The 57,671-nt window shown below is 69.9% G+C and carries 48 protein-coding genes; 32 read left to right on the top strand and 16 right to left on the bottom strand.

What is annotated here, in order from left to right:
• Window positions 1–126 precede the first annotated feature (126 nt).
• A complete protein-coding gene (locus RIF23_RS05585; protein ID WP_310911307.1) occupies window positions 127–1,032 on the bottom strand; it encodes a sulfite exporter TauE/SafE family protein in 906 nt (301 codons plus the stop codon).
• A 144-nt stretch (window positions 1,033–1,176) separates the two neighbouring features.
• Window positions 1,177–1,959, bottom strand: coding sequence for an enoyl-CoA hydratase-related protein (locus RIF23_RS05580; RefSeq protein WP_310911527.1), 783 nt, complete (start codon window positions 1,957–1,959; stop codon window positions 1,177–1,179).
• A 324-nt stretch (window positions 1,960–2,283) separates the two neighbouring features.
• Here RIF23_RS05580 and RIF23_RS05575 point away from each other — a divergent pair, with 324 nt between their 5' ends.
• Complete coding sequence (locus RIF23_RS05575; RefSeq protein WP_310911306.1) at window positions 2,284–2,451, top strand: DUF3117 domain-containing protein; 168 nt, start codon at window positions 2,284–2,286, stop codon at window positions 2,449–2,451.
• 253 nt (window positions 2,452–2,704) lie between these two features.
• Window positions 2,705–4,192 carry a leucyl aminopeptidase gene (locus RIF23_RS05570; protein WP_310911305.1) on the top strand — a complete coding sequence of 496 codons (1,488 nt, stop codon included), beginning with the start codon at window positions 2,705–2,707 and terminating at the stop codon, window positions 4,190–4,192.
• A 60-nt stretch (window positions 4,193–4,252) separates the two neighbouring features.
• On the opposite strand, the gene RIF23_RS05565 is transcribed toward RIF23_RS05570, so the two are convergent.
• Window positions 4,253–4,861, bottom strand: a complete 609-nt coding sequence (locus tag RIF23_RS05565; RefSeq protein ID WP_407659411.1) for an O-methyltransferase — start codon at window positions 4,859–4,861, stop codon at window positions 4,253–4,255.
• 343 nt (window positions 4,862–5,204) lie between these two features.
• Between RIF23_RS05565 and sigE the strand changes: the two genes are divergently transcribed.
• The 3 genes from sigE (at window position 5,205) to RIF23_RS05550 (ending at window position 8,044) form a co-directional block, all read left to right on the top strand.
• Complete coding sequence (gene sigE, locus RIF23_RS05560; protein WP_310911304.1) at window positions 5,205–5,861, top strand: RNA polymerase sigma factor SigE; 657 nt, start codon at window positions 5,205–5,207, stop codon at window positions 5,859–5,861.
• Complete coding sequence (locus RIF23_RS05555; protein WP_310911303.1) at window positions 5,858–6,319, top strand: anti-sigma factor family protein; 462 nt, start codon at window positions 5,858–5,860, stop codon at window positions 6,317–6,319. The genes sigE and RIF23_RS05555 overlap by 4 nt, the downstream gene beginning before the upstream one ends.
• A 378-nt stretch (window positions 6,320–6,697) precedes the next feature.
• Window positions 6,698–8,044 carry a S1C family serine protease gene (locus RIF23_RS05550; RefSeq protein ID WP_310911302.1) on the top strand — a complete coding sequence of 449 codons (1,347 nt, stop codon included), beginning with the start codon at window positions 6,698–6,700 and terminating at the stop codon, window positions 8,042–8,044.
• 216 nt (window positions 8,045–8,260) lie between these two features.
• Here RIF23_RS05550 and RIF23_RS05545 read toward each other — a convergent pair whose 3' ends face one another.
• Entirely contained in the window at window positions 8,261–9,406 is a 1,146-nt protein-coding gene (locus tag RIF23_RS05545) for an Mrp/NBP35 family ATP-binding protein (RefSeq protein WP_310911301.1), read from the bottom strand.
• Between the two features lie 6 nt (window positions 9,407–9,412).
• Here RIF23_RS05545 and RIF23_RS05540 point away from each other — a divergent pair, with 6 nt between their 5' ends.
• From RIF23_RS05540 to RIF23_RS05530, 3 genes are all read left to right on the top strand, one after another.
• Entirely contained in the window at window positions 9,413–10,624 is a 1,212-nt protein-coding gene (locus tag RIF23_RS05540; RefSeq protein WP_310911300.1) for a CPBP family intramembrane glutamic endopeptidase, read from the top strand.
• Window positions 10,625–10,662: 38 nt separating this feature from the next.
• Window positions 10,663–11,328: a DUF6758 family protein gene (locus RIF23_RS05535; RefSeq protein WP_310911299.1), complete on the top strand. Its 666-nt coding sequence runs from the start codon at window positions 10,663–10,665 to the stop codon at window positions 11,326–11,328.
• 117 nt (window positions 11,329–11,445) lie between these two features.
• A complete protein-coding gene (locus tag RIF23_RS05530; protein ID WP_310911298.1) occupies window positions 11,446–12,213 on the top strand; it encodes an MBL fold metallo-hydrolase in 768 nt (255 codons plus the stop codon).
• Between the two features lie 8 nt (window positions 12,214–12,221).
• Here the strand turns inward: RIF23_RS05530 and RIF23_RS05525 are convergent, their stop codons facing one another.
• The gene (locus tag RIF23_RS05525; protein ID WP_310911297.1) at window positions 12,222–13,376 is read right to left on the bottom strand and encodes a carbohydrate kinase family protein; all 1,155 of its coding nucleotides are present in this window, start codon (window positions 13,374–13,376) and stop codon (window positions 12,222–12,224) included.
• Window positions 13,377–13,682: 306 nt separating this feature from the next.
• Between RIF23_RS05525 and RIF23_RS05520 the strand changes: the two genes are divergently transcribed.
• A complete protein-coding gene (locus RIF23_RS05520; RefSeq protein ID WP_310911296.1) occupies window positions 13,683–15,068 on the top strand; it encodes a family 4 glycosyl hydrolase in 1,386 nt (461 codons plus the stop codon).
• Between the two features lie 43 nt (window positions 15,069–15,111).
• Here RIF23_RS05520 and RIF23_RS05515 read toward each other — a convergent pair whose 3' ends face one another.
• Window positions 15,112–16,611 (bottom strand): DEAD/DEAH box helicase, encoded by a 1,500-nt coding sequence (locus RIF23_RS05515; RefSeq protein WP_310911525.1) that lies wholly within the window; start codon window positions 16,609–16,611, stop codon window positions 15,112–15,114.
• Window positions 16,612–17,332: 721 nt separating this feature from the next.
• Between RIF23_RS05515 and RIF23_RS05510 the strand changes: the two genes are divergently transcribed.
• The 3 genes from RIF23_RS05510 (at window position 17,333) to RIF23_RS05500 (ending at window position 19,068) form a co-directional block, all read left to right on the top strand.
• Complete coding sequence (locus tag RIF23_RS05510) at window positions 17,333–17,980, top strand: ferritin-like fold-containing protein (protein WP_310911524.1); 648 nt, start codon at window positions 17,333–17,335, stop codon at window positions 17,978–17,980.
• A 217-nt stretch (window positions 17,981–18,197) separates the two neighbouring features.
• A complete protein-coding gene (locus RIF23_RS05505) occupies window positions 18,198–18,509 on the top strand; it encodes a DUF6401 family natural product biosynthesis protein (protein WP_310911295.1) in 312 nt (103 codons plus the stop codon).
• 313 nt (window positions 18,510–18,822) lie between these two features.
• Window positions 18,823–19,068: a hypothetical protein gene (locus tag RIF23_RS05500; protein WP_310911294.1), complete on the top strand. Its 246-nt coding sequence runs from the start codon at window positions 18,823–18,825 to the stop codon at window positions 19,066–19,068.
• 106 nt (window positions 19,069–19,174) lie between these two features.
• Here the strand turns inward: RIF23_RS05500 and RIF23_RS05495 are convergent, their stop codons facing one another.
• Window positions 19,175–19,987 carry a mechanosensitive ion channel family protein gene (locus RIF23_RS05495; RefSeq protein WP_310911293.1) on the bottom strand — a complete coding sequence of 271 codons (813 nt, stop codon included), beginning with the start codon at window positions 19,985–19,987 and terminating at the stop codon, window positions 19,175–19,177.
• Window positions 19,988–20,141: 154 nt separating this feature from the next.
• Between RIF23_RS05495 and RIF23_RS05490 the strand changes: the two genes are divergently transcribed.
• Window positions 20,142–20,480: an MGMT family protein gene (locus tag RIF23_RS05490; protein WP_310911523.1), complete on the top strand. Its 339-nt coding sequence runs from the start codon at window positions 20,142–20,144 to the stop codon at window positions 20,478–20,480.
• Between the two features lie 58 nt (window positions 20,481–20,538).
• Here the strand turns inward: RIF23_RS05490 and moeZ are convergent, their stop codons facing one another.
• A complete protein-coding gene (gene moeZ / locus RIF23_RS05485) occupies window positions 20,539–21,699 on the bottom strand; it encodes an adenylyltransferase/sulfurtransferase MoeZ (RefSeq protein WP_310911292.1) in 1,161 nt (386 codons plus the stop codon).
• A 232-nt stretch (window positions 21,700–21,931) separates the two neighbouring features.
• Here moeZ and RIF23_RS05480 point away from each other — a divergent pair, with 232 nt between their 5' ends.
• The 4 genes from RIF23_RS05480 (at window position 21,932) to RIF23_RS05465 (ending at window position 29,788) form a co-directional block, all read left to right on the top strand.
• Complete coding sequence (locus RIF23_RS05480) at window positions 21,932–22,204, top strand: hypothetical protein (protein ID WP_310911291.1); 273 nt, start codon at window positions 21,932–21,934, stop codon at window positions 22,202–22,204.
• A 227-nt stretch (window positions 22,205–22,431) separates the two neighbouring features.
• The gene (locus RIF23_RS05475; protein ID WP_310911522.1) at window positions 22,432–23,016 is read left to right on the top strand and encodes a TetR/AcrR family transcriptional regulator; all 585 of its coding nucleotides are present in this window, start codon (window positions 22,432–22,434) and stop codon (window positions 23,014–23,016) included.
• A gap of 125 nt (window positions 23,017–23,141) precedes the next feature.
• Complete coding sequence (locus RIF23_RS05470; protein ID WP_310911290.1) at window positions 23,142–26,306, top strand: ATP-dependent helicase; 3,165 nt, start codon at window positions 23,142–23,144, stop codon at window positions 26,304–26,306.
• Window positions 26,303–29,788, top strand: a complete 3,486-nt coding sequence (locus tag RIF23_RS05465; RefSeq protein WP_310911289.1) for an ATP-dependent helicase — start codon at window positions 26,303–26,305, stop codon at window positions 29,786–29,788. The genes RIF23_RS05470 and RIF23_RS05465 overlap by 4 nt, the downstream gene beginning before the upstream one ends.
• 90 nt (window positions 29,789–29,878) lie before the next feature.
• Here the strand turns inward: RIF23_RS05465 and RIF23_RS05460 are convergent, their stop codons facing one another.
• Window positions 29,879–30,640, bottom strand: coding sequence for a glycerophosphodiester phosphodiesterase (locus tag RIF23_RS05460; RefSeq protein ID WP_310911288.1), 762 nt, complete (start codon window positions 30,638–30,640; stop codon window positions 29,879–29,881).
• Window positions 30,637–31,401: an IspD/TarI family cytidylyltransferase gene (locus tag RIF23_RS05455; protein ID WP_310911287.1), complete on the bottom strand. Its 765-nt coding sequence runs from the start codon at window positions 31,399–31,401 to the stop codon at window positions 30,637–30,639. Before RIF23_RS05455 ends, RIF23_RS05460 begins: the two co-directional genes overlap by 4 nt.
• A gap of 551 nt (window positions 31,402–31,952) precedes the next feature.
• Between RIF23_RS05455 and RIF23_RS05450 the strand changes: the two genes are divergently transcribed.
• The 8 genes from RIF23_RS05450 to RIF23_RS05415 all read left to right on the top strand — a co-directional run bounded on the left by RIF23_RS05450 (window position 31,953) and on the right by RIF23_RS05415 (window position 38,822).
• Entirely contained in the window at window positions 31,953–32,771 is an 819-nt protein-coding gene (locus RIF23_RS05450) for an ABC transporter permease (protein WP_310911521.1), read from the top strand.
• On the top strand, window positions 32,771–33,580 hold the full coding sequence (locus RIF23_RS05445) for an ABC transporter ATP-binding protein (protein WP_310911286.1): 810 nt from the start codon (window positions 32,771–32,773) through the stop codon (window positions 33,578–33,580). Before RIF23_RS05450 ends, RIF23_RS05445 begins: the two co-directional genes overlap by 1 nt.
• 101 nt (window positions 33,581–33,681) lie before the next feature.
• Window positions 33,682–34,500: a hypothetical protein gene (locus RIF23_RS05440; protein ID WP_310911285.1), complete on the top strand. Its 819-nt coding sequence runs from the start codon at window positions 33,682–33,684 to the stop codon at window positions 34,498–34,500.
• Entirely contained in the window at window positions 34,497–35,147 is a 651-nt protein-coding gene (locus tag RIF23_RS05435) for a DUF5941 domain-containing protein (RefSeq protein WP_310911284.1), read from the top strand. The genes RIF23_RS05440 and RIF23_RS05435 overlap by 4 nt, the downstream gene beginning before the upstream one ends.
• Before the next feature lie 127 nt (window positions 35,148–35,274).
• Complete coding sequence (locus RIF23_RS05430) at window positions 35,275–36,006, top strand: phosphocholine cytidylyltransferase family protein (RefSeq protein ID WP_310911283.1); 732 nt, start codon at window positions 35,275–35,277, stop codon at window positions 36,004–36,006.
• A 5-nt stretch (window positions 36,007–36,011) separates the two neighbouring features.
• Entirely contained in the window at window positions 36,012–37,061 is a 1,050-nt protein-coding gene (locus RIF23_RS05425; protein ID WP_310911520.1) for an iron-containing alcohol dehydrogenase family protein, read from the top strand.
• The gene (locus RIF23_RS05420) at window positions 37,039–37,809 is read left to right on the top strand and encodes a CDP-alcohol phosphatidyltransferase family protein (protein ID WP_310911282.1); all 771 of its coding nucleotides are present in this window, start codon (window positions 37,039–37,041) and stop codon (window positions 37,807–37,809) included. The genes RIF23_RS05425 and RIF23_RS05420 overlap by 23 nt, the downstream gene beginning before the upstream one ends.
• Window positions 37,810–37,937: 128 nt before the next feature.
• Window positions 37,938–38,822 carry a glycosyltransferase family 2 protein gene (locus RIF23_RS05415; RefSeq protein ID WP_310911281.1) on the top strand — a complete coding sequence of 295 codons (885 nt, stop codon included), beginning with the start codon at window positions 37,938–37,940 and terminating at the stop codon, window positions 38,820–38,822.
• A 175-nt stretch (window positions 38,823–38,997) separates the two neighbouring features.
• Here the strand turns inward: RIF23_RS05415 and RIF23_RS05410 are convergent, their stop codons facing one another.
• The 3 genes from RIF23_RS05410 to RIF23_RS05400 form a co-directional block, all read right to left on the bottom strand.
• Window positions 38,998–40,200 carry a glycosyltransferase gene (locus RIF23_RS05410; RefSeq protein ID WP_310911280.1) on the bottom strand — a complete coding sequence of 401 codons (1,203 nt, stop codon included), beginning with the start codon at window positions 40,198–40,200 and terminating at the stop codon, window positions 38,998–39,000.
• 172 nt (window positions 40,201–40,372) lie between these two features.
• A complete protein-coding gene (locus RIF23_RS05405; protein WP_310911279.1) occupies window positions 40,373–41,722 on the bottom strand; it encodes a nucleotide sugar dehydrogenase in 1,350 nt (449 codons plus the stop codon).
• Between the two features lie 219 nt (window positions 41,723–41,941).
• Complete coding sequence (locus tag RIF23_RS05400) at window positions 41,942–43,660, bottom strand: glycosyltransferase family 4 protein (RefSeq protein WP_310911278.1); 1,719 nt, start codon at window positions 43,658–43,660, stop codon at window positions 41,942–41,944.
• A gap of 75 nt (window positions 43,661–43,735) precedes the next feature.
• On the opposite strand from RIF23_RS05400, the gene wecB reads away from it, so the two are divergent.
• The 3 genes from wecB (at window position 43,736) to RIF23_RS05385 (ending at window position 49,114) form a co-directional block, all read left to right on the top strand.
• On the top strand, window positions 43,736–44,920 hold the full coding sequence (gene wecB, locus RIF23_RS05395; RefSeq protein WP_310911277.1) for a non-hydrolyzing UDP-N-acetylglucosamine 2-epimerase: 1,185 nt from the start codon (window positions 43,736–43,738) through the stop codon (window positions 44,918–44,920).
• Between the two features lie 20 nt (window positions 44,921–44,940).
• Window positions 44,941–46,764 (top strand): hypothetical protein, encoded by a 1,824-nt coding sequence (locus tag RIF23_RS05390; RefSeq protein ID WP_456085734.1) that lies wholly within the window; start codon window positions 44,941–44,943, stop codon window positions 46,762–46,764.
• A gap of 124 nt (window positions 46,765–46,888) precedes the next feature.
• Window positions 46,889–49,114, top strand: coding sequence for a glycosyltransferase (locus RIF23_RS05385; RefSeq protein ID WP_310911519.1), 2,226 nt, complete (start codon window positions 46,889–46,891; stop codon window positions 49,112–49,114).
• Window positions 49,115–49,177: 63 nt separating this feature from the next.
• Here the strand turns inward: RIF23_RS05385 and RIF23_RS05380 are convergent, their stop codons facing one another.
• Both RIF23_RS05380 and RIF23_RS05375 read right to left on the bottom strand, forming a co-directional pair.
• Window positions 49,178–50,590, bottom strand: coding sequence for an LCP family protein (locus tag RIF23_RS05380; protein WP_310911275.1), 1,413 nt, complete (start codon window positions 50,588–50,590; stop codon window positions 49,178–49,180).
• Window positions 50,591–50,669: 79 nt separating this feature from the next.
• Window positions 50,670–51,500 carry a TIGR03089 family protein gene (locus RIF23_RS05375; RefSeq protein ID WP_310911274.1) on the bottom strand — a complete coding sequence of 277 codons (831 nt, stop codon included), beginning with the start codon at window positions 51,498–51,500 and terminating at the stop codon, window positions 50,670–50,672.
• 225 nt (window positions 51,501–51,725) lie between these two features.
• Between RIF23_RS05375 and RIF23_RS05370 the strand changes: the two genes are divergently transcribed.
• Genes RIF23_RS05370 through RIF23_RS05360 form a run of 3 tightly spaced genes read left to right on the top strand, consistent with a single transcriptional unit; the run spans window position 51,726 to window position 55,815 of the window.
• Complete coding sequence (locus tag RIF23_RS05370) at window positions 51,726–53,768, top strand: hypothetical protein (protein WP_310911273.1); 2,043 nt, start codon at window positions 51,726–51,728, stop codon at window positions 53,766–53,768.
• A gap of 2 nt (window positions 53,769–53,770) precedes the next feature.
• Window positions 53,771–54,688, top strand: a complete 918-nt coding sequence (locus RIF23_RS05365) for a glycosyltransferase family 2 protein (protein WP_310911272.1) — start codon at window positions 53,771–53,773, stop codon at window positions 54,686–54,688.
• A 38-nt stretch (window positions 54,689–54,726) separates the two neighbouring features.
• The gene (locus RIF23_RS05360) at window positions 54,727–55,815 is read left to right on the top strand and encodes a glycosyltransferase family 4 protein (RefSeq protein ID WP_310911271.1); all 1,089 of its coding nucleotides are present in this window, start codon (window positions 54,727–54,729) and stop codon (window positions 55,813–55,815) included.
• Here RIF23_RS05360 and RIF23_RS05355 read toward each other — a convergent pair.
• On the bottom strand, window positions 55,808–56,737 hold the full coding sequence (locus RIF23_RS05355) for a lysylphosphatidylglycerol synthase domain-containing protein (protein ID WP_310911270.1): 930 nt from the start codon (window positions 56,735–56,737) through the stop codon (window positions 55,808–55,810). The two genes, RIF23_RS05360 and RIF23_RS05355, sit on opposite strands and share 8 nt — an antisense overlap.
• A gap of 131 nt (window positions 56,738–56,868) precedes the next feature.
• Between RIF23_RS05355 and RIF23_RS05350 the strand changes: the two genes are divergently transcribed.
• Window positions 56,869–57,597 (top strand): class I SAM-dependent methyltransferase, encoded by a 729-nt coding sequence (locus RIF23_RS05350; RefSeq protein ID WP_407659397.1) that lies wholly within the window; start codon window positions 56,869–56,871, stop codon window positions 57,595–57,597.
• The last annotated feature ends 74 nt before the right edge of the window (window positions 57,598–57,671 follow it).

The following is a 57,671-nucleotide window of genomic DNA, read 5'->3' as shown; positions in this document are numbered from 1 at the left end:
GGTAAACGAGGCCGCTTAACATCCCCGCGGATCCTGGGAAACTTCGCTGCTCGGATATGGATTTCCCGATCTTCCTCCCGTGGAAAATCCGGCGGAAATTCACTGGGAGCTCACGCAGGATCCTGCCTAGGCTGAGCTGGAGGTCAGCTCCTGTTCGGCGGTCGCCGAACGCTCCCGCAAATGTGCTCGGGTCGAGATCATCACGGCGGCGGCCCACAGCGCAAGCAGCACCGCGTAAATGGTGAGCTGGGTCGGCGGGTCGGGGTTCACCCACTCCACGTCGAACAGGATTCCGACGTTGGTCAGGACCAGAAGTCCGCCCACGAGCGAGCCCAGCAGGCGTGCCGGAACGTGCCGGGCCAGCCAGGCGGCGAGCGGCGCCGCCAGGACGCCGCCGAGCAGTAGCACCAGCACCCAGTGCACGTTGATACCGGTGAGCCCCAGGCCGACGGTGAATCCCGCACTGCCCGCGAGTACCACGGCGAACTCGGCCGCGCTGATCGAACCGATCACCCGGCGTGGTTCCATCCGGCCGCTGGCCAGTAGCGCCGAGGTGCCCACGGGGCCCCAGCCGCCCCCGCCGGTGGAGTTCAGGAAGCCCGCGATCAGCCCGAGCGGCGCCAGGAACCCGGTCGGCAGCGTGCCGTGGAATCGCCCTCGCGGCGTGCCGTACACGGTGAACCGGAACAGGATGTAGCCACCGAGGGCGAGCAGGATGGTGGACATCAGTGGCTGTGCGGCCTCGGTGGACAGCCAGCTGAGTAGCAGCGCTCCGAGGAAGGCGCCCACCGCCCCGGGGAGGGCGATCCGCCACACCAGGGCCCAGTCCACATTGCCGAACCGCCAGTGGGCGATACCCGAGGCGAGCTGGGAGCCGACCTGGGAGAGGTTCACGGTGGCCGAGGCGAGGGCCGGGGTGACCCCGAGCATGAGCAGCGCGGTGGTGGAGGTGACGCCGTAGCCCATGCCGAGGGCGCCGTTGATCAGCTGGGCAAGGAACCCGAAGATGCCGAGCAGAGCGAGGTTCCGCACCCAGGACTCCCTAGTCGACTATTTCTACCGAATAACTAGGAATATTAGACCGCATACGGCAGCGCGGTCAATGAGCCCGCGCGTCCCGCGGCGTATGACCCGGCCAGGCTGCTGGCACCCGAGGGCGTGCCGGGGCGCCGCGCCTCACCGCCCCTGGAAGGTGGGCTTCTCCTTGTTCAGGAACGCCGTGGTCGCCTCGTGGTGGTCGCTGGTGGCCACACACTGGTCCTGGAGATCAGCCTCCATCGCCAGGGCCTGGTCCAGCTCCATGTTTGCCCCGTAGGTCAACTCGCCCTTGATCGCCGCGTAGGCGATGGTGGGGCCGGAGGCCAGGTGGTGGGCGAAGGCGTGGGCGGACTCGGCCAGTTCGTCGTGCGCGACGACCCGGGTGGCCAGGCCGATCTCGGCCGCCCGCTGGGCTCGCACCGGCTCTCCCAGCATGAGGAGTTCGGTGGCCCGCGCGTGTCCCACCAGCCGCGGCAGCGTCCACGACGCCCCCGAGTCCGAGCCCAGCCCGATGTTCGCGAAGGCGAGAGAGAAGGACGCCTTCTCGGACAGGATCCGAAAGTCGCAGGCGAAGGCCAGGGCGGCCCCGGCCCCGGCCGCGACACCGTTGACGGCCGCGACCACCGGCTTGGGAATACGCGCGATCCCCAACACGATCGGGTTGTAGTGACTACGCACCGTGTCGTCCAGTCCGGAACCCGCCGCCAGCGATTCCGCGTGTTCCCGCAGATCCTGCCCCGCGCTGAACGCCTTGCCGCGACCCGTGATCAGAACCGCACGCGCACTACTGTCGTCCCGTGCGCGTTCCACGGCCGAGAGCAGCTCCTCCTTGAAGGCGCGCGTCATCGAATTCATGGCATCGGGACGGTTCAGGGTGATCGTCGCGACTCCGTCGACCGTCGTGTACGAAACGAGATCCACGTCCTCGGTCGGGGACGCGGAACCGTCTGTGCTGGCTGAGCTGTCTGGGGTGGCTGGCTCGGGCACTGACCTCTCCTCTGGCCGTCGGGAGCGCGGGGCCCGGCGGGATGCTCCGTCGAGTCGCTGACTATAACCTTAGCCCTTTCGGGTGTTGCCGGGACTGGGACGTGCGCAACGCCCAGAGTTCCCATCAAGGGCCGACAACCGAGATAATGACACACCAGTCACCCGCTCCCTGAGTCCCGCAGAGGTAAAGCTGACCGGCGAGCCTCGGGTGGGGACGCCCGCTGACCCGCGATACCTTCCACGGAAAGGGGAAACAGCATGGCGGCGATGAAGCCGAGGACCGGTGACGGCCCGATGGAGGTCACCAAAGAGGGGCGCGGAATCATCATGCGGGTCCCGCTGGAAGGAGGCGGACGTCTGGTCGTGGAGCTCACCGCCGAGGAGGCCAATGAGCTTGCCGAGGCCTTGGACGGTGTCGTGCGCTGAGCGTGCGGACGCTGGCCCCGACGCCATCGTCACGGCGCCGGAGTAACGACCACGGCACCCAGGCGACGCATCCGCAATACCCGCACGTATCCGCGCCTCGGAGTGGACCACCCCGATGTCGGTGTGTGCGAGTGCACGGATACCCGGATACCCGGGTACACCCCGTTCGCCCCGACCCATGATCCGCGACCCGTGGCCGTAAGGCCCAGGGGTCCAACCAACCGACGAGCCCCGACGAGAATTGCGAGGCCACGTGCCGTTCACCACCGAGATTTCTCCGGTTGACACCGAGCTGAGCACGAGCGCCGCCGATCTGCTCGTGATTCCGGTCCGTGCCAGCACGGACGGCGCAACAGCCGTCGTGACCGGCCGCGGAGAGATCCCCGCGCAGTACCTACCGGCACCGGTCCAACAGCTGGTGGACCACTACGACCTCACCGGAACGGCGGGCGACTACGCCGACCTGGTGGGCAACCTGGGGTCCGGACTCGTGCGGATCGCCCTGTTGGGTGTCGGGGCCGGCACCGGCGAGGACGCACGCACCGCCGCGGCCACCCTGGCACGTCGCTCCCGGGGGCGCTCCCGGGTCGCGATGGCCACACCACAGGCCCTGGATACGCCCGAGGCCATCACAGCCTTCTGCGAGGGCTTCCTCCTCGCCGGCTACACCTACACCCTGCGCGAGAAGCCTTCCGGGAAACCGGTCGCCGCCCAGGTGGACCTGCTCACCCCGACCCCCGCGGAATTGGAGCCGGCGGTGCACCGGGGGGCCGCCTACGCCCGGGCCACCGCCCTGGCCCGGGATCTGACCAACACACCCTCCTCGATCAAGGGCCCCGGCTGGCTGGCCGAGCAGGCCGTGTCCGTGGCCGAGGACAGCGGGCTCCAGGCGCGGGTCTGGGACGCGGAACAGCTGCGACAGGAGGGCTTCGGGGCGATCCTCGCCGTCGGGGCCGGATCCGCACAGCCCCCCAGGCTGGTGCAGCTCAGCTACACCCCGGACCAGCCCGACCGGCATGTCGTACTGGCCGGCAAGGGGATCACCTTCGACACCGGTGGCCTGTCCCTCAAGCCCCAGGACAACATGCAGCAGATGAAAACCGACATGGCCGGGGCCGGCGTCGTCCTGGGCGTCATGTCGGAACTGGCCAGGCTACGGGTGCCCGTCCAGGTCACCGCGCTGCTCGCCATCGCGGAAAACTCCGTGTCCGGCAGTGCGATGCGCCCCGGCGACGTCATCACCACCTATGCCGGAACCACGGTCGAGGTGCTCAACACCGACGCCGAGGGCCGGCTGGTCCTCGCGGACGCCCTGGCCTACGCCGCCGCCAACCTCGCCCCGGACACGGTCGTGGACGTCGCCACGCTCACCGGGGCCGCCAAACGCGCTCTGGGGCTACGCACCGGCGCCCTGTACGCCACCGACGATCCGCTCGCCAGTGCGATCGAGCAGGCCGGGACACGGTCGGGGGAGCGGTTCTGGCGGATGCCGCTCGAGGAGACCTACCGGGACAGCCTGGACTCCACGGTCGCCGACCTCGCCAATATCGGAACCAAGCCCCACTACGGTTCTCCCGGCGCCACCGAAGCCGCACTATTCCTCCGGGAGTTCACCGCCGGCGTGCCCTGGGCCCACCTCGACGTCGCGGGGCCGGGCCGCTCCACCGCGAACCGCGCGGAGATCACCAAGGGCGCGACCGGTTTCGCCACCCGGACCCTGCTGCGCTGGCTGCGCGAATGAGCCAGCCCTGAGGGCCGGACCATGAGGGGTGGAGCGGCACCGCTCCACCCCTCACTCCGGTCACTCCGGACAGATCGCCGCCAACAGTCCCTCCCCGATGGGAAGCAGCAGCGGCAGGAGCCGCTCATCGTCACGCACCAGCCTGCTCACCTCGCGCAGTGCCGCGGTGTCGGGGTCCGGGACCGACAGCGGCCCCTCCTCGTACGGCCGCGCGATGAGCGCGTGGTTGAACACGAGCACACCCCCGGGGCGCAACAGCCGCAGCCCCTCCTCCAGGTAGCTCGGATACTCGTGCTTGGCGGCGTCGGCGAAAACCATGTCATAGGCCGCGTCGGTCAGCCGGGGCAGAACATCCAGCGCACGTCCCTGGATCAGCCGGGTCCGGTTCGCGGGGAACCCGGCCTGACGATAGGAGTCCCGCGCGTACTCCAGCTGGTCCGGGTCGACGTCCACGCTGGTGAGAATCCCATCGGCACGCATGCCGCGCAGCAGCCAGATCCCGGAGCTGCCGCAGCCGGTGCCGATCTCGACCACCGCTCGGGCACCGATCGCGGCTGCGAGGAAACGCAGCGCGGCGCCCGTGGCGGTACTGACCGACTGGGTTTCGGTTCGCTGGGACTGCTCCCGCGCCGACAGCAGCGGCTCGTCCGCCGGGACATAGTTCTCCACAAAGGCCACGGCGTCATCTCTACTGGCGATGATGGCCTCCCCGGGGCGAGGTCGGTACGGACAGGCCCGACGGGCGATCCGCGCGGTACCGCTGTCGAGTATTCCATCTGTGACCCGAAATCTCCGCACGCCACGACCCGCCGGATGCGGTCGGATGTCGTTGTCGGTGTGTCCGGGGCGTGGCCCGGGCGGCGCCCCCGGCCGCGAAACCGGCTGGAGTGGGGAAGTGCAGCCGGGGACACCGGTGTTATACAGGACGCAGGTAGCTCTCCGAGCGTCACACACGTCGTGGCGTTCGGCGTGTCGCATCCGGACGGTCACCCACAAGCGGAAGGGAGCGCCGGTGGCAGACGACGACGCTGCTGCTGACCTCGGTCAGTGGACGCCCCCGAGCTGGGACGAGGTGGTGAGCCAGCACTCCACCCGGGTGTACCGCCTCGCCTACCGACTCAGCGGCAATAAGCACGACGCCGAGGACATCACCCAAGAGGTGTTCATCCGTGTCTTTCGGTCCTTGGCGAACTACACTCCCGGCACGTTCGAGGGCTGGCTGCACCGCATCACCACCAACCTGTTTCTGGACATGGCCCGGCGGCGCTCCAGAATCAGGTTCGAAGGTTTTTCGGACTCCGCGGACGAGCGGATGCAGGGTCGGGAACCCTCCCCGGCCCAGGCCTACGAAGAACGGCATTTCGATGCCGACATTCAGGCCGCGCTCAATGCCCTGCCCGCGGAGTTTCGTGCCCCGGTGGTGCTGTGCGATATCGAAGGGTTCTCCTACGAGGAGATCGCGGCCACCCTCGGCGTGAAGATCGGCACTGTCCGTAGCAGGATCCACCGCGGGCGGGCCCAGTTGCGGGCCGCGCTCAACCACCGCAAACTCCGGACCGTGCCCCCTGGCGAATCCCCCGCCGACCCCACAGCGGCCGGCGACACCGGCCCCCCGTCGGACGCCGCGCTGCCAGCCGCCACGCACACCAGGGAGGACGCGGAGTCATGAGCCACCTAGGGGAGCGTCTGTCCGCACTGGTCGATGGCGAGCTTGGCCCGGCCGATCGGGAGGAGGCCCTGCGACACCTGGCGGTCTGCGCGAACTGCCGGTTCGAGGCGGAAATGCTACGTCAACTCAAACGCCGCCTGCACGGCCTGCACGAGCCCGAGCCGGCCGGTGAACTGATGGGACGTATCGCCGCGGCGTCCGAAACGGCGGACGATTCGACGGAAACGTCGTCAGCGGCGGCTGCCCCGCAGCCGGACCGACCGAGTCGGGGATTCCTGGCCGCACTGATGCGTCGGGGACGGAACGCCTCGCAGGAGGGGGACTCTGGCCAGGTGCCCCTCGGCACGCGTCCCCCGCTGGGGTCGCGTCCCCCGATCGGTGGGGGGCTGCCCCGGCTGCACCCGCACCGGGAGGGGAACCAGGACGACACCCGCGGGGCCGATGCCGCGTCGTCCTAGCCCCGGCACCGGGCCGCGGGCCGGGGGAGCCGGCACCGGGAGAAACCGGCATGCGAGTCACGCCGTCTCACCCCGTGTTTATCCCCGTTCGTGTTGACTGAGGGTAGACAGGAGGGGGACGGGAAGGTTTCTTCCATGACGTTTCCGGGGGCGCTGGGTGTCCCGTTTGGTGCCGGAGGTACGCCCTGGCCGCCTGGCTGCCCGTAGCGTGCGATGTGCCTGGAAAGGAGGAGGGGCGCGAACCCTGCCCACTGGGGCGGGAGCGCGCCAGCCATCCCGATGACCGACGAGACCGGGCGCGGTGCGCCCACGCCAGGAGAGGCGCCGAACGGTCCGGGCCGCCAGCCCGGCCCTGCCGGAGCGGGTCCTGACTGGGCTGTGCCTGCTCCACATTCGCAGCAGACCTGGCAGCAGAACCCGCCCGGTCAGACCGGTCCGCCTCCGGGGCCGCAGGAAGGCGCCGGTGGGGCGGCCCCACCGCCGGACGCCGGCCCCAGCATGGCGCCTCCCCCCGAGGACACCCCGAACACGACGAGGATCGGCATGTACGGCGGGCCGGGCATGCCTCCGCCGCAGCAGCCTCCCGGTGCGGCTCCCGCAAGTCCGTCGGGGGGTCGGCGGCGGGGGGCCGGCATACCTCTCTGGGCAGCCACGAGTATCGCCCTGCTGGTCGGCCTGATCGGCAGCGGGCTGGGACTGCTGGGCGGGGCCGTGCTCGTGCCACAGCTCACCGGATCGACGGCGGACCGGCCGCTGGGTGCGGGCGACGGCCCCCCGGATCCGCCCAGCCGCGATCCCGACTCCATTGCCGGGGTCGCCCAGGAGGTCAGCCCCAGTGTCGTGTCCATCCAGAGCACCGACGACCGGCTGATCGGCAACGGTTCGGGATTCGTGGTCGCGGACGGCTACATCGTCACCAACAACCATGTGGCCTCCGGAATGGGCGGGGATCTCGAAGTCGTCTACCACGACGGGCACGAGACCAGCGCCCAGCTGGTGGGCGCGGCCTCGAGCAGCGATCTCGCGGTGCTGGAAGCCGAGGATCCGCTGGACGTGGATCCGCTGTACTTCGGGGACTCCGACCAGATGACCGTGGGGGACCCGGTGATCGCCATCGGTTCGCCCCTGGGGCTCGACGGAACGGTGACCACCGGAATCATCAGCGCGATGGAGCGTCCCGTCACGGTCGGTGGCCGTGGCGAGGAGAGCTACGTGAACGCCCTCCAGACGGACGCGGCCATCAATCCGGGGAACTCTGGCGGGCCGCTGGTGGACCTGAACGGAAACGTGATCGGGGTCAACACCGCGATCGCCACCATGGGCGCCGAGGAGATCGGGGGCGGTGCGGGCAATATCGGCCTGGGTTTCGCCGTTCCCTCCGGCCAGGCGGAGCGGATCGCCCAGGAGCTCATCGAGCACGGGGAAGCCCCGCACGCGGTGATGGGGGTGATGCCGGATCTGCGCTACGCCGGCCCCGGAGCACTCATCGTGGAGGAGGATCTCCCCGACGATCAGGAAGCCGTGGAACCCGGTGGGCCCGCGGACCGGGCGGGGCTGGAACCCGGTGACATCATCACCGAGGTGGACGGGTCCACGATCACCGACGCCGAACAGCTCCTGACCGAGGTGCGGTCACATGCACCCGGAACGGAGGTGGAGGTGGTGTTCCTACGGGATGGCGACGAGCACACCGTGGAACTCACCCTGGAGGCCGCGGACGACTAGCTCGGCGCTGGGGCGACCCGTCCGCCCTGCGCCGTGGCCCCCATCGACTTTTCCTGGCCCCCATGGACTGGGGGTACCCCCCGAGGCACCAGAGCGGCCTCAACGCAACCCAGGCGGGGGCACCGCTGGGGATGCTGGCGGCTGGCAGCCGGCACTGGCAGCCGCCAGCATCCCCAGCGGTCTGGCTCGGGCGGGGCCCTGTTCGCCGTTCGCCGCTCAGTGCGCCGCCGGGCTGATCCCCAGCTGCATTCCGGACAGGCCACGCGGACGTCCGACCAGTTCCTCAGAGATCTTGCGCAAAGCCTGACTGGCCTCACTGTCCGGGGTGCTGAGCACGTAGGGTTCGCCGGCGTCCCCGCTTTCCCGAAGACCTATCTCCAGCGGGATCTGGCCCAGGAGCGGCACGTCGGCCCCCAGGGAGCGGGTGAGCCCGTCGGCCACAGCCTGGCCACCCCCCTCGCCGAACAGGGGAGTGCGCACGTCCGTGCCCGGCGTCACGAAGTAGGACATGTTCTCGATGACGCCACTGACCCGCTGGTGGGTCTGGGACGAGATACCGCCGGCGCGTTCGGCAACCTCGGCGGCGGCCTGCTGCGGCGTGGTAACCACCAGCAGCTCCGCGCTCGGGACCAGCTGGGCCACCGAGATCGCGATATCGCCGGTCCCGGGCGGAAGGTCCATCAGCAGGACATCCAGATCGCCCCAGAACACGTCCGAGAGGAACTGCTGGAGCGCCCGGTGCAGCATCGGGCCACGCCACACCACCGGCTGGTTCCCCTGGGTGAACATACCCACGGAGATCACCTTGAGGTCGTGTGCCGTGGGCGGCATGATCATGTCCTCGACCTTGGTGGGACGCTGCTCGACCCCCAGCATGCGGGGCACGGAGTGTCCGTAGATATCCGCGTCGACCACGCCGACCTTCTTCCCGGACTCCGCCATGGCCGCGGCGAGGTTCACCGTCACCGAGGACTTGCCGACTCCGCCCTTACCGGAGGCCACGGCGAAGACCCGCGTCAGCGAGTTCGGTTTGGCGAAGGGAATCTCCTTCTCCGCCTGCCCGCCGCGCAGCTTCGCCTGTAGGGCCTTGCGCTGCTCCTCGCTCATGACGTCGAGCTCGACGCGAACGCCGGTCACCCCGGACACTTCGCGGACGGCGTTACTCACGTCCTCTTGGATCCGACCCTTCATCGGACAACCCGCCACCGTCAGATAGATGCCGACGTCAACGGAGCCGTCGTCGGCAACGTCGACGCTCTTGACCATGTCGAGTTCGGTGATGGGCCGGTGGATCTCGGGGTCCTGAACCTTGGTCAGGGCCGCGTGCACCTCTTCGGTGCTGGGAGCAGTCGTGGAGGACATGCCCCAATGGTACGTACCCCTCCCGAGTGCCAGCCAACGAGCTGGGGCGGTATGGGGCACGTCACCGCCATCGCGCCACGCCATCGGGCCACGGTGCGCCGCGGGGCCGCAGGGCCACCCGTAGGCTGGGAGGTCATGCGAGAGTCGCCACCGCCCGGGCCGGCGGAGTTTCCGGACGCCCACGGCTCGGTTCCGCCGCAGGTTACCGAGGATGGTAGGGGCCGGGCCGCCACGGATCCCGCGGCATCTGCCGGACCCGCGGGGCCGCCGCAGGCACCGCCGGGGCCACGGTCACCCGTGCCGGGGGCTGCCTACCACCGGGTGGCCGCCACGGTGCCGCGACGCTGGTGGATTGCCCCGCTCGCCCTGCTGTGTGCGGCGGTGGTGTGGCTGGCCGCGGTGGCCGTGGTGATGCTGCTCGCCACGATGGTCAGCGTCGTGGTGCCGCTCCTGTTCGGCGCCGAGGTCAGCGGGGACGACACCACGATCTACGGCCACCCCGTTGCCGACCTCACGGTGCAGCTGCTCATGCTGACGCTGCTGATCCCCGCGGTGTACCTGGTCGCACGCGTGGTCCAGGGCCGACGGCCGGGAACCCTGTCCTCGGTGGTCGGGCACCTGCGGTGGCGGTGGCTGCTGTACTGCTTCGGAGCCGGTATTCCCGCGGTGTTTCTGGCACTGGGACTGCCCGTGGTGCTGTGGGCCGTAGCCGGGGCCGAGCAGCGGCTGACGGGAGACTTCGTCGGTGTCCAGACCTTCGTCTTCGCCATGGTCGTCATCGTCGCGCTGGTCCCGTTGCAGGCGGCCGCCGAGGAGTACGGGCTGCGCGGCTTCGTCATGCAGACGGCCGGCTCCTACACGGCGTCGCCCTGGCTGGGAATCGTGGTGAGCACGGCGCTGTTCACCATGCTGCACTTCAGCTACACCTTCTGGGCCCTGGCGGATGTGGCGCTGTTCGGGGCGGCGATGGCCTGGCTGATCTGGCGTACCGGGGGGCTGGAAGCGGGCATTGCCCTGCACGTTCTGCACAACCTCGCCGCGTTTACCATCACGGCCTGGGACGGCACCCTGATGGATCTGGAAACCGCGGGTTCGTGGCAGGGGACCGTCACCACGCTGGTGGAACTGGTGGTGTTCTGCCTGATCGTGGTGCGGCTGGCGGATCGAATGGGCATCAGACGTACGGTCAGTGACTCCCGCCCGGTTGCGCGGGAGTGAGTTTTCCACCTGGTCAGCCGGGTATATCGCGGTCAGTTATGCGGTCTGATCCAACGTGCCCTCGCTGTGGACGCGCGGTCCACGCGCCGAACCTGTGGTCGAGTGCGTGGGAGTGCGCCGTGCATGGTCCGGTGGCGCCGCTGCACGAGGTGCGGCGGGCCACCAGCGCGACGTTGCAGGCGCTGGTGACCACCACCCGGGTCCCGGTGTGGATCCCCTGGCCGCTGCCAGCCGGATGGCTGGTGACCGGGCTGGCGCATGCCGGTGACGAGCGCACGGGCGCTGTGGCCAGTGTCGTGGGACTGTCCGGTCCGGCGCCGCTGGGCGGGGTGGGGGAGCTGGCTGTTGTGGCCGAGGATATGGGCATCGGGGTGGGAGCCCGGCTTGCCGGCCTGGAGGGCCCCGACCCCGGGGAGGGGTTCGACGAGCATCCGGCGGACGGCAAGGTGCGGTTCGACGGGCACGAGATTGCACTGTGGACCCTGAACGCCGGGCGGCAGCGTGCTGTGTACGTCGGCGAGGCCCTGGGACGCTGGATCTGGTTCGTGTTCGGCTCCGCGGACCAGGGAATCGCCATGTGTGAGGTGAGCGGTCTGCGGGACCTGCGGGACCTTACGGGGGACGCAGAAGCGCGGCTGGCCCTGGATCCCCCGTTCGGAGCGTTGTCGCCGTTTCTGACCCGGGAGCTGGCGCCTCGGTCGTAGGGGGTGGGCGGCCGGCAGCGTCCTCGGTTCCGTTTTACGCGGTACAGGACTTGCTGATTTCCTGCATTGGAGTACGTTTCTCCTGCGCGGTGAAACCACAGCCGCCGGGACGAATGAGTGTCGGACGACGTCGAAGGGGCCCAGGCCGTGTTCTGGAAGCGCAAGCGCAACAAGGGCGGCAGTGCGGACACCGATCCGGCGGAGGCCGCCGGCAGTGGCAACAGTGGGGGTGACACCGAAGCCACCGCCGTGCGCGCGGACGCGGTGGAGTGTGTGGTCACGTCCGGGACCCTCACCGTGGACGGCGAGGAGTTCTCCGTCACCAACAACACCTGGATCGTCCCCGCAGATGAGGAGGGCGTCATCGTCGTGGATCCGGCGCACGACGCCGAAGCGATCCTCAAGGCAGTGGGGGAGCGCGAGGTCTACCTGGTCGCCTGCACCAACGGATACAACACGCACATCGGGGCGGCGATCGAGGTGGCCGAGCGCGACGACGCCGATATCGCACTGCACCGGCGGGAAGTACGTGCCTGGCGCAAGCTCCACGGGATCGAGCGGACCCCCGACATCGAGATCGAGGGCGGCGGCCAGCTGGCGGTCGGCGACCTGACCATCAACATTCTGGGAATTCCGGGAACCTCGGCGGGCTCCCTGGCCTTCTACCTTCCCGACCTGGGGATCGTCTTCAGCGGAGATACACTCCTGGCCGGGCAGATGGGCACGGTGGGTGACGGGTTCGTGGACTACACCCGTCAGCTGAGCTCGATCGGGGAAGTCCTGCTCACCCTGCCCAACGAGACTCGCGTGCTTCCCGATCGTGACGAAGAGACCACGGTCGGCGACGAGCAGGACAACTTTGACCGCTGGGTCGCCGGCGGGTAGCTACTGCCTCAGCGCCGTAGACCGATGGTGGCGCTGGCGCGGCGCTGCTCGGTGGGTAGCCACTGGGCGGGCACCAGCTCGCTGAGGAAACCGTAGTCCCGCGCCAGCGTGGCATCGCCGCCGTGGCGGGCGGTGACCCGCGACCACCAGGCGGCGATGTCCGCCCAGCCCGGCGCGGACAGCGATCCACCGGTGTGCTGCACCGACAGCGCCGCGCAGAGGTTAGCGAACCGAAGCCGCTGTTCCAACGGCCACCCGGCCAGGGACGCCACGATGAACGCCGCGCCGAAACAGTCGCCCGCCCCGGTAGAGTCGACCGCTTCCAACACCAGGCCCTCCACCTCGGCGCTCTCTCCCGTGGTGCTGTCCACGGCCATCGCACCCCGCGGGCCGTCGGTCACCACGGCGAGCGGAACGCGTTCCGCCAGCGCGGACAGCGCCGAGGCGGGACTTCCGGTTCGGGTGTAGGCCATGGCTTCGATGGCGTTGGGCAGGAACACTTCGCAGTACTCCAGGCGGTCCAGGACCGTGGGTGACCACTGCTGGGTGTCGTCCCATCCCACGTCGGCGAAGACGCGTGCCCCACCCTTCGCCTGGTTTCGGGCCCATGCGGGGAGCCCGTGGTCGATACTGACGAAGACCGCACGGGCCTGGGGCAGCTCCGCAGCCATGAGTTCTTCGGACACCGGGGAGGGATGCTCGTGGGTGACCATGGCCCGGTCGCCGCGGTAGGCCATGGACGCGGTGAACGGGGAGTGCCACTGCGGAATGCGGCGGGAGGCGGACAGGTCCACCGACTCCTGACCGGACAGGGTCTCCCAGCAGAAGTCGCCGTACACGTCCTCGCCGAAGGCGGCGGCCACGGCGGTGCGCAGCCCCAGCCGGGCAGCCCCCACCGCGAGATTGGCGACACCGCCGGGGCAGGACCCCATGCCCTCCGCCGGAACTTCGGTACCACTGGCGGGGGGAGCCGACAACCCGGTCAGGACGATGTCGAAGTACACCGTGCCACTCAACGCCAGGTCGACTTCGGCGTTGTCACAGGGGCGCGACCCCGCCAGCACGTCCCGCGGGGTGCCGACCAGCGGGGTGGACTCCAGACGCGCGGACTCGGACTGGCTGGTGGCGGCGTGTCCCCGCTCGACGCCCCCGTCGTCACCCATGGTGTACCGCCCCCCTCACATGATTCTCGGTACAGCCCGGACCGTACCGGGTGTCCATGACACCCGGCGGCCCGCCCCGCCGAGGTCACCAGCCGATCGACACCGCACGAAACGGGGTCCACCCCGAGTTCGTTCCCCTGGGAGTACGGTACGAAAGAACACCGCTGTCGCGCCCGGGGCAGGCTGGATGGCAATGGAGTGGGGCATATCGGGGCAACCTCCAGGCCATGGGGGCCACAAAAGGCCGATGGGGGCCTATGGGGCGGGATGGGGGTGGGCCGGTCGGATCCTGGAGGTGTGCGCGGCGTGCGATTGACGATCCTCGGCGGCGGCGGTTTCCGCGTCCCTCTGATCCACCGGGCCCTGTTGGCGGATGCCGCGACCGGCGACCCGGTCATCTCCGAGCTGGTGTTGCACGATTCGGACCGGGGACGGCTCGCCGCCATCGAGTCCGTGCTGGCCGGCCAGCGGCAGAGTTGGGGGCACCACCACGGCCGCCAGCCGGATCTGCGGGTGCGGCTGTGCAGCGATCTGGACACGGCCCTGTCGGGCGCCGCCGTCGTATTCTGTGCGATCCGGGTGGGAGGAACCCGGGGGAGGGTGCTTGACGAAACCGTCGCCCTCGATCTGGAGGTGCTCGGTCAGGAGACGGTGGGCGCGGGTGGCATCAGCTACGGCCTACGCACACTCCCCGTCGCGGAGCAGATCGCCGAGCGCATCGCCACGCGCGCCCCCACGTCGTGGGTCATCAACTTCACGAACCCCGCAGGGATGGTCACGGAGGCAATGACGCGGGCGCTTGGCCAGCGGGTGATCGGGATCTGCGACTCACCCGTAGGCCTGGCCCGGCGGGCATGTCGCGCGCTGGGCACGGATCCGGGCCGGGTTCGGTCCGACTATGCGGGACTCAACCACCTCGGCTGGCTGCGCGGCCTGTGGGACGCAGACCACGACCTGCTGCCGGAACTCCTCGACGACCCCGAGGCCCTGGCCTCGTTCGAGGAGGGCCACCTGTTCGGGGTGGACTGGCTGCGCGCCCTGGGGGCGATTCCCAACGAGTACCTGTACTACTACTACCGGGCCCGGGAAGCCCGCGCGGCCGTGGAACGCTCGCGGACCGAGGGTGCGGGTACCCGCGGTCAACAGCTCGTCGGCCAACAGGCCCACTTCTACCGCTCGCCCCACCCCACCCCGGAAGAGGCCCTCGCCGCCTGGGAGCGCACCCGCAGGGAGCGCGAGGAAACCTACATGTCCGACAGCCGCGGCGCGGCCGGGGACCTCGGTCGCGCCGAAGCCGATCTGGACGGCGGTGGGTACGACCGCGTGGCCCTCGCTGTCATGCGGGCGATCCTGCGGGACGAACCGAGCCGGTGGATCCTCAACGTTCGCAACCGGGGGGCGCTGGCCGGTCTCGACGCCGACGCGGTGGTCGAGGTTCCCTGCATCGTGGACGCCGCCGGGGCTCGGCCGGAGCCGCTGGCCCCGCTGAGCCACCATCAGCTGGGCCTCGTCCACGCGGTGAAGGGAACCGAGCGCGACACGATCGCCGCGGTGCGCACCGGATCGCGCTCGCTGGCGTTGCGGGCTCTGGGGACGCACCCACTGGTGGACTCCATCCACGTCGCCCGCAGGCTCCTGGACGGCTACCAACACGCTTTTCCCCAGCTGGTAGACGTCCTGTCTCGTCCGTGAGTGCGGTGGGGCCGGATCGGTCGATCCCCAACCGCACCCCAGGTCAGCCCTCGCCGTCGGAGCGAACGTCCACTCCGCTGCGGGTGCGGCGCCGACGCCGGCGGGACCGCTGCGTCGTGCCGCCATCCTCGCCGCCCTTGTTCTGGGGCGGGGTGCTCTCCGATGCCGTGTCTGCGGCGGTTGCGGCCGTGGAGCTCGGCGACCGCCGCCGGCGTCGACGCCGCGGGCGTCCCCCCTCGGCATCGTTGCCGGTGTCCTTGGCCTGCGACTTCCGGGACCCGGACGTCTTGCTCGAGGACCCGGACGTGCCGCCCTTCGCCGGCTTGGTTGTGGCGCGCTGCCCGGTTTCCCCGACGTCCTCCAGCTCCTCGGCGTTCAGCCCGGCACGCTTGCGCTGCTTACCGCGCTGGCCGGTCGCGTCGGCCGGGATGCGGAGCTGGGTGTGGAAGTGCTCGGAGGTGGAGTAGGTCTCCGGTGGCTCACCGAAGTCCAGCCCGAGGGCATTGTTGATGACCTTCCACCGCGCGAGTTCCGCCCAGTCGATGAAGGTCACCGACGTGCCGGTGCGTCCGGCCCGGCCCGTGCGCCCGATCCGGTGCACGTAGGTCTTCTCGTCGGCGGGGCACTCGTAGTTCACGACGTGGGTGACCTCGTCGACGTCCAGCCCGCGGGCGGCGACGTCGGTCGCGACGAGAACCTCGATCTTGCCGTTGCGGAACGCACGCAGGGCGCGTTCCCGCTGCCCCTGACCCAAATCGCCGTGGACGGCGGCGGCAGCGAAACCGCGGTCCGAGAGCACCGTGGCCACCTTGTCGCAGGTCCGCTTCGTCTCACAGAAGACCATGGACTGCTCGTGGTCCTCGGCCTGCAACAGCCGCACCAGCATCTCGATCTTGTCGATGGGGTGGGTGCGGAACACGTGCTGTTCCGTGGTCCCCTCCGGGCGGGGGCCAGAATCCTCCTCGCCAGCGCGCACATGGGTGGGCTGGGAGAGATAGCGGCGGGACAGCGCGACGATCTCACTCGGCATCGTCGCGGAGAACAGCATGACCTGGCGCTGGTCGGGCGCGAGCGTGAGGATCTTCTCCACGTCCGGTAGGAAGCCCAGGTCCAGCATCTTGTCAGCTTCGTCGAGAACCAGGGCCGAGACCTCCGAGAGGTCGAGATGCCCCTGATTCTCCAGGTCGAGTAGTCGTCCGGGGGTTCCCACGACAACGTCGACCCCCGCGGCGAGCCCCGAGATCTGGGGCTCGTAGGAACGCCCCCCGTAGACGGTGAGGATGCGCGCATCCATGCGCTTGCTGGCGGTGGTGAGGTCCGCCGCGACCTGAATTGCGAGTTCGCGGGTGGGGACCACCACCAGCGTTCGGGGACGGTTCGCCCGCCCGGGGGCGGCCTGAACCTGCTCCAACAGGGGAATCCCGAAGGCCAGGGTCTTGCCGGTGCCCGTTCGGGCCTGTCCGATGATGTCCGTTCTGCCTAGTGCCAGTGGCAGCGCCAACTCCTGGATGGGGAACGGCTCGATGACGCCTTCTGCCTCCAACGCATCGGCGATCTCCGAGCTGACGCCCAGCTCGCGGAACGTGGCGGCGTGTTTGGTGTGAACTGCGGTTGTCAGGGCTGGTGCCTCCCTCAAGGCTGGGGCCACTCGGGCCCGAGACTGTGTCCGAACGCCCTGGGCGCCGCTCCGGTCGGCTGGCTCCGGCGCGGCTCGCGGATGACCGCGGCGCGCGAAAGTACAGGGCCAGCGTCGGTGTTGGCCGACATCCGACGAAGCATGGCGATTTCCGTGTGGTGCTTGGCATGCACCCGGTCGCCAGGGCTTTCGCTTCGTTGTGGTGGGAGCGTGTCTGCGATCCGCCTCGGCCACGACGCGGTCTCGATACGTCGAGACCGCCGATGCGGGGCCGTAGTGCCACGGGAGCGCGTGGTGCAAGCGCTACCCGTGCGGATCGGCAGGTACCGGCATCGGGCCGGTCGCCGCCGCCAGTGTAACGGCTCACGTCCCAGCTGGGGAAAGTGATCCGAAACGTCCGTGACGGATCCCGCCCCGCCACCACCGTGCACAACGCCGCCGCAGGCCGGAATAGTCCCGGATCGGGGATGCGACGCCCCCCACGTTCCGGGCCACCATTAGGCTTTGCACCATGACTGACGGTCCTGTCCACGATGCTGAGGGCCCGGGTGGCGTCCAGAATTCCGCATCGAGTGCCACCACATCCGACGCCGGGGATGCGGTCGACCCGTCGGCCCGCTCCCAGGGAATGGTGGAGTTGCTCGGCTTGCTGGCCTACGCCGAGCTGGTGTCCTTCTTCCGGCTGACCTCGGACGCGGAGCTGGCGCCGAGCCTCGGCGACAAGGCCGAGCTGGCGGGGATCGCCGCCACCGAGTACGAGCACTACACCCGGTTGCGGGACCATCTGGTGTGGCTCGGCGCCGATCCCGAGGCGGCAATGGAGCCCTTCGTGGTGCCGCTGGACACCTGGCACGAGCAGACCCAGCCCCAGGGCTGGGTGGAGAGCCTCGTGAAGGCCTATGTCGGCGATGGGATCGCGGGGGATTTCTACCGGCACCTGGCCCAGGTGTCCGACACGGATACCCAGGAGCTCGTGCACGGGGTACTGGCCGAGACGGGGCGTGCGGATTTCGTGGTGCGGCGGGTGCGTGCGGCGATTGACGAGGATCCCGCACTGGCGGGCCGGTTGGCCCTGTGGGCGCGGCGGCTGGTCGGGGAGGCCCTGAGCCAGGCGCAGCGGGTGGCGATGGAGCGGCCCGCGCTGGCGCGCCTGGTCAGTGGGATCTCGGAGTCCGGTACGGGGGAGGCCGGGGATCTGGCCGCGGTGGGGCGGGTGTTCGCCCGCATCACCGATGCCCACACCGCCCGGATCGAGGCGCTCGGACTCGGCACGTAGGATCGGCCGCATCGTTTCGGTGCAGTCCGTCCGGTACGGCGGGCCTCCCGGGGGCTCGTGGCGCACGGACCGCGCGGCACGAGCTGCCGCGGACCGGGCGTGCGTGCGGTATGCACGGATCGTGTGGTTTCCGGCACAGTGGGCCGAAGTTGTACTGAATGCGGATATAGTCGCTTAGGTTCCGTCCGTTACCCCACGTTCGTTGAGGTGGAAGTCCATGCTCCGTGGGTTCTTCACCGAGTGTCCGCTCACTCAGCTCTCTCGCGATCTTGATGCTTTCGGGATGCTGAGCACGTCGGTTCATCCCGGGCTCCTGGCCCAGATCGACCAGCACACGGCCGCGATCCGCGACTCCATCAGTCAGGACGGGGTCCCGGTCACCCGCACCAGTTTGGCGCACTACCTGCGGGGTTTCCTCGATGGTGCGCGGGAACGTGGCTGGGACTCCACCGGGGACTCCTACGACTGGGAGACGCTGAGGCTGATGTCGATCTGTTCGCTGGCGCGCGATCTCGGGTTCGTTCGCTGAGCCGCCGGATTCTCGGGCGTCGCCCGGAGTCGGAACGCATACAGCTGGTGTCCCCGCCCGTGTTCAGTGCGGGGTTCCTGCCGGGGGCGCGTCGGCAGGAACCCCGCACTGACGCAGACTTCCCTGTCGTGGCTCGGGAGACGAGCCGGCCACGGCGATTTCCGCCCGGTACGGCCCCTGGTGCTATAGCGTCTGGTGCCAGGACGGTCACGTGTTCAGCCGTGGCTGCGCGGCGCGGGCTGGGCATGGTCGACCGCGCCTGTCCACTTCCCAGACCACGGCCGGGCGTGGTTTCACGAGAGAGGAAGTATGCATGAGGAGCGGCCGGCACGGGGCAGCCCGCCCCCCGCTCGGGGTGTTGATTCGGCGTGATCGGATTGACGTTCTCCTGCACAGTCTGTTGATTGTGCTCAGCGTCATTATCCTGGTTTTCGCCGGAGGTTTGGGCAGCGTGGTCTTCTGGGCAGCGCTGCTGATCCCGGTGGTGAGCGCTACGCTTCTGGTGCGTCGGATGGACCGGCTCTCCCGAGACGAGCTGCGCGGCGGGGAACTGCTCTAGCTTAAACGTCAAGCTAAACATGCCACGGGGCGAGACCATGTCTGGCCTCGCCCCAGCTGAGCCCGGACACGTCCGGGCTCAAGTCAGCCCGTGAGTCCGGTGCGCGTCAGTAGGATCCGCTGCCCTCCATTCCGGCGCCCTGGCTCGGACCAGTGTGGGCGTGTGTCGTTTCGGTGCGCTGTTCCTGGCCCTGCATCGCGTCGGACCGGCCCCGTTCGTAGCTCTCGGTGGCGGTTACCCGTTCCGTTTCCCGCTCCGCCGCGTCGAGCCAGCGAGCCCAGCGGTCCTGCATCGGACGGATCATGCCGCCACCGACACCGACCACAAGGATCCCGCCGACCGTGGCGAGGATGGCGATCAGCACCGGCTGGGTCACCGTCGTGGCGACACCGATCTGGTTGAGTGCGGCGATCGCCCCCAGCCCGATGATGAAGATTCCGGCCACGTTGGCGAGGAACCGCCCGTAGCTCAGTCCGCCCAGCGCTCCAGAGATCACATCGCGGGCCATCTTTGCGATGGCGACTGCGACCACGACGATGACCAGCGCCACGGCCGCGTTCGGCAGCCATGCCACGACGCCGTTAAGGAGCTGTGTGATCGGGTTGCCCGGCCCGAAGACACTGAAGGCCAGCTGGAGCACGATCAGGAGCAATGCGTAGTAGACGATCTTGCCGACAAGTTCGCTGGGACCGTACCGCGAACGCTCGAAGTACTCGCCAACCCCGGCGCGGCTGAGCCCGCGGTCGAGGCCGATCCGCATCAGTGCCTTACCGAGCAGTTTTCCGACGATTTTGGCGATAACCCATCCCACGATGAGGATGAGCAAGAATGCAGCGAGTAACGGGACGAAGGATGCCACCGCGCTCCAGGCATCCGTGAGGCCCTGCCCGAAATCGACAGCGGCGAGCGTCGTTGACATGGCGTTCCTCCCCCGACGGGACACCTGTTGTTACTCGCCCGAATACCCAACCCGGGCAACACGCAATCATGACCGCGGAACAAATCAGCTACGGAAAGTAGTCGACGCGGTTCGGTCTGCGCGGGACGGCCAGCCGGTATCGTGCACAGAAGTGATCGATATTCCCGCCACACCGCCTGCGGGGCCGGCGGCCCCCGAGCCCAGCCCGTTCGCGCAACGGGTCCTGGACGTGGTGGAGGCGATTCCCCCGGGGCGGGTGATGGCCTACGGGGACATCGCCGAGTACCTCGCCGAATCCGGGCCCCGCCAGGTGGGTGCTGTGCTGGCGCGTTGGGGTGGGGCGGTGCCGTGGTGGCGGGTCCCGCGGGCCGACGGACGGCCACCGCCCGGACTCGAGTCGGCCGCCCTCGCGCACTACCGGGATGAAGGAACCCCGATGCGGCCGGACGGCGACCGGGTGGACATGCGCCGCGCCCGCTGGGACGGCGCATGAACAACGGGCCGGTTCGGCAACGGACGTAGCCCGTCACCGAACCGGACAAGCGCGGGTGTCAGTAGGTCGGCAGGCTCGGATCCACCTGGTTGGCCCAGGCCAGAACGCCGCCACCCACATGGACGGCATCGGTGAACCCCGCCCCCTTGGCCGCGGCCAGGGCCTCGGCAGAGCGCCCCCCGGACTTGCAGTGCAGCACGAGCCGCTTGTTCTGCGGAAGCTTCTCGAACGCCTCCCCCGAAAGGAACTCCCCCTTGGGGATCAGAACCGACCCGGGAATACGCACGATCTCGTACTCGTGCGGCTCACGCACATCCACGAGTGTGAACTCCTGGCCGGAGTCCATCATGGACTTGAGTTCGGGGGCGGTGATCGTGGAGTCCGCCGCCGCGGCCTGAGCCTCCTCGGAGACGGCACCGCAGAACGCCTCGTAGTCGATCAGCTCGGTGATCGGCTTGGCGTCCGGGTCCTTGCGTACCTTCACCGTGCGCCAGGTCATCTCCAGCGCGTCGTAGATCATCAGCCGGCCCAGCAGCGGGTCGCCGATCCCGGTGATGAGCTTGATCGCCTCGTTGACCATGATCGATCCGATCGAGGCGCACAGCACTCCGAGGACACCGCCCTCGGCGCAGGAGGGCACCATGCCGGGAGGCGGGGGCTCCGGATACAGATCCCGGTAGTTCGGGCCGTAGGCGTCCCAGAACACGCTCACCTGGCCGTCGAACCGGAAGATCGACCCCCAGACATAGGGTTTGCCCAGGAGGACAGCGGCATCGTTGACCATATACCGGGTGGCGAAGTTGTCCGTGCCATCCAGGATCAGGTCGTAGTTCTCGAAGATCTCCAGCACGTTGGAGGTGTCCAGGTGCACCTCGTGCAGGATCACCTCGACGTGGGGGTTCGTCTCGGCGATGCTTTCCTTGGCGGACTGGGCCTTGGACTTGCCCAGGTCGCCCTGCCCGTGAATGACCTGCCGCTGTAGGTTCGACTCGTCGACCTCATCGAAGTCCACGATGCCGAGGGTGCCCACCCCGGCGGCGGCGAGGTACAGCAGCGCGGGCGAGCCGAGCCCGCCGGCCCCGACCACGAGCACCTTCGCGTTCTTCAGGCGCTTTTGGCCGGACATACCGACGTCGGGAATGATCAGGTGACGAGAGTACCGGCGTACCTCGTCCACGGTCAGCTCGTCGGCTGGTTCAACCAGCGGCGGCAGCGACACAGCAGCTCCTCACGCGTGGTCCGTTCGGGTTCGGTAAGCTCGCTGTCGCGTCACGCGGTCAGGACCGGGGGACCACCGTCCCGGACACCTGCGTGAACGCGCCAGGCGCGCATCAACCACTTCTAACCTACTTTCCAACCAATCTGGTGGGGTTTCTCATTCCCGGTGATGGACATCGGATTTGCCGTGCCCCGTCCCAGGCGTGGGAGCCGCGCCCGAGAAGGAGAGTAGCGTGGAGGTCGCATCCCTACGTTCCCAGGAGACTCTTGTGCCGGATCCGCAGCACCAGAACGGTTCCACACCCGATGTGGAGCCCACGCCCGCCGTAGAGCCACCGGAGGCCGACGCCGCCGAGCAGCGGACCGTCGTGGGGGGTGATCAGGGGGACTGGCTGAGTGAGTCGAGTCTTGACCGAAGTCTGTTCGACAGCATCGACGTTCCCGAGGCCGATGCGGTGGAACAGGCCCGCGAAGTGGGCTTCGACGACGAGGACGAGTACCGCTGAGGTCGCGGACACGGCGCTGACCAGAGGCCGGGCAGCCGCCTGCGGCAATGGTTGTGCGAGGTGTCCCCCGCCCGAAGCTACGGGCAAGTAGGATGGCGGGTGCGAGATCAGCCACACAGCCGTGCGCAGTGACCGGCGCCAGATCGGGGCCGCGGCGGCACCAGTCGAGACAGCGGAGGATGTTGGGTGTGACACTCCCCTCAGAGACTCGTTCCCGCGGCACACGTATGCCCCGGGCAGCCCGCCGCCGGCAGCTTTTGACCGCCGCGCAGGAAGTCTTCGTCGCCCAGGGCTACCACGCCGCGGCCATGGACGACATCGCCGAGCGTGCCGGCGTGAGCAAGCCGGTCCTGTACCAACACTTCCCCGGCAAGCTCGACCTCTACGTTGCCCTGCTGGAACAGCACTCGGAGGCGCTGGTCGCCAACCAGCGCGCTGCCCTGGAGTCCACGGACGACAACCGGGAACGGGTCGCCGCCAGCTTCCGTGCCTATTTCGACTTCGTTGCTGGTGAGGGCGAGGCCTTCCGGATCGTGTTCGAATCGGACCTGCGCAATCTTCCGCAAGTGCGGGAGAAGATGGAGCAGACCCTGATCCAGTGTGCCGAGCTCACCAGCGCGGTGATTCGCCAGGACACCAACCTGTCCGAGGAGGAAGCGCACCTGCTCGGTATCGGGCTCGTGGGCATGGCCGAGACCACGGCCCGCTACTGGATCAACATGACCGGGTCGATCCCCAAGGAGGCCGCGGAGCACCTCATTTCGCGCCTCGCCTGGCGCGGCATCAGCGGCTGGGAACTGACCCGCACCTGAGCAGACCATCCGGCCCGTGCTGTTGCCGCAGCCCGCGGCTGGTGGCCCCGGTCGGTGCTGCGTTCGACGAACCAACTGTGGGGATTCCCGGACGCGCGCCCCGGGGTTTCTGGTGAACTGGGGGCGTGCGTAGCTCTGGATACCGGTTGGTGCGGCGGCCCCCAGGTGAGACCGCTGTGCCGCAGCTGGACGAACAGCAACAGCGGGTGGTGGCGCATTCCGGCGGTCCGCTGCTCGTGCTCGCGGGGCCGGGGACCGGCAAGACCACGACGATCGTGGAGACCGTGGTCGATCGGATCGACCGCCGCGGGATCGATCCGAGCCGCGTTCTGGTGCTCACCTTCAGCCGGAAGGCGGCCCAGGAGCTGCGGCAGCGCATCACCGCCCGGCTGCGGCGCACCACCCGGGAACCGCTTGCGCTGACCTTCCACAGTTACGCCTACGCGCTGATCCGCCGCGAGTTTCAACAGTCCCAGGACCTGCCGCCGCGTCTGCTCACCGGCCCCGAACAGCTCCTGGAAACCCGCGAGCTGCTCGCCGGGGAGCTGCGGGACGGGGCCAGCCTCTGGCCCGAGCGGCTCCGGCCCGCCCTGGGGACCCGCGGCTTCGCCGAGGAGCTGCGGGACTTTCTCATGCGGGCCCAGGAACGCGGCCTGGACTCCCCGTGGCTGGAGTACCACGGGCGGCGTCAGGGCCGCGATGACTGGGTGGCGGTCGCTGACTTCCTGGAGCGCTACACCGGTCGGTTCGACGTGGCTCCCGTCCCCACCCTGAACTATGCGGAACTGGTTCGGGTGGCGGCCAACCTCCTCGGCGACCCCGAGGTTCGACAGGCCGAGCGTGGCGCCCGCGAGGTGGTGCTGGTCGACGAGTACCAGGACACCGATCCCGCCCAGGAGGAGCTTCTGGCCAATCTGGCTGGCGATGGTCGGGAACTGATCGTGGTCGGGGACCCGGACCAGTCCATCTACGGGTTTCGGGGCGCCGACGTCCGCAACATCCTGGAGTTCGACAAGCGCTTTCCCGACGCGCGGGGCCAGCCGGCGCCGGTAGTGGCACTGCGTACCTGCCGACGCAGCGGGACGGGGCTCCTGGCGGCCTCCCGGGCCGTGGCCCGTCGGCTGCCCGCCGCCCCCCGCGCCGGGGGAAGCTCGCTCAACACACACCGGGACCTGGAGTCTCTGCCCGAGGCTCCCACGGGGGAGTGTCGGGTGACCGTCGCGGACACCCCAACGCAGGAGTCCGCGTTCATCGCCGACGAGCTGCGCCGAGCCCACCTGATGGACGGTGTGCCCTGGTCCCGCATGGCGGTCCTGGTGCGTTCCGCCCGCACCCAGATTCCCCCGCTACGTCGAGCCCTGGCCGCGGCAGGGGTGCCGACCGGGGTCGGCGGGGACGAGCTTCCCCTGGCCAGTGAACCCCTGGTGCGCGCGATGCTGAACCTGGTGCGGTGCGGGCTCCATCCGGAACGCATCGACGAGGAGATGGCCCAGGATCTGCTCACCAGCGCGTTCGGGGGTGCCGACACCCTGGCCCTGCGCAGACTGGGGCGAGCCCTGCGCCAGCTGGAGCTGGACGCCGGAGGGCGGCGCAGCTCCGCGACCCTCGTCGCCGAGATGCTGCGCGACCCCCGGGACCTGGCGATGGTGGCTCCGGAGGTGCGGGCCCCCGCAGATCGGGTGGCCTCCCTGCTGCGTCTGGTCACCGACCGGGTGGCCGCGGGGGCCTCGGCCGAGGAGGTGCTGTGGGCGGTGTGGCAGGCCAGTGGCCTGGCCGACCGCCTGTTGGACGGCAGCCAGGCCGGGGGGCGTCGTGGGGCTGCTGCCGAGAACGACCTCGATGCCATGGTTGCGCTGTTCGACAGTGCGGCCCGCTACTGTGACCGGCTACCACCCGGTGCGCCCGAGGGCTTCCTCGAGGACCTGGAGGCCCAGGAGATCCCCGCAGACACCCTCGCCGAGACTTCTCCCGAGGGGGACGTGGTGCGGATCCTCACCGCGCACCGGGCCAAGGGGCTGGAATGGGACCTGGTGGTGGTCGCGGGCGTGCAGGAGGGCACCTGGCCGGATCTGCGGCTGCGTGGCTCCCTGTTGGGTGTGGAACAGCTCGTGGACGTGGCGGCCGGCGCCGAGGGGGCCGCCACCGCCGCCTCGTCCGCGGCGGTCGTGTCCAAGTTGCTGGACGAAGAACGACGACTGTTCTACGTGGCGGTGACTCGGGCCCGCAGCCGGCTCCTCGTGACCGCGGTGGGTGGGGCCGATGGAGACACCGAGGAGCGCCCGTCCCGGTTCCTCGCCGAGCTGGGCGTGGGGGATCCCGAGCGGGTCACGACCGGCCGCCGCTGGCTGTCCCTGCCTGCGCTGGTCGCCGATCTTCGCTCCACCGTGACCGACCCGCAGCGTCCCGAGGCGCTGCGCCGGGCTGCCGCGGCGCACCTGGCACGGCTGGCCGACGAGGGGGTGCGCGGTGCGGATCCCGCCGAGTGGTACGCGCTCACCCCGCTGTCCGACGACCGTCCGCTGGTCACCGAGGACGAACGGATCCGGGTCTCCCCCTCGCAGGTGGAGCGGTTCTCCACCTGCCAGCTGCGCTGGCTGCTGGAGTCGGCCGTGGGCGCCGGATCCACCCAGCTGGCCTCCAGCCTCGGCAGTGTCATCCATGCGGTGGCCGTGTTGATCGCCGAGGGCACCGAGCTGGAGGACGTGGAACGGCGCCTGGACGAGATCTGGTCAGAGTTGGACTTCGGAGGCCCGTGGTTCGCCCGCAAGGAACGCCGGCGCGCCGAAGAGATGGTCGCGAAACTCGCCAAGTGGAACACGGAGAATCCCCGCTCCCTGGTGACCTGGGAGGAAGGCTTCCGGGTCGACATGGGTGGGGTCGAGATCACCGGACGGGTCGACCGGCTGGAACGTGACGACCAGGGACGGGCCGTGGTCGTCGACATCAAGACCGCGAGCTCACCCGTCAAGCAGGCTGAGCTGCCCAGGCATCCCCAGTTGGGGGTGTACCAGCTGGCGGTGCTCAAGGCCGCCTTCGCCCGCTACGGCCTCGCGGAACCAGGTGGGGCGGAACTGGTGCAGGTCGGCAAGGCCGCCTTGACGAACACGGTGCGGGTGCAGGACCAGAAACCACTGGGCGAGGACACCGAGCCCGAGTGGGCCGAACAGCTGGTGCGGACCGTGGCCCAGGGCATGGCAGGGGGGACGTTCCCCGCTACCCGCAACAGCGGCTGCTCCAGCTGTCCGGTCCGGTCCAGCTGCCCCGCACACGAGGAAGGGGGGCACGTGTGAATCCGCGCTACCCAGCACAGCCAGGGCAGGAGCAGCCCCCGGCCCAGCCCGGCGGGGGGTGGACTCCCGCCCAGCTCGCTCGCCTGTTGGAGCAACCCGAACCGACCTCGGAACAGGCCGCCGTCATCGCCGCCCCTCTGGAACCCGGAGTGGTGGTCGCCGGTGCCGGCTCCGGGAAGAGCGAGACCATGGCCTCGCGCGTGGTGTGGCTGGTCGCCAACGGCTATGTACGTCCGGAACAGGTGCTGGGGCTGACCTTCACCCGCAAGGCGGCCAGTGAGCTCGCGGATCGGGTCCGGCGCCGGCTGGAGCAGCTCGCCCGCACCGACGCCCTACCCACCGAGCTCAGCGAGGGCGAACCGTCGGTGTCCACCTACCACTCCTACGCCGCCCGGATCGTCAGCGACCACGCCCTACGGGAGGGGATCGAGCCGGCGACGCGGCTGATCACCCCGGCGGTGTCCTGGCAGCTGGCCGCGCAGGTGGTGGGACGCTACGACGGGGACATGGACGCGATCACGGTCGGCCCCCAGCGCGTGATCGGCGCGGTACTGGAACTCGCGGGAGAACTGTCCGAGCATCTCGCCGAGCCCCAGGACGTCCGCGATCTCGGCTCCTGGCTCCGCGAGCGCGCCGCACAGTTGCCGGCCACGGCCGCGAAGAAGGCTCGGGGGCTGCTGGACACCCAGGCCAAGCGCGAACAGCTGCTGCCGCTGGTCGAGTCCTACGTCCAGGCCAAGGCCGCCCGGGAGGTCATGGACTACGGGGACCAGGTCGCGTTGGCCGCCCGCATCGCCGAGCGGCACGGCGAGGTCGCCCGGATCGAGCGGGAACGACACCGCGTGGTACTCCTCGACGAATACCAGGACACCAGCCACGCCCAGCTCGTGCTGCTGCGGGCCCTGTTCGGCGAGGGGCATCCCGTGACCGCGGTCGGAGACCCCTGCCAGTCCATCTACGGATGGCGCGGTGCCAGCTCCGGCAATCTGGTGCGCTTTCCCACCGACTTTCCCCTCGGGGCGGGCCGGCCCGCCCCGGTGCGCCAGCTCGCCACCAGTTTCCGCAACGGTGAGCGGGTACTCACCGTGGCCACGGCGCTGTCGGAGCCGCTGCGGTCCGAGACGTCGGCAACGACGGTCCCGCGCCTCCAGCCCGGCCCGCAGCGGCGCGCACGGGGCGCCGTCTCCTGCGGGCTGTTCAACACGCACCAGGACGAGGCCGCCTGGATCGCCGAACAGGTGGAACTCGCTCTGGAGGGCAGCATGGCGGATGCCCCCGGCCCGAACAGCACCTGGGCGCCGGACGGCCAGCCCTGGCCCGGCGGGGAGCGCAGCGAGGCGCTGCGCCCCGGGGACATCGCGATCCTGTGTCGGAAACGCTCCCAGTTCCCTGCCCTACGCCAGGCCCTGGAACACCGTGGGATTCCCGTCGAGGTGGTTGGCCTCGGTGGGCTGGTGGCGGTGCCCGAGGTGCGGGACATCGTGGCCACCCTGCGGATCCTGCACCAGCCCAGTGCCAGCGCGGAGCTGGTGCGCCTGCTGACCGGCCCGCGCTGGCGGCTGGGTCCACGTGACCTCGTTGCCCTCGGACGCCGGGCCGCGGAGCTGGCCGAGCACGGGCGCCGGGACCTGTCCTCGGCCGCGCCCGGCCCCGCCGGCACCGAGTCCACGGACCTGCTGCGTCAGACGATGCTCGACCTCACGGCCGAGCAGGGAAGCCTGGCCGACGCGGTGGAGGACCCCGGCCCCGCCGAGAACTACTCCGAGCTCGGCTATGCGCGGATCCGCCAGCTGGGTGGGGAGCTACGGTCGCTGCGCGGACTCACCTCCCAGCCCTTGGCCGAGCTGATCGGAGAGGTGGAGCGGGCCCTGGGCCTCGATATCGAGGTCGCGGCCCGTCCGGGACGCGACCCGGTCAGCGCGCGTGCCGATCTGGACGCCTTCGTGCACGCCGCGGTCCAGTTCACCGGGAACAGTGAGGACCCGGGGTTGGGCTCGTTCCTCGCCTATCTGAGTTCGGCCGAGGACACCGAACACGGCCTGGATGTGGGTCGGGTCGGCACGAGTGACAGCGTGCGGCTGATCACGGTCCATGGTGCGAAGGGACTCCAGTGGCCCCTCGTGTTCGTCCCGGGCCTGTGTGGTGGAAAGTATCCCGTGTTTCCCGCCCGCCCGCAGCGCGACCCGAGCTGGACCGTCAACGAACGTAAGCTTCCCTACCCCCTACGCGGGGATCGTGCCGACCTGCCCGACCTTCCGGATGTGGAGCCCCGGGCCCTGGCCGAGTTCGCGGAGGCGGCGAAGCAGCGGGAGAAGCTGGAGGAACGCCGCCTGGCCTACGTGGCGGTCACCCGCGCCGCGTTCGGGCTGGTGGCGACCGGGCACTGGTGGGGGCCGTCCAGCAGCACGACCGGAGGGCGTCGCGGCCCTTCGGACTTCCTGGAGGAGATCCGCGCGGTGTGCGCCACCGGGGTCGGGCGGGTCGCACAGTGGACCCCCGAGCCGGAGGAGGACGCCACCAACCCGACCGTGACCACGGAGGAGCCGGTGCCCTGGCCGCCGGCGGCGGATATCGACGGCGCGGATGCGGAGCCCGCCGGGTGGGACGATGCGGCGCAGCCCGGGGCGGACTGGCGAGCCGGGCAGCGCTCGGGGGCCGCGCTGGTGGCCGCGGCCCGCGGGGCCGCGGCGCCGGAACCGGGACACGAGAACGCGACGGAGCTGTCCCCCGGGCAGCGGCGCCGCCTCGACGGCTGGAAGCGAGACGTGGAGCTGCTCCTGGCCCATCGCGCCAGCCACGGCGATGCCACGCCGGGCGCGGAACCGGTTCCGGTCGAGCTTCCGGAACACCTGTCGGTGTCGTCGCTGGTGGCCCTGGCGCAGGATCCCCAGGGACTCGCGCGCCAGATCCGCCGCCCGCTCCCGAAACCGCCGACGCCGCACACCCGGCGGGGCACCGCCTTCCACGCCTGGTTGGAGGAACGGTACGGCCAGCAGAGCCTGATCGCTCCGGACGAGTTGCCCGGTGCCGCCGACGAAACCGAGGATTCCGACGGCGACACCGTCGCCCAGGATCTGGTTGAGCTCCAGCGCCGGTTCGAGGACAGCGAGTGGGCTGACCGGGTTCCCGTGGAGGTGGAGGTGCCGTTCGAAACCATGCTTGGGAACCACCTGGTCCGAGGGCGCATCGACGCTGTGTTTTGTGGCCCGTCCCAGGCCCAGGATTTGGCGACGGCCCCGCAGTACGAGGTGGTGGACTGGAAGACCGGGCGTGCACCGCAGGGTGTCGCGGAGCGGGAAGCGGTCGCGGTGCAGCTCGCGGCCTACCGGATGGCCTGGGCCGATCTGGCTGGTGTCCCGGAGTGGCAGGTGGGGGCGGCGTTCCACTATGTCCGGGACGGGGTCACGGTCCGTCCCGAGGATCTTCCCGACGCGGCCGGACTCCTTCGGCTGATCGAGCGGGTTCCGCTGCTGGAGCCGTGACGCGGGTCCGGATCCAGCAGCGGAACCCGGCCCTGTGGCAGTGCATACCGCTGCGCCAACCGCTCCGCTGTCCGCCCCGGCGAGGTCCCCTCAGCGTTCCTTGAGTGCGGCCACGGTTCCGGGAACGTCGTCCACGACGACCGCATCCACCCCGGCGTCGACGAACCGCACCGAGTCCACCGGGTCGGGGCACCAGGACACCACGGCCAGTCCGGCGCGGTGTGCGAGGTCCACGGCGTAGCCGATGCTGCGGTGTGTGGGGTCCGGGTCCGCGCCGGCCACGCCCAGGGCGCGGGCGTCCAGACACACCACATCGCAGCCCATTCCCACCGCGCCCGGGAGCGCCTGGTCGATTGAGCCGCGCACGTACGGCATCCAGGCCACCGGGACGCCCGGGGCCTCATCGCGCACTGCGAGCGGCACCGAGGGATCAAACGAGGACACGAACATTCGCCGCGGCCGCGTCCCGTCCCGCTGCTCGCGCAGCCGCGGGGCCAACAACGACACGGTGCGGCGGTGTTGGGGACAGAGCGCGTCCTCCATGACGGTCTTCACGTCGAAGTCGATTCCCACCTCGGAGGGCAGGGCGGTGAGGATCTCGTCGAGGGTGGCCACGCCCGCGGCCGTGCATTCCGCAGCGGTGAGATCCACAATGACCCGACCGTCCGGAAGCTTCTCGTCGTGGTACACCACCAGGGCGTCGTCCCTCGTGCGCCGGACGTCCACCTCGACCCAGCCGGCCCCGGCGGCCACCGCGGCGTGGAAGGAGGCGGTGGTGTTTTCCCGGGCGCCGTCCACCACGCCACGACCGGCACCGCGATGGCCGATCACCTCAGGGCGGTCGAAGATCACGTCGTCTCCTCCTGGTTCGTTCGACGCCCGAGCAGGGCGGCGGCGATCGCGATGTCGCCGGGGTGGGTGATCTTGATGTTGTGCTCGGTGCCGGCGACGAGCGCCACCGACGTTTCCGGAAGATAACGCAGGACCACCCCGCAGTCATCCGTGGGCTGGAAGTGCGGATCGGCCTGCGCCCGGTCGTGGGCACGGCGCAGGGTGCCCAGGCGAAATCCCTGGGGAGTCTGCATCCGTCGCAGCCCGGAGCGACTCGGCATATGGGCCACGGTTTCGGGAACCGTGGAGGCAGGGCCGGGCGCAGCCTCCACGATGGTGTCACTGGTGGGGATCGCCACGCTGGCGGCCCCCGTGGCCGTGGCGGCGGAGACGCAGGCCGCGATCTCCGCGGGCTCGACGAGTGGGCGCGCGGCGTCGTGCAGGAGGAGCAGGTCACTGTCGGGGCGGTCCGCCAGCGCCTGGATCGCGCAGCGGGAGGTGTCGCTGCGCTCCGCGCCTCCGGGCAGGACCGCCGTGATTTTCGGGTCCGCGAGGTGGGCGACGACGCGTTTCGTCTCGTCGATGTGGCTGGACGCGCTGAGAACCAGCACGTGGTCCACGTCCGGGCTGGAGCAGAAGGTGGCCAGGGAGTGTTCGAGGATGGTGCGCCCCGCGAGTTCGAGGAGCTGCTTCGGACGCTGCGCGCCCATCCGGCTGCCCCTCCCTCCGGCGAGCACGGCCGCGGTCACCTGTGGCCGGGTGTTGTCGTCCCACCCCGTCATGGGTGCCCCTTCCCTCTCGTCTCAGCTGTGTCCCCGTGCCTGGCCCCGGGTGCGTGCAGTGCGCGGCCCACGGCACCGTGTCGAGTCTCACGATGGCGCGGTCGCACAAAGGCCGGAGTGGTCGACCGTGGTCCGGCTGCGGGCCGGGACAGGCTCCTCCGGTGCGGACGTCGTGTCGCGGGCGGCGTACACTAAGGGCGCCCGGCACTGGGCGCGGGGTTCACGTGGGTATGGCAAGATCAGGCACCGAGCGCGGAAAGTTCTCCGTTTCGGCGCGAGCTCGGTTGCTGGTGCCCGCCCGGTCCACAGGACACCCTACCGTTGGCTCGTGCCGGCGCGCCTCTGCGCAGGGGACCGCTGTGCTGCGTGCACTGGTTCGCTGTGTTTGCTGTCCGCTGTCCGCGGTCCGTTTCGCTGTGTTCGGTGCGGATGTCGGAGTGGCCCCGACGCAGGCCCGGAACCTCCGGGCGGGCCGGAGCCGGGCGCGTTGGCGTGGGTGACCGAGCGCGACAAGTACAACGCCCCACAAGGAGGAGACGGTGGCGTCACGGATGCTGGCCGTCTGGGAGAACCGTAGGGTCGTCAGCCTGTTGGTACGGCGGGACCTGAAGGTCAAGTACCAGCAGTCGGTCCTCGGGTATGCCTGGTCGTTGCTGGAGCCCTTGGCCATGGCCGGGGTCTATCTGTTCGTCTTCGGGATCATCCTGCAAGCGGACCGGGGAATGCCGGACGGGGCCCCTGGTGGCTTCGTGCTGTTCCTGGTCTCTGGGATCCTGGCGTGGCAGTCCTTCGGGCAGTCGCTCAACGAGGCTCCCAAGGCCATGATCACGCACTCCAAGCTGATCACCACCATGAAGGTGCCGCGGGAGATCTTCCCGTTGGCGACGGTCACGGCCAAGTTCGTGGAGTACCTGTTCAGCCTTCCGGTCTTGGTGATCTTCGTCATTGCCCTCGGGGGGCAGTGGACGTTCACCGGAATTCTGGTCTGGCTGCCCCTGGCGCTGGTAACCCAGTTCGTATTCACCCTGGGGATGACCTTCCTGCTGTCCTCGGTGAATGTGCTGGTCCGCGACATCGAGCGGGTGGTACGTATCCTGAACCGGGTGCTGTTCTACGGCTCGGCCGTGATCTATCCCGCGGCCCTCGTGCTGGAAGAGACACACGTGCCCGAGTGGTTCAAGGTGGTGTACCAGTTGAACCCGCTGCTGGGGATCTTCGAGATGCACCGTGCGGTGTGGTTCGCCGAGTTCCCGGAGCTCACGCCCGGCCTGATCGCGCTGTCGTCGGCGGTCGGCGGGGCCCTGTTGATCCTGCTCGTCGGCTACCTGACCTTCCGTCGTCTGGAGACGTCCGTCCTGAAGGAGTTGTGATGTCACAGCTCGTCACCACGGCCCCGGCCATCGAGGCCCGCGGTCTGGGTGTCAAGTTCGCGGTGAACCGGCGCCGCAAGCGCAGCCTGCGCGAGATGTTCATTCACGGCAGTCGCCGAGATCCCAACGCCGAGGGGGCGGACTTCTGGCCACTGCGGGACGTTTCCTTCGACATCGCCGAGGGCGACTGTGTGGGGATCGTCGGTAAAAACGGCACCGGAAAATCAACCCTGCTCAAGCTGATCGCCGGGGTTCTGTTGCCCGACGAGGGAACAGTGCAGGTACACGGTCGGGTGGCGCCGCTCCTCGAACTCCGCGCGGGGTTCAACGACCAGCTGACCGGGCGGGAGAACGTCTACCTGGTGGGGTCGCTGCACGGGATGCGGGAGTCGGAGATCGACGAGCGTTTCGCCGACATCGTGGATTTCGCCGAACTGGACCAGAAGTTCGTGGACACCCCGGTCCGGCACTACTCCAGCGGAATGAAGGTCCGGCTCGGCTTCTCGCTGATCTCCCAACTGGAGCATCCGATCATGCTGGTGGACGAGGTCCTCGCCGTCGGGGACAAGGCCTTCAAGCGCAAGTGCTACGACGCCATCAACCGGATGCTGGAGAACAACCGCACCATGGTTCTCGTCTCCCACAACGAGAACGACCTCAAGCGCTTCTGTAACCGGGGCCTGTACATCAAGGACGGGCGTCTGTCCCTGGACGCCGACATCGCAACGGCCCTCAACGCCTACAACGAGGACACCCAGGCCGAGATCGAGGCGAAAAAGCAGCGCAAACGCGACCAGGGGTCCGAGTAGCCGGCCCTCGGCGCGCCGTCCCGGCCCGCCCTGTGCACGCTCGGTAACCTCGGCGGAGCAATGGCAGGATGCCGTACGGCCCGCGCTGGAGGGAACCCGTGGTGGCCAGGGCCTCGAATGACGCTGGTCTCACCCGGCGCCCAGATTCGCTTGCGGAACCCATCGTCCGGTGGGTGACCCGGCGTCGGATCAGCCCCAACCGACTGGCCGTGCTCGGCGTGACCCTGCTGGTCCTGGCCGCCGTATGGCTGTCGGCGGGCGATCTGTTGGGCAGAGTCGTCGCGGCGGCGCTGGTGCTGCTGGTCCTGGTGGTGAATGTGGCTACCCGCGAACATCCCGCGGGCCCACAGCCCCCACGGGACTTCGCCCCCACGCTCATGCGGATCGGGGAGGGCGTGCTCTACGCGGGCATGGCCCTGGGCGGGACGGCGGCAGGGGTTGCCGGAATGTGGGTCTGGGCCACGGTGGCTCTCGCGGTTCTCGCGGCGCGCTGTGTGCTGGTCGCATCCCATGCGGCTCCCCCCGACCGGTCGCCGGGTCCCGCCGCCGTGCGCTCTCCGGTCACCGAGGGTGATCCCAGTCGTGCCTCCGCCGGGCAAGAGCATGATCCGGTCCTGGCTGCCCGAATCCTGGGGGATTCCAGCAGCACCTCCGGGAGGGGCCTCGGCCGCCGTGGCGCCGACCGGGCCGCCGCGGACGAGGCGCCGAATCCGCACCCAGGAGGTGGCGCCCGCTTCGGGTGGCCCTTCGGGCAGCAGCAGCGTCTCGCCGTGATCTGCGGGACGCTGCTGCTGCCCGAGGAGCGGGTGACATTCCTCGCACTGGCCGTGCTCGGGGGGATCAGTGTGCTGACGCACCTGCGCCCGACGGCGGGACTGGTCTCCCCAGCGTTGTCCCAGCGGCCCGGGGGTGAGCCATGAGCATCGTGTCCGCTGCCGGTCCCGAGACTCCCGACCGGCTCAGCCTGCGCGAACTCCGGGACGACGGGTGGTTGAGTACCGCCCTGGGTCGACTGGCGGCGGGTGCGTTCGCTCCGCTGCTTCCCGCGGTGACGGGAAGCACGGTGGCGGTCGTGCTGCTTGCTGTGGGGATCGGGCCGCTCGGAGGGGTTAGCCTGTTGGCGCCGGTCGCGGCGCTGCTCCTGGCGGGTGTCGGTGCTGCCCACGCGCACGACGGACGCTGGGACTGGGCTGTGCCGCTACTTCTGCGCGGAACAGAGTATCTTTATGTCCTGGCGCTGGGCTTCGGCGCCGGGGTCCCCCTGCCGCTCCCGTTCGCGCTCGTCGCTGCGTTGGCGGCGCGGGACTGGGCGCGTGGTTGTCCGTCGCAGCCACGCGGCCCGGACGGGCTGGGTATCGCGATGCTCGGCTGGGACGGGCGCATGCTGGTCCTCGCTGTCGGTGGGATGCTGGACGCGCTGCCGTTCGCTTTCGGCCTGCTGGCCGGGTATCTGTGGGTACTGAACGTTTGGGCGGTCGGCAGCCGGTGGCTGGACACCGAACTCGGTGACGGTCGTGCGGGACACCAGCGCCGCACACCCGGTTCCGCGGAGACCGCGGAGCGGTAGCTGTCCGCCCGGGTGGCGGCATCGCCCGGCATCGGCGACGCTGTGTGCGAGAGTCGCTGGCGGTACGCCGCGCGGTAGCGTGCGGTGACCATGACAACTACGACCACTGGGGAGGAGGGCGCCCGCAATGCTCGGTATGGTTCTGGCCGCAGGAGCCGGACGTCGGCTGCGCCCCTACACCGACACCGTGCCCAAGGCGCTGGTGCCGGTCGATGGAGACACCACCATCCTGGATATTTCGTTGCGGAACTTCGCCGCGATCGGACTCACCGAGGTGGTGGTCGTTGTCGGCTACCGCGCCGAGGCGGTCGAAGAACGTAAGGCGGATCTGGAACGCCGCCACGGGGTGCGGCTCACCCTCGTGTACAACGACCATGCCGAGGACTGGAACAACGCCTACTCCCTGTGGACCGCGCGGGAATACTTCACCGAGGGTGTCCTCCTCATCAATGGTGACACGGTCACTCCGGCCGGGGTCGGTGCGACACTACTGGCCGCGCGTGGACCGGAACTGCTCCTCGCGGTGGACAGCCAGAAGCCGCTCGGTGACGAGGAAATGAAGGTGACGCTGGACGCCTCCGGCCACATGGAGCACATCACCAAACTGATGGACCCTGCTGTCGCCGCCGGCGAGTACATCGGGGCCACCGTTATCGAGCCCACCGTGGCCGACCGGCTCACCGAGGCCCTGGAAGCCACCTGGCGCGGTGACCCTCAGCTCTACTACGAGGACGGGTACCAGGAACTCGTGAACCGCGGCGGCAAGGTGGCGGTCGCACCGATCGGCAGCGTCGACTGGGTCGAGGTGGACGACCACGACGACCTTGCCAAGGCTCGGGAGATCGCATGCCGCTACTAGCGCGGATGCTCCCCTCGCCCCTGACCATTGATGTTCGCCGGGGAGCGATCTCCTCGCTGGGGACGGTACTCAGCGACCGCCGGATCGCGACCGAAGGCCGGATCGCCGTGGCCGTGGGGCCCGGACAGGGGGCACGGATCGTCGCCGACCTGGACCTGCCGCGGTGCGAGGTTTTCCAGGTGCACAACGGAGGCGTCGACGACGCGACCGAACTCGGGAAACAGCTGCGGGCCGGGGCCTACGAGGCCGTGGCCGGGGTTGGTGGCGGCAAGACCGTCGATGTCACCAAGTTCGCCGCCTCCATGGCCGGCATCCCGATGGTGGCGGTCGCCACCAACCTGGCGCATGACGGTATCGCCTCGCCCACCGCATCGCTGGAACACGAGAGCGGCAAGGGCTCCTACGGAGTGTCCATGCCGGTGGCTGTCGTCGTGGACGTCGACTACGTGCAGGCCGGGCCACAGCGCCTGGTGCGCTCCGGAATCGGTGATGTGGTCAGCAACCTCTCGGCGATCGCCGACTGGGAACTGGCCGGGAACGAGCAGGGCGAACCGGTGGACGGAATGGCGGTGACCTTCGCCCGAGTCGCCGCGCAGGCCATCCTGCACCGCCCCGACACCGTGGACTCCGTGGATTTCCTCACCGCCCTGGCCGAAGCCCTCGTGCTGTCCGGGATGGCGATGTCGGTCGCCGGGTCCAGCCGCCCCGCCAGCGGGGCCTGCCACGAGATCCTGCACGCCATCGACCAGCTGTATCCACAGACGAGTAACCACGGCGAACTCGCGGGGCTCGGCGCCCTGTACGCGAGCTATCTCCGGCACCGGTACCAGGACGCCGACGCGCAGCGTATGACCACCATCCGGGACTGTTTGCTCCGCCACCAGCTACCGGTGGTTCCCCAGGACGTCGGGCTGGACATCGACCAGTTCGCCCGGGCGGTCGATCACGCCCCGGCCACGAGACCGGGCCGCTACACGGTGCTGGAACATCTGGCACTGTCCCCCGCAGAGATCCAGCACAGCGTGGAGGGGTATGTCCAGGCCATCCGTGGCTGACCTGCGCGCCAAGGGCCAACCCCCGGGCCTGAAAGAGCGGGTGAACGAGGAACACTGGGCCGGGCGCCTCTACATGCGGGACCTGTCGCCCTACGCGAGCACCATTTTCGTCCGGTGGGGCGTGCCCCCCAATCCGATCACCTACCTGATGATCCTCGCCGGGGTTGGGGCAGGGCTGCTGCTCACCCTGGGCGGGGTGCTCTCCGCGGTGGGGGCGCTGCTACTGGTCCAGCTCTACCTACTGTTGGACTGTAGTGACGGTGAAGTGGCCCGTTACACCGGGCGCACCAGCGTCGCCGGGATCTACCTGGACCGCATCGGACACTATCTCGCCGAGATCGCCCTGCTGGTCGGGCTGGGAATCCGCGCCCAGGGCGCGTGGGAGGCCGGTGGCTGGGTGATAGCCGGTATGGCGGCAGCACTCGGCGCCGCATTGATCAAGGTGGAAACCGACAATGTGGTGGTGGCCCGGGCCAAGGCCGGACTCCCGGACCAGGTGTCCGAGGAGGCGGCTCGTCCCCGCTCCCGCGGCCTGGGCGTGGCACGGCGGTTGGCCGCGGCCACCCGCTTCCACCGGATCATCCAGGCGGTGGAGCTGTCCCTGCTCGTGGTGGTGGCGGCCGTTATCGATGCGGCCCGCGGCGACCTCCTGGCAACCCAGGTCCTGGTGGTGGGATGCGTCGTGGTGGCGGCACTGCAAACGGTGCTGCACCTGGTGAGCGTGCTGGTTTCCCGCCGGCTGGAGTAACGAGCACAGCGAGCACAGAGAGCACACGGCACGTCGCCATGCAGGGTTCAACGTCCGACACACCCGTCCCCGGCGCCGCGCAGTCCCGGCGCCCCTCCGTCACGAGGCCAGCCGACCTGGGAGAGCGCATGTCCGGTCCGAGCGAGCAGCCAACGCTTCGTGTCTCCTGTGTGCTCCTGACGATGGGGGACCGTTCCGAGGAGCTGTGGCGCGCGATCCAGAGCGTCCGGGAGCAGCGGGGAACGGCGGTCGAAGTGGTCGTGGTCGGCAACGGGGTGGCGGTACCCGAGGTGCCGTCGGGAACGGTCACGGTCAACCTCCCGGAGAATGTCGGGATCCCCGAGGGACGCAACCGTGGGGTCGCGGCGAGCAGCGGCGACGTGGTCGTGTTCCTCGATGACGACGGTTGGTACCGCTCGCGCGAGGTGTTGCGACACGTCCGGGACCGGTTCCGGGACGACACCGCCCTGGGGGTGCTGTCCTTCCGGGTTGCCGACCCGGACGGGGGCCCGGACCAACGACGTCACGTGCCGCGGCTGCGGGCCGGCGACCCCCACCGGTCCAGCCGCGCCACCACCTTCCTGGGGGGAGCGTGCGCGATCCGCCGCACGGCCTTCGACGCCGCGGGTGGACTTCCGGGGGCGTTCTTCTACGCCCATGAGGAGACCGATCTGGCCTGGCGCATCCTCGACGCCGGTTTCACCATCGAGTACGACGCGGCGGCGGTGATGTACCACCCCGCGCTGTCGCCCACCCGGCACGCCGACTTTTACCGCCTCAACGCCCGGAACCGGGTGTGGCTGGCCCGACGGAATCTGCCCTGGCCCATCGCGGTGTGCTACCTGGGGACCTGGATCGGGCTGACCGTGATTCGGGAACGCTCGTGTTCCGCCCTACGTGCCTGGTTCGGGGGCTTTCGCGAGGGATGGCGGAGTGACTGCGGGCCACGACGCCCCATCCGCTGGTCCACGGCCTGGCGCATGACCCGCAACGGACGACCACCCCTCGTGTGACGGCTACGCCCCGGATCCCGCATTCTCCACGCATCGGCCTTCTGTGGCCCTCATGGTGTGAGTGTTGACCCCGAGATACCAGAACAGCCCGAAAACGACCCACCCCGGCCCCTGGTCCCGGCGGATGGACGGGAGCGCTCCCCAGGTTCGGCGATCGAGCAAAGCAGGCCCCTGGTCACGAGGGATGGACCCGCAAGGGGTCGATCCCGGATCCCGCGGAGCCGGGGTTCGGGACCGCGCCGGAGGCGGCCGGCCCCGGGTCCGGCCGGGCCGCCGGCGCCCGCGCGGGTGCAACGCCGGCCCAGTCCTCAAGACTCGCCACGAACTGTGCGGCCTGCACGGGCCAGTGGAAGTACTCCCGGGCAATCCGATGCCCGGTGCGGCCGTAGGCGTACCGCAGCCCGGGGTTCCCCCGCAGCCGCAGCAGGGCCGCAGCGGCCGAGTCGGGGGAGCGGTAGGGGACAACAGTCCCGCAGTGGCCCTGAGTCTGGCCGGTGACCAGACCTTGGGCCTGCGGGTTGGGTGTGGTCACGACGGGAACTCCCTGCGCCATGTACTCCACGACCTTGGTCGGTAGGGAGCGACGGTAGTTGGGGGTGTCGTGGAGTAGGCACAGCCCGGCCAGTGCGCCCCGCACCATACGCAGCGCCTGGTCGTTGGGAACATAGCCGTACCAGTCCAGAACCCCGTCGCGTTGCGCCTGCCGCAGCAGGGGGCGCGCCTCGGAGTCGGCGGGGCCGATCACGTCCATACGTACCCCGTGTGGGCGGATCCGGTGTGCGATCTGCACCAGTTCGGCCGCGCCCCGCGCCATGGACAGGGCGCCCAGGTAGACTACGGGGCCGTCGCTGACGCGTTTCGGTGGCTGTTCGGGAACGTGCGTGGTGTTCGGGATCACTGGATGCGGAGCACGGAAGCGGTTCCGGTAGCCGTCCTCGGCGAGGAGTAGATGGAGCCGCCGCTCCGCTCGACGTTCGACCTGGCGCGCGAGTGGCATCAGCGGACGCCGCAGTGGTCTGGGGACCCAGGGCTTCGTCAGGATCGATGCGGCCGTGTCCTCGTGCACGTCCCAGACCATGGGCGTTTCCGCCCGGGGAAGGACCAGCAGGAGTTCGGGGTCGTGCACCAGCAGGATGTCGGCGGTCGGGGCGTGGGCGGCGAGCGCGGCCCGTGCGGCCCGTAGTGCCCGTAGTCGTCGGCGTCCGGTGGCGCGGGGCACGTCCACCGTGGTGAGTGTGGGCCAGGGGGTGACCCCCAGCTCCCGGAAGGGAGCAATGTAGGTCACTGTGTGCCCCGCGTCGAGGAGCGCCCTGATCTGGCGGTGCAGGATCCGCGCATCCTCGGGGTGGTGGACCACAGTGGCGACGAGTGCGTGCATGAGGTGTCCTGGGATCCGGGGCCGGCGGGCCCTCCGGGCCGTACACGGCTCCGGGAGGCCCAGTCACCTCGACGATAGGGAGCCAGGAAGGACGGGGAAGGAAACGCGGGTTACGCGGCGGAACAGTTCAGGTGAACCCGGTGCTTCCCGCCCCGGCCTTCCGGGAACGGGTTCACAGCACTTCGATACCGGGGCGCAGTTCCGGTGCGTTTGCGAGCTCGTCCGCGGGGGCCGGCGATCGGCGGCGTAGGGTGCCCCGCGTGTCCAATAGGAGCCGGGCCCGTTCTGTGAGGGTTTCGGGTCGGTACTCGCTGTGTTCGGTGACCAGGATGGTCAAGTCCGCGTCCGCGAGGGCCTCCTCCAGTTTCTCGGCCCGGGGCACGGCCACCCCGTCCACCTCCCACTGCGGTACGTACGGGTCGTGATATCTGAGGGTGGCCCCCGCGGCCACCAGTTTCCGGGCGACGGGGCGGGCCGGGGACTCCCGCTGGTCCGCCACGTCGGCTTTGTAGGTGACCCCCAACACCAAGACCGTGGCGCGGGACAGCGCGATTCCCGAGCCGTTGAGGAGATCCTGGGCCCGTTGCAGTACGTAGCTGGGCATGCGTGCGTTGATCTCCTGGGCGAGTTCCACGAAACGGAACGGGTAGCCGAGGGTGCGAACCTTGTAGGAGAGGTAGTTCGGGTCGATCGGGATGCAGTGTCCACCCACCCCCGGGCCCGGGTAGAAGGGCTGGAATCCGAAGGGTTTCGTCGCTGCGCAGGAGATGGAGTCCCACAGGTCCACCCCGAGTTCCCGGCAGAACACGGCCATCTCGTTGACCAACGCGATGTTGACGTGCCGGTAGGTGTTCTCCAGGAGTTTGGCCATCTCCGCCTCCCGGGTGCCGCGCGCCTGAACGACCGTGTCGACGAACTTGCCGTAGAAGCTCGCGGCCAGCTCGCCGCACCGTCGGGTGAGCCCGCCGACAACCTTCGGGGTATTGGCCACCCCGAAGGTGGCGTTACCCGGGTCGATCCGCTCCGGGGAGAAGGCCAGGTGGAAGTCCTGCCCAGCGGTGAGCCCCGAGGTTTCCAGCGCCGGACGAAGCACCTCGTCCGTGGTCCCCGGATAGGTGGTGGACTCCAGAATGACCAGGGTTTGGGGACGTAGCTGCCCGGCGATGGTGCGGGCGGCGGCGTTGACCGCGGTCAGGTCCGGGCCGCCCTCGTCGGACAGTGGGGTCGGCACACAGATGACAACGGTTCGGGTTCTGCCCAGAACCTCGGGATCGGTGCTCGCATGGAACCCGGCGTCCCGCATAGTGGCCACGTCCGCGTCACTCAGGTCCCCGATGTGGGAGTGGCCGGAGTTCAGGGCGTCAACGACGGTGGAACTGACATCGAGGCCCACCACCCGTAGCCCGACCCGGGCCGCCTGGTGGGCGAGTGGAAGTCCCACATAGCCGAGCCCGAGCACGACGAGGTCGGTGGTCTCGTGCGGGACGGTGCCATGGAACTGGGTACTGGCGTCGACGTCCACTGGGGATCCTCTCGCTAAGGCTGGGGTCCGTCCCCGTTCTGGCTGATGTGCTGTACAGGTCGCGCGGGTGCTCCCCCCGGTTGACCCGAGTGGGCAGGAGAGCGGAACAGGTGGCCGGTCAGGGGCGAGCGCGGGGTCAGAGCACACGCGGAGGCTGGGCGGATGAACCAGCCGGAAGCCCTGCGGGACACCGGTTCGGTGCCCATCCTCCGACCTGTGTCAGCAGCCACCCTTCCCCCACAGCAGCGACTCGTACCCTGATTTGTAGGTTTTTGTGAGCGATGTCCAGGTCCGGCCATTCCGAACCCAGCGGCGCGCGGCCTGGCCGAGCTCCTGGCCGTGTGTTCGACGGTAGAGCAGTTCTTCCACACATGTGGCGAGTCCGACGCAATCGTCCGGTGGAATTAACGCTCCGGTCACTCCCGGTTCCACGATTTCGCGCAGTGCCGGCAGGTCGCTGGCCACCACCGGAACACCACCCGCCATCGCCTCCACCGGCTTGAGGGGGGTCACCAGCCGACAGACCCGCTGATCGCGCCGCGGCACCGCGAACACGTCCAGCACGGCGTGGTAGCGCCGTACCTGCGCTGCGGGAACCCGGCCCGGCAGGTGGGCCCAGTGCTGACCCCCCGGCAGCCCACGTGCCAACTCCCGCAGCGCGGGCAGCTCCGGGCCGTCCCCGACGATGAGCGCGTGGGCGTCGCGGCCACGTTCGCGCAGGAGGGCCACGGCCCGCAGCAGCGTGTCCAGCCCCTCGTAGCCATAGCAGCTGGTGGTGGTCCCAACCACGACCGAGTCCGGCCCCAGCCCCAGCTCGGCCCGCAGCTCGGTGGCGTCCGGCAACGGTTCCAGAAACGACTCGTCCACCGCGTTGGGGGCGATCACGATCTTCTCGGAGGGAACGCCCCGCGCAACGATCTCCGCGCGCATGGCCGTCCCCAGGGTCACCACCAGGTCGGCGGCCTGCATACAGGCGGTCTCCCGGTCACGTTCCACACGGTAGTGGGCATCCGTCGGGCAGCGGCGCGGATCGCGGGACAGCCAGGACTCCTCAAGGAAGCCACGCACCTCGTAGACGACGGGTATCCCGTGCCTGCGTCCCAGGGCCAGGGCCAGCTCGGCGTTGCGATGCCCGCTGGCCGCGTGCAGCACAGTCGGGCGGAGCCGCAGGACCAGTGGCTCGGCCAGGCGTAGCCCCAGCCGTAGACGTGCCGCGTCGTTGCCGGGTGCGATCCAGGGCAGTAGGCGGTGGTAGGGCACACCGTCCACCGGGACCTGTGGGCGGGCGTCGAGAATCCCCTGAGAGAGGGGATAGCCCGGTTGGGTCAGCACGTGGGGACGCATTCCGGCCGCCTGTTGGGCCCGTGCGATGCGGTGGGTGCGTTGGGTATAGCCCGCGTTGGTGTGCGGCAGGGCGTTGGTGACCAGGTGGAGTACACACTCGCCCCGGGAAGTGTTCACCCGTTGGTCGCGCGCTGTTCCGGAGCGTGGCGCTACCCTGGCACCACCGACAGGTCGGGGGGGTGGACTGGTTGCGGCGGCCACACGGCCGGCCGCCAGGTCCCTGCGATGGGCGAGGCGTCGGCGCCTGCGTCCGGCGGGAACCTGGTCCAGCAGAGCCTCGGCCAGCTCGTCCTGCTCGCAGGCGATGGCGAACGCGGCCAGCCGGGCCGCACGGGAGGGGGAAGCGGAATGCGTCGCAGTGTGCACCAGCGCGGTGGCGCGCTCGCGGTGCCCCATGCTCCACAGGCAGTAAATGTAGGGCACCGGGCCGAGAATCCCGATACGGTACAGCGTTCGGGTCACGGCCACGCACCGTCGTCGTTCCCGGTCCGGCAGCAGCCGCAGCCCCCGCAGTGCCGCGCGTGCGGGGTCCGCCCGGACGTGGCGCCAGGCCAGGGTTCCGAGGTAGGTCGCGGTCTTGAGTGGGTTGCGCACAGTCCCGAATGAAACCATGTGCGCGCCCCAGCCCGGTGGATACCGAACGTAACACGACGACGACCAGGAGTGTGAATGAGTCCAGTCCACCGAGGCCCCGATGGGGCCGCCCCGACCGGATCCGCAGCGGGCGCGGCAACCAGCGGTCTCGTGCACGTGGTCGGCACCCGGCCGAACTTCGTGAAGGCCGCACCCGTGGTCAGTGCCCTGTCTGCCCGCGGCGTCCGCCAGCGCGTGGTGCACACCGGACAGCACTATGACGACGCCCTCTCGGCGGTGTTCTTCCGGGAGCTCGGCCTGCCCCGCCCCGACGTGGACCTTGGGGTGGGGTCGGGTACGCACGCCGCACAGACCGCGGCCCTGATGACAGGTCTTGCCGAAGAGTTCGCCGCCTGTTCACCCGAGGCGGTCATCGTCTACGGGGATGTGAACTCCACCCTGGCTGCCGCGCTCGTGGCGGCCAAGGAGAACATTCCGGTGGCCCATGTCGAGGCCGGACTCCGCTCCTTCGACTGGACCATGCCCGAGGAAGTCAACCGCCGACTCGTCGACCAGATGGCCGAACTGTGCTTCGCGACCAGCCCGGAGGCCGTGGGTCACCTGGCGCGGGAAGGGATTGACGTGTCCCGCATCCACCTGGTCGGCAACCCCATGATCGACACACTCCTGGCCCACCTGGACCGTTTCGATGCCCAGGGGCTGCGCACCGAACTGGGGCTACCCGAACGCTACGTCGCGGCGACACTGCACCGCCCCGCCAACGTCGACAACCCCGAGGTGGTCTCGCACCTGGTGGCGCGGCTCGGGGAGGTCGCCGAACAGGTCCCCCTGGTCATCCCGGTCCACCCGCGCGGCCGGGCCGCGTTGGAGGCGGCGGGACTCACCGGGCACCCGCAGGTGCGGCTGCTGCCCCCGCTTGGGTATCGGCAGTTCGTCAGCCTGGCCCGGGGCGCGGCCGCCGTGATCACCGACTCCGGAGGGGTGCAGGAGGAAACAACCATGCTCGGTGTGCCGTGCCTGACCCTACGTGCGACGACCGAACGCCCCGTCACGGTTTCCCACGGCACGAACCGGCTCGTGGATGCGGCGGAACTCCCGGCCGCCATCACCAAAATCCTCGACGACACCGCGGCCACCGAGGCACGCCGGAGCGGCGTCGCCCACAGCACCACCGCGACGGGACCCCCGATGTGGGACGGGCAGGCGGGACAGCGCATCGCCGAGGTCGTCCTGGACGAGCTGCGCCCAAGCCTGGGCTGAACACCGACCAAGGGAGCATGATGCCACGTCGTGAGCGCAGCCAGACCGAGCAGCTGCGCCAGGCCCTCGCCGAGCGGGAGGAACAGCTCGCCGAGGCACACGCCCGTCTGGCGGCGATCGAGGGATCCACGTCGCTGCGTGTCGGCCAGGCCCTGACCGCGGCAGCCAGGAGCCCACGGCGGGGACTGGCGCGGCTGCCGCGGGACCTCTACCGGCTGTGGCGAGGCAGCGGCCGCCGGAGCTCTGCGGCTCGGCGCGGACGCGCCGAGCCCGTCCTGTCCTATGCCGCCGAGCGGCAGGAGGCCCGGCTCCTCTCCGGTAACGCTGGCCTTCGCGACGAGCGGCTGCTCGTCGCGGGAGTACTCGCGGGTGATCTCCAGGGCGGAATCGGTGCCAGCTGCGGGGCGGACATCGCTCCCGACGCGCGCGTACTCCCGCTGCGGCCGCACGACGCGCAGGTCACCTTCGATTCCGTGGATGCCGATCTGCTGCTGGTCTCCGCCTCAGCCGCGGCACCGGGCGGGCCGTGGGCGCACGTCGGCCAGCCCGCGGTCGTGGACCGCACCCGGGTGTTGCGCTGGGTACTGGAGTCCGCGGCCGCACGCGGTATCCCCAGCGTGCTCCTCCTGGACGGCCCCTGCCCACCGGGCCTCCGGCAGCTCGGCTTCGACCAGGTCCACTCGGGCAACCTGGGGGTGCCCCTGCACCGGTACAACCCCGTGGCCGCCGGACCCGAACGTTCCGGCGGCCCGCTGTGGGTCCCGAGCGGCGTGCACCCGCCCGCCCGTTCCGAGGTGCTGGCCGGGCTGGACACACTGTCCGAACCGCTCACCGGTCGAGGCGACCTCAGGGAACAACTCCGGAACGTCGCAACGGCCGTGACCGACGACCACCACGCCGCTCTTCGCCTGCTGGCCTGCGGCGTCCGGGTGTTGCTGCGCACAGATGGCACGGTCCGCTCCGAGGACACCACGGCGCGCCTCCGGGGGCAGCTCCCCGGGCTGAGCCACACCGCAGCCACGGATGACCGGGAACTTGCGCAGTCCGTGGCGGACCTGCGTTCTGCCGGTCCGCTGTCCGAGAGTGAGCGTCGAGCCACCCTGCGGGAGCTGTTCCGGGAGCACGCCAGTTTCACCCTCCTCGGTGGAATCCTGCGCGGTGTGCTCCCGGACTACGCCTCCCGTGGGATCATCGCCCCGGGAACCAGGCGCAGTGTCACCGTGCTGGCCCATCCGCGCGATGACGAGGAGGCGCACCAGCTGGCCAGTGATGTCCTCGCGCAGCTGCATCCTCCCGTCGCGGTCGCGGTGCCCCAGGCGGCCACGCGCCTGCCCGCACTGCGGGAGCTGCACGCCCACGGGGTGCCGATCCACGGGGTTCCCGAGCTTCCAGCCACCGGGCCGACGCCGGGGGACGGCGTCGCGACCCCCGGTGCCAACGGCACCGCCGCAGCCGCCGACACGCTGGTCCGCGAACCGACCCCGGTGGACTGGGCGCGGCTGGCGGAGACAGCCCAGACGCCGTGGGTGGCGCCCTGGCGCGGGCCCGTGGACACCACCCACCTCGTGGACGCGGTGTGCGCGGCAGAATGCTCCGGTGCTGAGGCCGTCGGTCCGGCCCTGCCCCCCTGGCGGGCCTCCGACCCCGAGCCCGAGGACACGGACTCCGCACAGTCCGGCCCGGACTACGTGTTCACACACGCGATTCGGCCCACCCTCGCCCGACGTGACCTGATGGCAGAGGGAACCCATCCGGGGGTCTGGAGCCGGCACGGGGCCCGCCTACTCGCCCTGGGGCGGTGCCCGGCCCAGGCAGCCACACCGGGCGCCCACGGCCCGTCCTGACCCCGCAGCTATCCCGGCCACGCCCTGTACCGCATCCTCCGGAGGAACCGTGACCCCGCACGCACTCGTCTACGGCGACGTTGACCTGAACGTGATCGACGGCTCGGCCGTCTGGGCCCAGACCATGACCCAGGCCCTGGCCAGCGCGGGATGTGAGGTCACCCTCCTCCTCAAGGCCCCGGTGCGGACCGAACGCCTCACCGCGCCGCTGGCCGCACTCGCGGGTGTGACCCTGCGCCGCCCCCACGAGGAGGGGCTCGTGTCCACCACCGCCGAACGCGGGCTCAGCCCCGAACTGGCCGTGTCCCTGATCGGGCAGCTCGACCAGGATCAGCCCGCGGACCTCATTGTCGTGCGGGGCCGGCGGCTGGCCGCACTCGCCGCCCAGGAGCAGCAACTGCACGGGCGCCTGTGGACCTATCTCACCGACATTCCGCAGAGCGTCAGTGAGCTCACTCCAGCCGTAACCTCGGAACTCAGCGATATCGCCGTGGCCTCCCGGGTCCTGCTGTGCCAGACGGAGGACCTGCGCTGTTTCCTGGAGTCGGTCGTTCCGGCGGCCTGCGGGAAGAGCGTGGTGTTCGGCCCGGTCGTGGATGTGGATCCACCGCAGCAGCCACGGCGGCGCCCGGAGGGCGAGCCGCTGCGGCTCGTCTATACCGGAAAGTTCGCTCCTCGGTGGCAGACCCTGGAGATGACCGAGCTTCCCGCCGCGCTGGCCGAGCGCAACGTCTCCGCTGAGCTGCACATGGTCGGGGACAAGATCCACCGGGACCCGAGCGGATGGTCGCGGCGGATGCGTCGCGCGTTGGAGAACACCCCCGGAGTGATCTGGCACGGCGGAATGTCCCGGTCCGAGGCGCTCGACATCGCCGCCGGGTGCGACCTGGGGCTGTCCTGGCGTTCGGCCGAGCTGGATGCCAGCCTGGAGCTCTCCACCAAGGTGTTGGAGCTGGGCGCCCTGGGGGTGCCGGTGCTACTCAACCGCACCCCGATGCACGAGGAGCTACTCGGGGCGGACTATCCCCTGTTCGTGGATGCGCACACGGAACCCGACGCGCAAGGGGTGGCCGGGGTAGTGGCGGCCACCCTGGCCCCGTCGGCACGGGGGCGGCAGACCCCGGGATCCCCCGAGGAGCCACCGGTGTCGGAACTGGCCGTGCAGCGCTGTCGGCAGGCGGCTGGACAGTTCACCCTGGAACGGGCGGCACAACGCCTGCGGGAGCTCCTCGCCGAGGTGGCACCCCGCGTGCCCTCCGCCGCGCACCGGGAGTCCACCCGCCCCCTGCGGGTCGTGATCGCCGGGCACGACCTGAAGTTCTTCACCCGACTGGGCGAGCACCTGGCGGCGCTCCCCGGACTGGAGCTCCGCTTCGACGAGTGGGAGGGCATCAGCACACACGACGAGTATCGCAGCAGCGAGCTGGCCGCGTGGGCGGACGTGGTCGTCTGTGAGTGGTGTGGCCCCAACGCCCTGTTCTACGCCTCCAGGAAGCGGCGCGGCCAGCGCCTCGTGGTTCGGCTCCACCGCTTCGAGCTGTACGCGCAGTGGCCGCACAAGCTCGACATCGACCAGGTCGACGCCGTCGTCTGTGTCAGCCCGCACTACGCCCAGCGGACCCGGGAGGAGACCGGCTGGCCGGAAGAGAAGGTCGTGGTCCTACCCAACTGGGTGGATGCGCGCCAACTGGACCGTCCCAAACTTCCCGGAGCCGAGTACACCCTGGGCATGGTCGGCGCGGCGCCGTCCCGCAAGCGCCTGGATCGGGCTCTGGATGTCCTCGCCGAGCTCCGGCACCTGGACAGCCGCTACACCTTGGCGGTGAAGACCCGGCAACCATGGGACTACTGGTGGGTGTGGAACCGTCCGGAGGAGCGCGACTACTACGAACGGACCTATCGACGGATCCAGCGCAGTGAGCCGCTCGCCGGCGGGGTGGTTTTCGACCCGTTCGGCCCGGACATCGCCGCCTGGCTGCGCAGGGTCGGCTTCGTCCTGTCCACGAGTGACGACGAGAGCTTCCATCTGGCCCCGGCCGAGTGTGCGGCCTCGGGTGGTGTTCCGGTGGTGCTCGCCTGGCCCGGTGCCCACACCATCTACTCCGAACGGTGGGTGCACCCGGACACCACGACCATGGCCGCGGCGATTCACCGGGTTGTGACCGGCGGCCGGTTCGAGGAGACACGGCGCGTGGCCCAGCGGGAGATCGTTGAGCAGTACTCGCTGGAGCGGGTGCGCCAACTGTGGACCGACCTGGTTATCGACGGGCGCCTGCCACGGGGGACGGACCCGTGGCCGGCCACGGGCATCGCCCCGTCCCCGACCGCGGTGTCGTCCACAGCCGGGTGAACAACGCCCCCCGGGCCGTGCCGGGACGGGGCGGCCCGGGGCCAGCGGCTCCTCATCGCGGGGTCAGCAGACGAACTCCGCATCGTCGGCGGCGGTGCGGGTATCGGCATCGTGCCCCGACGCTCCGTCCGCTGCGTCCGCTGCGTCCTCTTCCTGAGCGCTCTCCCCGTGCGTGTCGGCCGTACCGGTGACCCCGTCCCAGTCGTCGGCCAGAACCAGCTGTACGGACGTGCCCAGGGTGGCGTCCTCGACCACGCTCGCGGTGCTGAGCGCGTCGGCCAGCGCCCGGGCGTGCTGGGCCCGATCAGGGGAGTGGAGCACTGTGGTGGCCTGCGGGGCGGTCCCCTGTGGGTTACCGGTGTCGGCGACGGTGAAACCGAGGGCCCGCAGCTCCTCGGCGGTCTGGCCCGCAAGACCGGACACGCCGGTGCCGTTGAGAACCTCCACGGTGACCTCCTCCGGCGCCACGTCGGGGGCGTCGCCACCGTCGTCTCCGCCGTTGGAGGAGTCGTCGGTGTCCGCCTCGTCCTCCTCCGGATCGGTGAGCGGGCTGTCCTGGCGCACCGAGTCGAACAACTCCTGGGCATCCGGCTCCCGCCAGATGATGCGGTTGGGGTTGTCCGGGGCCTCGCCGTGCGGAACCGTGACGAACTCGATGTCGCTCATATCGACCTCGCGCATCCCGATCGCGAGGTCGGCCATGGTGTCGGGGGAGAATTCGTCGTCGGTGGTGATGGACTGGGTGACCGCGCTCAGGAAGTCGTACAGGTTGCCCGGGTTGGCGATCACTTCGCTGCTGGACGCCTGCTCCGCCATCGCCCCCATGAACTGTTGCTGACGTTCGATACGGCTGGTGTCACTGCCGTCACCGAGGGCGTAGCGGGCGCGGACGAAACCCAGCGCCTCCTCCCCGTCCAGGACCTGCTGCCCGGCATCCAACTCCAGGTGGGCCTTCTCGTCCGAGATCGGTTCGGGGATGCACATTTCCACCCCGCCCAGCGCGTCCACCATGTCCGAGAACCCGTGGAAGTCCATATGGATGTAGTGGTCGATGTGCAGCCCGGTCAGCTGTTCCACGTTGTTCCACAGGCAGGGCGGGCCGCCCAGAGTCAGTGCCAGCCCGATCATGTTCCGCCCCGCGTCCATACCGGGACGGTCGTCGCTGGCGGCGCATGCCTGGAGTTCCACCACGGAATCCCGGGGGATGTTCACCAGCGTTGCGGTTTCCTGCTCCGGGGTGACGTGGGCGATGATGAGTGTGTCGGGGCGTTCCCCTTCCGCGTCCCCGTACTCGGAGTTCTCCCCGGTGCGTTCGTCCGACCCGATGATCAGGACGTTCATCGACCCCTCGATCTGGCTGGGACGGTCCTCGAAGGAGTCGGTGTCGATCGCTTCCTGCGTGATGTTGCCGTACAGGTCGTGGTAGAGACCGTAGGCCGTCAGGCCACTCGCGATCACCGCGCCGGTGGTGGCCATCGAGATCCACGCCTGGGCCGACAGCCTGGGACGTGCTGAGCGTTTTCTGGGCATCGCGCCTACTGCTGAGGAGTCGGGTTCAGGTCAGCGCTCTGACATCGCTCACGGCCACGGACTGCCCGGGGGTGGCGTCGACGAACGCCGTGACGTGCTCCATGTCAAGGCGGCCAAAAAGTCCGCCGGGGTTGGAATCGGACACTAGCACCAGTGCCGAGGCGGATGTGACCGCGGCCAGCAGCCACGCGATCCCGGTGCCGGGCGCCGTGGGGGACTGGTACTGGGACTGGTACTGGGACTGGTACTGAGAGGTGATGATAGCCACCCGGTCCTGTGGTGTCAGCCCCCACCGCTGGGCCCGCTCCTGTCCGAGGGCGACAAGACCGGAGGCGGTGGTGTGCTCGCCGCCCCAGTCCAGCGCCGGTCCCGTGGCCGTGCCGCCAGCCGGGCGAGTGAACTGGTCGCCGAAGGAACGCACCTCGGTTGCGTAGTCCACGGCCGGTGGGGGACAGTCCGGCAGTGGTGCCCCCATCGGATGTAGCGAGGTCGCGACGATCTCCCGGGCCGGGGAGTCCAGGGCCTGCGTCAGTTGTTGCGGGCCGGTGACGACGATGTCCGCCTCCGGGAGCTCGTGCGTATCCGTCGGCACCGCCACCAGGCCCGTGTGCCAGCACGCCAGATACCAGACGATGCTCTGCCAGTGCACGGGCAGTGCCAGGGCGACCCGTTCCCCGGGGGCCGCGTCCAGACCGTCCAGAAGCATGTTGGCCGTCTTGGCGACCCAGTTGTCCACGGTGGCGTAGGACAACTCCACCCGGCCGCCGCTGTCGTCGTAGGCGGTGACAAACGGGCGGGAGGGATCCCGCGTGCGGGCGGAACGCCACAGCTCCGCCGGGGTCGCGGCGTCGGCCATCCCCACCACCTCCTCGCTCCTTGTGGTCCGCGTGTACTGTGTCCGCGTCCGCGTCCGCTGTATGCCCAACAGGCTGGACACTCTGGGCATGGTACTGCGCACCGGGAACCGGCCGGCACGCCGCCCGAGCACACCGGGGCGCCCGCGAGCGCTGACCGCGGGGCGGTCCCCGTCCGGAGCGGCCCGGTTACCATCCGGCCGTGATCCACTGCGATCCTTGCCACCATGTCCGCCGGCCGCCTGCTCGCCCGTGGCACCGCCCTGCCCGTCCTCGTGGTGGGGGCGTGGCTTCTGGTCTCGTTCCCACTGCTGCTGTTTGGCCAGCTCACGCCGGTTGTAGGGGTCGCGGTGGGCGCTCCCGTGGTCGTGGTGGTCGCCACGCTGGTGCCGCGGTTCGTCCCGGATCTGCCCGAGCACACCCCGTGGTGGGCGGTCCTGGGTGTGGGTGCGGTTACCGTCGCCTTCGCGGCCGTGCAGATGGCCTATCACGGTGAAGAGATCGTGGTTCGTCGAGACGCCGCCTCCTACGCCCAGTTCACGCACTGGATCGCCGAGCACGGCTCGCTACCCATCCCCCAACAACGGGAGCTCATCGCCGGCGACGATCCGGCCCTGAGCTACCAGAGCCTCGCGTTCTACCAGGTCGGGGAGGTGATCTGGCCCCAGTTTCTGGCGGGGACCCCGTTGACCCTCACCGTGGGCCACTGGCTCGGGGGCATTCCGGGAATGCTGCTCACCACCCCCGTACTGGGCGCCCTGGGCGTGCTGGTGATGGCGGGGCTCACCGCCCGGCTCGTCGGCCCGCGCTGGGCACCGCTGGCCGCCCTGCTCCTCGCGTTGAGTCTTCCCCACCAGTGGGCGAGTCGGGCCACCTACTCCGAACCGGTCGCGCAGCTGCTCATGCTGGGGGCACTCGTACTCGCGGTCGACGCCCTGCGCACCGATTCGGGCGTGAGTTCCCGCCGCACCCCCCCAACCCGCGTCTGTGCCCTGGTTCTGGGGAGTGCGTCCGGCTTGGCCTTCGGACTCGGCACCGTGGTCCGTATTGACGCCTTGCGGGATCTCCTACCGGTGGTGCTGTTCCTGGGCCTGTTGCTGCTGGTCCGTCGAGCCCCGGCGCTGGCGATGTCGGGCGGGCTCCTCGTGGGACTCGGCTACGGGGGACTGGCCAGCTACGTGCTGTCCCGGCCCTACGTCGAGTACCTGGCCGATTCGGTGGTGCCCATGCTGTGGGTGGCCGCGGGTGTCCTGGCCGGCACGGTCGCGATAACCGCCGCCCGGTGGCGGCGTGGGCTCCCCGGGTCGATACGCCCCACCTGGGTCGCGACCGCCGCCGCGGCCGTGCCCGTCCTGGTTGTGCTTGGGCTGGCGTTGCGGCCCCTGGTGTGGCAGGGACGTGGGCACGGCCACGAAACCACGGACGCCTACGTCGCCTACGTGCAGGAGCTCGAAGGGCTCGCGGTCGACGGTGCCCGCACCTACACCGAGATGAGTCTGTACTGGGTGGGCTGGTACCTGGGGTTGGCCACGGTGCTGTTCGCCACCCTCGGCGCCGCGCTCCTCCTGCGCCGGATCCTGCGCGGCGAGGCTCCGGACTGGGCGCTGCCCCTGCTGGTCCTGGGATGGTCGGTAGCGCTCACACTCGCCAGGCCAGCAATCACCCCGGACCATCCCTGGGCCAGCCGCCGGCTGCTGGTTCTGGTGCTGCCCGCCTTTGTCCTCCTGGCCGTGTGGGCATTGGCCCGGGGCGTGCGGGCCCTGCGCGAGCAGCCCGAGCGTGTGCCACGCCCGTTGCTCCCCCTGGCTGTGACACTGGGAGTCGTGGTGCTTGTGCTCCCCACCGCGGTGACCGCCCACGGAATCATGACCTACCGGTCGGACGTGGGCTCGGTGGAGCAGGCCGAGCGGCTCTGTGCCCAGCTTCCCGAACGTGCCAGTGTCCTCACGGTCGACGACGAGACCGGGAACTCCTACCTCCAACTTTTCCGCGGCATGTGTGGGGTCCCCGCAGCCCGGGTCACCACGACCGAGGCCGGTACGATACATCGCCTGGCCGCTGAGGTGCGTTCCCGCGACCGGGTTCCCGTACTCGCCGCGAGCAGCTCCCGAACCATCGCCCGTTACGACACGGCCGGCGACTATCCCACCCGGGCCTTCCGGCTGAACGCAGAGCAGGACCCCAGCACCCTGATGCGACCTCCCGCCGGCTCGTGGGACGTCAGCACCCGCGTGTTTCTCCTGCCGCTCACCCAGGGTTACGCTGACTAGCCGTGGAGCCCGCCGAGTCGACCGCCACCGAGCCCCCACACGTCAGCATCGTCCTGCCCTGCTACAACGAGGAACAGCACGTCCTGGCCGAGGTGGAACGCATCTGCGCCGCCATGGACGCCAGCGGCTACAGCTACGAGCTGTTGGCGATCGACGACGCCTCCAGTGACGACACCCTCGCCCGCCTGCGGGAGGCCGCGACCCACCACCGGCAACTCACCGTGGTTCCGTTTCGCCACAACGGGGGAGCGGGGACGGTGCGTCGCATCGGCACCCAGCGGGCCCGGGGCGAGGTGGTCGTGTGGACCGATGCCGACCTGACCTACCCCAACGAGCGCATCCCGGAACTCGTGGAGATCCTCGACCAGGATCCCGATCTCGAACAGGTGGTCGGGGCGCGGTGCCAGGAGTCCGGAACCCATCGGCTACTGCGCGTTCCCGCGAAATGGTTGATCCGTAAGCTCGCGGAGCATCTCACCAACAGCGCGATCCCGGACCTGAACTCCGGGCTGCGGGCCTTCCGCCGCACCACGGCGCTGCCCTACCTGCGGCTGCTGCCGCCGGGATTCTCCTGTGTCACCACCATCACCCTGGCCTTCCTCGCGAACCAGCACCCCATCCAGTACGTGCCGATCGCCTATGCCAAGCGGTCCGGACGGTCCAAGTTCCATTTCGTCGCCGATGCCTACCGCTACATCTTGCAGGTGCTGCGGATGGTGATGTACTTCAACCCGCTCAAGGTCCTGATGCCGCCAGCCCTGAGCCTGCTCGCCCTGGGTGTGGGCAAGGGCCTCTACGATGTGATCACCGACCCGGTCTACATCCGCAACAACACCATCATGCTCGTGGTCAGTGGCCTGGTCATCGGGTGCATGGCCCTGTTGGCCGACCTCATCGTGCGTTCCCGCAACGGAGCCTGACCCGGCCACGGATCCGGACCCGAGCCTGGAGAGCCGCCGTGCGCATCGCCCTGATCGGACCCACCCACCCGTACAAGGGTGGGGGCGCCCGACACACCACCGAACTCGCCCACCGCCTCGCGGCAGCCGGACACGACACGGTCCTGGAGTCCTGGCGCGCCCAGTACCCACGTTCGCTGTACCCGGGACAACAGACCGTGGCCGCCCCGGAGGCCCCGCCCTACCCCAGAACCCGGTGCGAGCTCGCGTGGAACCGTCCGGACGGCTGGTGGCGGACCGGACGTCGCATCGCGGACGAGGCCGACCTCGTGATCCTCACCCTGGTGTCACCGGTCCAGGTCCCCCCCTACCTCGGGCTGCTGCACGGCCTACGCACCGCCCACAGACCCCCCACCACGGTCGCCGTGTGCCACAACGTACTGCCGCACGAACGACGCATGTTCGATGTGCCGCTGGTGCGGGCGCTACTGCGACGGGTCGACACGGTCCTCACGCACTCCCCGGACGAACAGTCCCACGCCCGGCAGCTGTTGGGGGGACGAGCTGAATCCGTACACCATGCGGACCTGCCCCCGCACCTGCCCGACACGCACCGTGCCCCCGCCCCACGTACCGTGCTACGCCGGCTCCTGTTTTTGGGGATGGTCCGTCCCTACAAGGGCGTGGACCTCCTGGTCCAGGCCCTCGCCGCCGGCCCCGCGGACGTGTGTCTCACCGTCGCCGGCGAGTTCTGGGGCGGATCCACATACCTGCGTCGCCTCGCCGAAGGGCTCGACCTGGGGGATCGGGTCGAATTTCGTGCGGGCTACGTCCCGGCGGCCGAGGTCCCCCACCTCTTCGACCAGGCCGACGCCCTGGTACTGCCCTACCGCAGCGCCACCGCCACCCAGAACGTGTGGTGGGCCTTCGAACACAACCGCCCCGTCATCGCCACCCGGACCGGCACACTCCCCCGGCACGTGCGCGATGGGGTCGACGGTCTGATCTGCGAACCGAACAACGTCACCGACCTGGCCCGAACCCTCAACCGTTTCTACGAACCAGGGGAACCCCAGCGGCTGGCAGCCGCCGTACGCCGCGTGGATCCGGAGGTCTACTGGCAGCGCTACCTGTCCGCGCTCATCTGATCCGCCCACCCGGCCGCACCAGGGTCGCGGCAGCCGCCCACAGCAGGTCGGTCAGCGTCAGCACGAGGCGGGACAACGCCGCCACCACCAGGGCCGCCCCCGCATCCAGCACGGGAGCCAGGGACACCACCAGCACCAACTCCCGGACCCCGACTCCGGCCGGCGCCAGCACCACCACCAGTCCCAGGGTCCAGGCGAGGGCAAAAGCCCCGGCGGCCAGCGGCAGCGCGGTGACACCCACATCACCCACCGCCGCCATCAGCGTCCACACGTGTAGCGCCAGCGGTGGCCACGCCAGCACCGACCAGCCCGCCGCAGCCGTCAGGCCACGCCAACTCACCCGGGTGAGTTCACCAGCCGGTATCTGCCCCCCGGACCGCGTAAGCCGCTGTCCCCCACGAACCAGGGCGGTCACCAGGCGGGGATGGAGGGCCAGCACCAGTCCCGGGGCCAAGGCGAGCACCCACCACCAGCGCCGCGCGGCCTCCGGGGAGACCAGCGGGAGCGTGGCCGTCGCCACGGCCAGGTTCACGGCCAGGGTCACCACCACGGCCAGCACGGTCGCCGTCGCTGCCCGTGCACGTGGTACCTGCTGCTCCCGGGCCAGTTCCACCTGAGCCAGAAACGCCCATACCGACCCGGGGAGATACTTCCCGAGCTGCCCGAGGAACATGACCCGGCCCGCCACCGGCACGGACAGCACCGCCCCCACATCGGCGAGGAGCGCACGCCAGGCCAACATCTGCGCCAGCAGCCCGACGAGCGCAGCCGCCAGCGAAGCCATCAGCACCCACACCGAAAGCGAGGCGAGCGCCGCACTCGCCTCGTCCCACCGGGCGTACAGCGCGTATCCGGCGCAGAGCAGGACCAGCACGACCACGCTGGAGCGGATCCAGATGCGGGCGCGCGGACTGCTGAGCACCCGGCCAGGGTAGCCACGACCCGGCCCACCCGCCCGCACCGCGACAGGGGCGGGCGACCACCGGACGATTCGCGTGGGGCCCGCGGCCCCACGTCCAGGGGCCGACGCCACGAGGTCATAGGGTGGTCCGGGTGAGTCTCGACGATCTTGTGGCCTTCTCCGGACACCAACTCCACGTCTGTCGGTTCCGTGAAGCCCGCACGCTCCTGCGGTGGCTGGGCAACGACCTACGGGGGCAGGTTGTCCTCGACGTGGCTGGGGGAGATGGGTACTGGGCCGGGCAGGCCCGACGGCGTGGCGCCCGCACGGTTTCCGTGGACCTGGCCCTGCACAAGCTGCGCCGGGGGCGCCGGCTGCGCTCGTCCCCGGCTCTGGTCGCGGGAGACGCGTTGCGACTTCCCCTGTCCGATGCCAGCGTGGACGCGGTGCTGTCCGTATGCGCCCTGGAGCACTTTCCGGATGGCCCCGCGGCCCTCACCGAGATGGTGCGGGTGCTGCGCCCCGGAGGACAGCTGCTTCTCTCCGCGGACGCTCTGACCCGGCGGCACCGCTGGCCCAACCTCGCCCAGACGCATCGCCGTCGTTACGACGTGCGTCGCACCTACACGCACACACAGCTGCGTGAGCTTCTGACCAGCCGGGGTGTCGTCGTTGGCGAACACCGTTACCAGTTCCGCGGTCCCGGCGCCGAGCTCGGGTACCTGGCCGTGTCCGCCTGGGGTGGGCGTCTTGGCTTCAACGCGGCAGCGCCCGCGATTCCCCTGGTTGCCGCGAGTGACGCGATCCGCCGCAACGATCGGGGGAGTATCGTCCTCCTCCGGGCTCGGAAACCGTCCGAGACGGAAGGTGAACCCTCCTAGGTCGAGTCCTGGGGAGTGTCTGCCGGGCGGTTCGGTGTGCTGCACACCTGGGGCCCGCGCCGTGTCGGCCGTCG

The sequence above is a fragment of the Lipingzhangella rawalii genome, assembly GCF_031628175.1.
GTDB lineage: Bacteria > Actinomycetota > Actinomycetes > Streptosporangiales > Streptosporangiaceae > Lipingzhangella_A > Lipingzhangella_A rawalii.
The sequence above is the reverse complement of the archived record's forward strand: the minus strand, read 5'-3'. Positions and strand labels throughout refer to the sequence as shown.

Bases quoted from the DNA above. Each gene is read 5' to 3' on its own strand.
- RIF23_RS05575 (WP_310911306.1), top strand. From the start codon at position 2,284: ATGGCGGCGATGAAGCCGAGGACCGGTGACGGCCCGATGGAGGTCACC.
- RIF23_RS05555 (WP_310911303.1), top strand. From the start codon at position 5,858: ATGAGCCACCTAGGGGAGCGTCTGTCCGCACTGGTCGATGGCGAGCTT.
- RIF23_RS05545 (WP_310911301.1), bottom strand. From the start codon at position 9,406: ATGTCCTCCACGACTGCTCCCAGCACCGAAGAGGTGCACGCGGCCCTG.
- RIF23_RS05540 (WP_310911300.1), top strand. From the start codon at position 9,413: ATGGTACGTACCCCTCCCGAGTGCCAGCCAACGAGCTGGGGCGGTATG.
- RIF23_RS05535 (WP_310911299.1), top strand. From the start codon at position 10,663: ATGCGGTCTGATCCAACGTGCCCTCGCTGTGGACGCGCGGTCCACGCG.
- RIF23_RS05525 (WP_310911297.1), bottom strand. From the start codon at position 13,376: ATGGGTGACGACGGGGGCGTCGAGCGGGGACACGCCGCCACCAGCCAG.
- RIF23_RS05510 (WP_310911524.1), top strand. From the start codon at position 17,333: ATGGTGGAGTTGCTCGGCTTGCTGGCCTACGCCGAGCTGGTGTCCTTC.
- RIF23_RS05505 (WP_310911295.1), top strand. From the start codon at position 18,198: ATGCTCCGTGGGTTCTTCACCGAGTGTCCGCTCACTCAGCTCTCTCGC.
- RIF23_RS05500 (WP_310911294.1), top strand. From the start codon at position 18,823: ATGAGGAGCGGCCGGCACGGGGCAGCCCGCCCCCCGCTCGGGGTGTTG.
- RIF23_RS05495 (WP_310911293.1), bottom strand. From the start codon at position 19,987: ATGTCAACGACGCTCGCCGCTGTCGATTTCGGGCAGGGCCTCACGGAT.
- RIF23_RS05475 (WP_310911522.1), top strand. From the start codon at position 22,432: ATGCCCCGGGCAGCCCGCCGCCGGCAGCTTTTGACCGCCGCGCAGGAA.
- RIF23_RS05455 (WP_310911287.1), bottom strand. From the start codon at position 31,401: ATGACGGGGTGGGACGACAACACCCGGCCACAGGTGACCGCGGCCGTG.
- RIF23_RS05450 (WP_310911521.1), top strand. From the start codon at position 31,953: ATGCTGGCCGTCTGGGAGAACCGTAGGGTCGTCAGCCTGTTGGTACGG.
- RIF23_RS05445 (WP_310911286.1), top strand. From the start codon at position 32,771: ATGTCACAGCTCGTCACCACGGCCCCGGCCATCGAGGCCCGCGGTCTG.
- RIF23_RS05435 (WP_310911284.1), top strand. From the start codon at position 34,497: ATGAGCATCGTGTCCGCTGCCGGTCCCGAGACTCCCGACCGGCTCAGC.
- RIF23_RS05430 (WP_310911283.1), top strand. From the start codon at position 35,275: ATGCTCGGTATGGTTCTGGCCGCAGGAGCCGGACGTCGGCTGCGCCCC.
- RIF23_RS05425 (WP_310911520.1), top strand. From the start codon at position 36,012: ATGCTCCCCTCGCCCCTGACCATTGATGTTCGCCGGGGAGCGATCTCC.
- RIF23_RS05420 (WP_310911282.1), top strand. From the start codon at position 37,039: ATGTCCAGGCCATCCGTGGCTGACCTGCGCGCCAAGGGCCAACCCCCG.
- RIF23_RS05415 (WP_310911281.1), top strand. From the start codon at position 37,938: ATGTCCGGTCCGAGCGAGCAGCCAACGCTTCGTGTCTCCTGTGTGCTC.
- RIF23_RS05410 (WP_310911280.1), bottom strand. From the start codon at position 40,200: ATGCACGCACTCGTCGCCACTGTGGTCCACCACCCCGAGGATGCGCGG.
- wecB (WP_310911277.1), top strand. From the start codon at position 43,736: ATGAGTCCAGTCCACCGAGGCCCCGATGGGGCCGCCCCGACCGGATCC.
- RIF23_RS05390 (WP_456085734.1), top strand. From the start codon at position 44,941: ATGCCACGTCGTGAGCGCAGCCAGACCGAGCAGCTGCGCCAGGCCCTC.
- RIF23_RS05385 (WP_310911519.1), top strand. From the start codon at position 46,889: ATGACCCAGGCCCTGGCCAGCGCGGGATGTGAGGTCACCCTCCTCCTC.
- RIF23_RS05380 (WP_310911275.1), bottom strand. From the start codon at position 50,590: ATGGCCACCACCGGCGCGGTGATCGCGAGTGGCCTGACGGCCTACGGT.
- RIF23_RS05375 (WP_310911274.1), bottom strand. From the start codon at position 51,500: ATGGCCGACGCCGCGACCCCGGCGGAGCTGTGGCGTTCCGCCCGCACG.
- RIF23_RS05370 (WP_310911273.1), top strand. From the start codon at position 51,726: ATGTCCGCCGGCCGCCTGCTCGCCCGTGGCACCGCCCTGCCCGTCCTC.